We start from the raw sequence: 56690 nt of genomic DNA, 5'->3' as shown, positions 1-56690 counted from the left end.
TGGCGGCGGGCGATCTCCCGGCGCAGCGCGGCCCTGGTGTCGTCCCTGAGGAACGCGCGGCCCTCGTCGGAGCCGATGTAGCCGACCAGCTCCGACAGCGCCTGCTCGTACTTGATCGTGGCGCCGATGCCGGCCCGTTCGAAGCTCAGCGCGGTCATCGCGACGTACCAGCCGCGGTTCTCCTCGCCGACCCGGTTGGCCGCCGGCACCCGGACGTCCTCGAAGAAGATCTCGCAGAACGGCGTCGCCCCGCGGATGTCGGTGATCGGGCGGATGGTCACCCCGGGAGCGGTCGCGTCGACGAGCAGGAACGTGATGCCGCGGTGCGGCCGCGCCGCCTCCGGATCGGTGCGTACGAGCACGAACAGCCAGTCCGCGTACTGCCCGAGCGAGGTCCACACCTTCTGTCCGTTGACCGTGTACGTGCCGGTGGCCTCGTCGCCTTCGCGGACCGCGCGGGTGCGCAGCGAGGCGAGGTCGGAGCCGGAGCCCGGCTCCGAGAAGCCCTGCGCCCAGGTGACCTCGCCGCGGGCGATCGGCGGCAGGTGCGCGGCGCGCTGCCCGTCGGTGCCGTGCTCCAGGAGCGTCGGGCCGAGCAGGAAGGCGCCGATCCCGTTCACGGTGGGGACGCGGGCGCGCATCATCTCCTCCTGGAGGACGAACTCCTCCAGCGCCGACAGCCCCGCCCCGCCGTACTCGGCCGGCCAGTGCGGCGCGATCCAGCCGCGCTCGGCGAGGACCGCCGCCCAGGCGCGGGCCCCTTCGCGGCGCGCCGGGTCGTCGGAGAGCCGGTCGACCGGCCAGTTGTAGCCCCAGACGTCCTCGGGTTCGAGGCTCTGCTCGGCCTCGGGTTCCGGCACGTAGGCCGGCGGGAAGCGGTCGCGTACGAAGGCGCGCACCTCTTCCCTGAAGGCCGCCTGCTCCGGGGTGTCCGCCCAGTTCACGGCGTCTCCTCCCGGTCCCAGGTGCCGGGGGTGAGGCCGTGGTCGCCCTCGGCCCGCAGCCGGTACTTGGCGACCTTGTCGGTGGGCGTACGCGGCAGGGCGTCGATGAACTCGATGTAGCGCGGGACCATCGAGCGGGGCAGCCGCTCCGCGCAGAACGCCACCAGTTCGGCGGGCTCCAGCGCCGCTCCCGGCTGCAGCACGACCGCCAGCTTGACGTCCTCGTCGCCCAGGTCGGAGGGCACGCCGATGGCGGCCGACTCCAGGATCGACGGGTGCAGGTTGACCTCGCACTCCAGGTCGAAGGCCGAGATGTTCTCGCCGCGGCGCCGGATGGCGTCCTTCATCCGGTCGAGGAAGTAGAAGTAGCCGTCGGCGTCGCGCCACACGCGGTCCCCGGTGTGGAACCACATGTTGCGGAAGCAGTCGGCGGTGGCCTCGGGGGCGCCGTAGTACCCGGTGGTGATCACGAACGGCTGCCTGGGCCGTACGACCAGCTCGCCGGGCTCGTCCGCCCCGACCTCGCGGTCCCACTCGTCGACCACCGCCACCTCGAACCGCTCCTCGTGGGCCTGCCCGCACGACCCGAGCCGCCACTCGCCGTACGGGCTGGCGGTGGCGATCCCGACCTCCGTGCTGGTGTACGTCTCCACCGAGCGGACGCCGAAACGTTCCCACAGCGGCTCGTCGAGGCTCGACTTGCCCATGTAGAAGGTCTCCAGCGGGTGTTCCTTGTCGCGCTCGGTGCGCGGCTGGTTGAGCAGGATCGGGATCATCGAGAAGACGCTCATGGCGACCTGCGCGTCGAACATGCGCACGTCGTCCCAGAACCGCGAGGCGCTGAAGCGCTCGACGATGGCGATGGCCCCGCCGGCGAGCAGCGCCGACATCACGCCGTCCCAGAGCCCGGCGGCGTGGAAGAGTGGCAGCGGGCAGTACGTCGTCTTGCCCCACCGGTCGAGGAAGTCGAGCGAGTCCAGCGCGCAGGTCAGCGCCAGGGCGTGCGGGACCATCGCGCCCTTGGAGGGGCCCGTGGTGCCCGAGGTGTACATGATCGCCTGGAGGTCGCCGAAGCCGACGTCGACGCGGGGCGCCTCCACGCCGTTGGACAGCAGGCTGGACAGCGTCGCGGCGGGCTTGCCGAGCGCGCCGAGCCGGACGTCGGACGCGCCTTCCGTCCGTACGATGAGGCGGCCCAGATCGGGCAGGTGCCGGGCCACCTCCGGGAGTCTGTCGGCGTACGGCGCGTCGATGATCAGCGCCGAGGCGTCGGAGGAGTGCAGGACGTGCCGGAGCAGTTCGCCGCGGTAGCCGACGTTGATCGGCACGGCGACGGCCCCCAGCCGGGCCAGCGCGAAGATCACGTGGATGAAGTCGGCGCAGTTGGGGAGCATCACGCCGACGTGGTCGCCCCGGTCGATGCCCGCGGTGGCCAGCCCCTGGGCCACGCGGTCGGCCATCGAGTCGACCTCGCCGTAGGTGACCTCGCCCTCGCGGAATTTGAGGAAGGTCTCTGTCCGATGGGTTTCGGCCCGCTCTCGGAGTACGTCACCGAGGACGAGGCTCGCCAGCGCTTCGTTCCGCATTCGAACCTCTTGCTTCGCTTTTGGGCGGCACTGATTCGCTTGCGACGGTCGAACTGATATTGACTATCAAGGTCGTTGATATCGGACCACGAAAGAATGCGCCTCGCAAGAGTGCTTGGCGCCGCCCCGCCGGCGCCCGGACCGGCCCGGCAGCCAACTCGGCTCGTAGCGCGGTGTGTTGGGGCCGTACACCGGCGCGTCGGCTCCTTGCGGCGGACAGCGGCGCCCGGCGCGAGGTACGCGCCGGGCGCCGGGGGAAGCGGACTGCGTGCTAGTCGTCCGCCTTGGGCTCCTCCGCGTTGCGCCAGATCGTGAGGTCGAAGGTGACGTACGACGCGTCACCCGACTCCCGCTTGCCGCGATACGTCGCCACCGCGATATGGCCGGCGTCGCTGAGCACGCAGAACTGCGAGCCGTCGCCGACCTGGTCGAGGGTGATCCTCTCGGTGTAGCGGGTCTCCGTACGGCAGGTCTCCAGGGAGCCCTTCTCCGAGTTGTTCAGCAGGATGAACTTCCCGTTGTCTGTGCCGATCCAGGAGTCCGTGAAGAGGGTGTCGACGTAGTAGTACAAGTCCTGGCCGCTGTAGACCACGTCCCCTTCCGCCGGCCGCGGGGGGTTGTCGGCGAGGTTGAGGGAGTAGTTCTGGGTCACGTCGACGCCGGTGTACGTGGCCGGCTTCGGATCCGTCCGCTCCTTCTCCTTCTCCCCACCCGAGGCCGCGCCCTCACCCGAACTGTGCGAGCCGCCGCCGGTGCTGTTGCTAGCGGGCGCCTTGCTCTCGTTGTCCTTGTCGGAGCCGTCGGGCAGCAGCGAGCCGATGATTCCGAGGACCACGAGCGCCCCCACCACCGAGGCGGCGACGATCAGCCCGGTCCGCTTCTTCTTGGGCGGCTGCGGGGCCGCGTAGGGCATACGGGCACCCGGCGGCGGGGGGCGGTAGCCGGGCGGGGGCGTGCGGTAGCCGGGCGGGGGCGCGGGCTGCATCGGGTGCCCGGGCGGTGGCGGCGCTCCGGGAACCCCCGGCGCGCTCTGCGTCGGCGCGGCGGCGGTCGGGGAGAACGCGGCCTGCGGGTGCATCTGGCCCGGCGCCGGTGCCGGATGCTGCGGTGCGAACTGGGTCGGCGGGTGCTGCGGCGCGGCCTGCGTCGGGGTCGGCGCGGCGGTCGGCTGGGGCGGCGGGGTCTTCGCCGGTTCCGGCAACTGCAGCCGCTCGGTGATCGAGCCGACGACCGACTGGGGCAGCCAGTCTTCGCCCTGGCGCAGCGGTTCCGGCGAGATCTCGTGGCACTGCTCGATGATCTCCGTCAGGCTCGGCCGGTCGTCCGGGTCGCGCGTCAGACAGCGCGTCACCAGGGGCAGCAGCTCTGCGGGCACCCGGCTGAGATCGGGGTCCTCGTGCACGATCCGGTAGAGCACCGCGTGCGAGGGCCCTTCGCCGTAGGCGGGTGAGCCGATCGCCGCGTACGCCGCGATCTGGCCGAGGGCGAAGATGTCCGTCGCCTTGCTGATCGTCCCCGCCGCCGCCTGCTCCGGCGCCATGAACGACGGAGTGCCCACGCTGACCCCGGTGCCGGTCAGCGCGGTGGTCTCCGCGGCGCGCGCGATGCCGAAGTCGATCACGCGCGGGCCGTCGGAGGCGAGCAGCACGTTGGCGGGCTTGAGGTCGCGGTGGACGATGCCCGCGCCGTGGATGACGTGCAGCGCCTCGGCGACGCCGACGGACAGCAGCAGCACACTGCGCAGCGGCAGCGCGCCGTGCTGCGCCACGGCGTGCGCGAGCGAGGGACCCGGCACGTACGCCGTGGCCAGCCAGGGCTGCGGCCCCTCGGTGTCGGAGTCGATGACCGGCGCGGTGTACAGGCCCTGCACCCGCTGCGCGGCCTGGACCTCCCGCTGGAAGCGCCGCCGGAACTCGGGGTCCTCGCTGAACTCGGGCCGGATCACCTTGATCGCGATGGGCCGGCCGCCGGGTGTGTAGGAGAGGTACACCTTGCCCATCCCGCCCGTGCCGAGCACGGCGGCGAGCCGGTAACCGCCGACGACGGCCGGGTCGCTCTGCTCAAGCGGCCGGAAAAGGTTCGCCGAAGGTCCACTGGTCATGGTGATCATCCTCTGTTCACGGCAGTCGAATTCCTGCCGACACCCCGAAGTCAACGGGAGCGTACCGACTTTCCTTCAATGTCCTCACCGCGTAGGGCAACAACCCTGCAACAACAGGTTCCTTCCCGACCCGCGGAGGCCCTCAAGGAGGGAATCGCGGCCCTCCCTCGTCCGGGCCCGGCCCTCGCCGGAGGGGCCGGGGCGGGGCTCGTCAGCGGCCGGCCGTCGGCTCCGGTTCACGAGCCGGCGTGGCCTGCGTCTCCGCGTCCCTGCCTGCCGGCCCGCCGGGATGGGTACGCATACTCATGCCCGTATCCCGCGCGCGGCGCACCATGGCTTCATGAGGCAGCTCTCTGCCATCGCGGCCGCGGGTCTCGTACTGGCCTGCCCGGTCTGGGTGTGGTGGGTCGTCGGTCAGTTGGACGCGGACTTCGACGACCTGGACTACTACATCCGGCCGCCGGAGCTGCCCCCGGGACTGGAGCCGGCGCTCGGGATCAGCGGGATGGCCGTCGCCGTCCTCTGCGCGCTGGTGCTGCTGGTCGCCACCTCTCTGGAGTGGCTCGACCGGCGGTGGCGGCAGGTGATCGGGCCGCTGGTCCTCGCCGGGATCGGCACCGGGTACGGCTGGCGGATCCTCACCGCCGGTGGCATCGGCGCCAACCTCGGCGCCGGGCTCGTGACGCTCTTCGGGGTGCCGACGCTGGTCGCGACGCTCGTGTCGGCGCTGGTGCGGAGCATTCTGCTCGTACGGCAGGCGCGCAGGCGCCGGAGCTGACCCCGCGGCCCCGGGAGGGCTCGGGGACTCACGGGCGGGTTCGGCTGCCGCCGGTCCGGAGGCCCGCGCATGCGCAACCGCCGCGTCCTCGACGAGAACTTCGCCGCGGAAGGTGCCACCGCCTCCCCCGCCGTCGAGTCCGACACCGTCGCCGGCCTGTACGCGCACCTCGCCGCCGGCCCGTGGTCCCGGCGCCCACTCGTACGCGGTCAACGAGACCACCGCCTGAGCCTCCTGCCTCCCCGGCCGCCGCCCCGCGCGGGCCGGCCCGGACCACGCGGTCCCGGCCGGCCCGCTGAACGTTCCCCTTCCCCCTTGCGCGCCGCAGTCCCGTTCAGTGCCCCGCAGCCGTCCCCGGCCCGGCGGCGGGGAGCCGGCCGACGGCGTGTGCGCCCCGCGGCGCGTCGGTGAAGTGCAGGGTGCCGCCGTGGTGGTCAGCGATCTCCCGGGCGATGGCCAGCCCGAGGCCGGCTCCGCCGGACCTGCGGGCACGCGCGTCCTCCAGCCGGCTGAACCGCTCGAAGACCCGCTCCCGGTCGGCCGCCGGTATCCCGGGGCCGTCGTCGCGTACGTCGACCCGGACCGTCGCGACGCCCTCGCGCCGCTCGGTGCCGACGGCCACCTCGATCTCCTTGTCGGCGTAGCGGCAGGCGTTGCTCAGCACGTTCCGCAGCATGCGCTCCAGTTGGCTGCCGATACCCGTCACCCACACCGGCGGTCCCGACGCGCCGAGGCGGATCTCCAGCGGGCGCGAACGGCGCAGATGGCGGTGCTCCTCGACCAGGTCGTGGGCGAGGTCGGTGAGGTTGACGGGCTCGCGGGGGACGGCCGCGGTGCCGTCCAGCCGGGCCAGCAGCAGCAGGTCCTCGCTGAGGCCCTGCAGCCGCTCCAACTCGTGCAGGGCGCTGCGTACGGCGGTCGGCCAGTCGACCTGCTCCGGGTGCGCGAGCAGCGATTCGAGCGACGCCCGCACCGCCGCCACCGGGCTGCGCAGCTCGTGCGACGCGTCGCCGATGAACTGCTGCTGGAGTTCGGTCGAGCGCTCCAGGCGTACCAGGATCGCGTTCGTGGTCAGCGCCAGCCGGGTCAGCTCGTCACCGCTCCTCGGTACGGGCACGCGCCGGTCCAGCGAGCGGAGGGTGATGTCCTCCAGCTCCCGGCGGATGGCGTCCACGGGACGCAGCGCCTGTCCGGCCGTCACCCAGGCGACGGTGCCGATCACGACGGCGGTGGCCTGCGCCAGGTAGAGCAGCTCCCCTTGGAACTCGGCCGGGCCCCAGCCGAGGGTCCCGCCGTTGACCTCCGCCATCTTGGACGTGATCACGAGCACGGCGCAGAAGCCGATCAGCGTCCCGAGGTACGCGACGAGGGCGAACCGGGCCCGCAGGGGCACTCCCCGGCCGTGGGGCATCGCGAACAACCAGGCCGCGACGCCGGCGGTGACGCCGAGGAGAGGTGCGGCGAAGACGGGGGTCTCGACGACCGACAGGACGGATCTGTTCGTGCCGAAGGCGAAGTAGCCGTCGAGCGGACTGCCGAGGCTGCCGCGCACGGCGAACTCGACGGCTATGATCCCGCCCGCCGCGACGGCGCCCCGCAGCCGCGGCCACGGGGAGCTGCCCCCTCCCGCCGCCCAGGCGGCGAACGCCACGAGGACCACCCCCGGCAGCCCGCCGTTGCGCAGCAGCGGGGGGACGAAGAGCACCGCGGCCGCCGCGAGTCCGGCGGCGACGGCCGCTGGGACGCGGTCTGGTACCGGCGCATCGCGGAGAACGGCTACGGCTACGAGGCCCGGCTGCCGGACGGGAGCGTGCACCCCGACCTCGCCTTCTTCCCGCTCCTGCCCGGTCTTGAGCGGCTGCTCGCGGCGGGCTCGCCGCTCGGGGCCGCGGACGCCGGGCTGCTGGTGGCGGGGGTCTCGTCGTTCGTCGCCGCGTGGGGCATCTACGCGGTGGGCGCCCACCTCGCCGGGCACCGCGCCGGGGTCCTCCTGGCCGCCCTGTGGGGCGCGCTGCCGACGGGGTTCGTGCAGTGGATGGCGTACACCGAGTCCCTGTTCACGGCGCTCACAGCGTGGTCCCTCCACGCCGCCCTGACCGGCCGCTGGCGGACGGCGGGCCTGCTGGCCGCGGTGGCGGGGCTGTGCCGCCCGACGGCCGCCGCGCTGCTCGCCGCGCTCGCGGCCGCCGGGGCGGCACACCTGGTGGCGCAGGCCCGCGGCGGCACGCCGGCCGGCACGCTGCTGCGCCGGAACGGGCGGCTGCTGACCGGGATGCTCCTCGCCCCGCTGGGCTGGGTCGCGTACATGGCCTACGTCGGGGTGCGTGCGGGAAGTCCCTTGGGTTACTTCCACGTTCAGGCGGCCTGGGGCAACCGCATCGACGGCGGCGCGGCGCTCGCGGGCTTCACCTGGGACCTGCTCACCGGCCCCTGGCCGTCCCCGCTCGGCGGCGCCGGGGTGTGCGCCGCGCTGGGCCTGGTCGGCGCGCTCCTGGTCGCCGCCGCCCGGCAACGCCAGCCGCTCGCCCTGTTCACGTACGCCTGCGCCGTCGTCGCCCTCTCCCTCATCAGCGCCGCCTACTTCGGCTCCCGCCCCCGCCTGATGACCCCGGCCTTCCCCCTCCTGCTCCCCCTGGCGGCGCCCATGGCGCGCTGGCCCGCGGGAAGAAGCACGGCGGTGGCAGGGGCGGTGGCCGTGGCCTCGGGCACGTACGGGGCAGTGGTCCTGCTGGGCAACGGACCGCCGTGAGCGGGTGCCGCGGCCCGCCCGGGGCCGGAAAGGAACCCGACGGGCTGCAGATCATTTCGTGATTGCGTTGCCGGAGAGCCTCGCACACCGGCGCCGGCACGGACATGCACTTGCGGCACAGCTCAAAAGCCAGGTCGGAGGTGCCCCACGGGGGCACGGCAAGTGACCGGGCCAGCATGGTCGTCTTGACATGTCCTCGAAAAGAGGCCGTAGTTGATGAAGACACCAGAGGTGAGGGGAGTGCCATGCGTTACGCACGACAAGGAGTTCACCGCGCGTTGTTGGCGGTGGCGGCGATCGGGCTCGTCGCGACATCGGCCGTACCTGCCGAGGCCAAGTCCGAGCCGAAAGTCCTGATCTACACCGGGACGACCGGGTACCGCCACGCCGGATCGATCGACGGGGGCATCGGCCCGATCCAGAACGCGCTGGACAAGGCCGGGATCTCATGGGTACGGGAGGACTGCGACGGTCTCGGCGGGGCTGTCGGCAACTGCGACCACCCGGACGCGAACCCCCGCGTCTTCACCCCGGAGAACCTGGCCCAGTACGACGCGATCTTCCTCTTCAACTCCTCGTCACAGTGGCTCGGCGGCGGCCGTCCGGGCCCGCTGTGGGACGAGGAGCAGCGCGCCGCGATCCGGGGGTTCGTCAACGCCGGCGGCGGGATCGCCGCGAACCACAACGCGGTCGACATGGGCGCCGGCGTCACCACCTGGGACTGGTGGGACGGCGCGGCCGACAGCGCGGTCGGCACGCTGATGACCGGCCACGCCGCCAGCGACCTGAACAACGTCGCCACGGTGCGGGTCGCCGACCGCCACCACCCGTCGACGCGCAACCTCCCCAAGGAGTTCGCCTTCGGGGACGAGCACTACAACTTCGCCCGCAGCGTGCGCGGCGACGCGCGGGTGCTGGCAACGCTCGACGAGGAGTCGTACGACCCCGGCCCCAACGCGATGGGCGAGGACCACCCGATCTCCTGGTGCAAGCGGTACGACGGCGGCCGCATCTGGGTCACCGGGATGGGCCACTTCGCCGAGTCCTACACGGAGAACGGCGGGAACAACAACCTCGTCAAGCACCTTGCCGGAGGCATCGGCTGGGCGGCCGGCCAGGGCGGCGCAGACAAGTGCACGCCGTGACCGTTTGATCGGAACCAGCCGCACCCAGCAGCGGATCCGCTCCACGCGGGTCTCCCCCACCGACCAGGCCGGTCGTCACGGTTCTTCGACGACCGGCCCGCGGTCGGCGTCCCAACGCTCGGCCCGCAGGCGGCAAACGTGACCTGACACCGCCCCTGATACCGATCCGTACTCCGGCAAGGGACCGGTTGTGCTCGCGGTACCGGACCCGTTCGGTCACGGCGCGGTGGCGACCTCCAGGACGCAGTGGCGGAGTTCGTAGCTGCTGATGCCCTCGATGAAACCGACCGTGGGCGGTGTCGCCATCCGTAGTCCCGGAATCGCGAACAGCCGGCTGAGGAAGATGTCCGTCTCCTGAAGTGCGACGTGGATTCCGGGGCATTTGTGTGGGCCGTCACCGAAGGAGAGACCGGGGGACCCGACACCGTCTTTCATGGCGCGCCCGGGACGGATACGGGGTGGCACCGGACCCACGGAGCGTTCGTCGAGGTTCGTGCGGTCGATGAGAATGTCGATGCGGTCCCCTGTCTGCACCGTCAGCGTCTCGTCGCCCTGGCCGGACAGGTCGAGCGGCTCGGTGGCCCGGCGACTGAGCCGGCCGATGACCGGTTCGACACGAAGAATCTCGTTGAGCACCGCGAGCCGCCCGTCCTCGTCCCCCGCCCGATAGTGCGTCAGCAATGCCTTGTCTGCGAACGGATGCCAGGCGGCGGCGCTGATGAACTCACGGGTGGTGACCATGCCCGCCGCCGCGAAGGTGAGGCATTCCCCCAGGACCTCCTGGTCCGAGCAGCCCTCGTCGACCAGATGGGAGATGAGATCGTCGCGGCGCTCACGGCGCCGGGCCCGCACGGCGGGCCGTACTAGCGGCGCCTCCCCTTCCCGGAAGTCGATGCCGATTGGTCTTTTCCCCCGGGAACCCCGCCGTATCCTCGCGGCGGACGGGATGACCGGGACTGCGGCCACGGCCGAGCCCGGCATCGAGCACCGTGTGAGCGAGGGCTCCCGGCGGGCTCTCGCTCACGGCGGACGGCGCCCTGCCCGCTCACGTGGCCTTGGCGAACGGCTACGCCCCCCGGGCGCCAGCGGGGCGACCTGCTCGGCGATGAGCGCGCCGATTTCCCGGGGCCATGGCGGGCACGTCATGGTGGCTGTTGCGTAACTGTGAGGGCTGGTACAGGTGCTGACGTCTGAACGGCGTGACCAACACACCGGCCCTCACAGTTACGAGAAAACCTTCAGCGAAGGCCACCAAGACGGATCGTCGGGGCACCGGGGTCTGCCACTCGCAGCCGAACTCGGACTGACGCTGTCGGGTACACGCCGGCAATCCCGCCGATCAAGGCGCCGCCGATTCCGCTGATGAGGCTGTAGAGCGTCGTCGCATCCGCCATGGCAATACTCTGCAGCCTACGACCTGTCACCTGAAGTGCTCTGGCGCCGCGACGGCACGCGTCCGTCTCGGAGCCGGCGGGGAACCCGAGGGTTACGCGGGACGCGGCGGGCGCAGCGCATCGGCGTTGTCGCGGCAGGTGCCGACCGCGGCGCCGACGAGCACAGACACGGTGTGCCGCGGGACGCCGCGCCAGTCGGCTCACCCCGTCCAGTAGCGGTCGTCGGGACGAGTTCCATGCGGCCGGAGCACACCCGGAGTGCGGGCGCGCGCCCCAGGTCGCGAGCGCGCCGACGGCGGTGGGGGCGTCGCCGGTTACCCGCCGGCATCACCGATCACCACGCCGCGCTCCGTTGGCGCCGGTCCCCCTCTGACGTGGACGTCGTCGCTGTCGTGGTCGACGTGGACGGCATGGCCGGCTCGGGTGAGGGTCGCCAGCAGTGCGTAACGCAGGGCCGCCCGGATGCCGTCGTGCTCGTTGTCGCCACGTCCGGCGGGATCGAGCGCGGCGCCGGGCTCCCACCGCACCACCACGGCATCGACGTTGCGCCGCACGTGCAGGCCCGCCGCCCCTTCTCCGCCACCGGCGGTGACGTCGAAGCCGGCGGCGGTCAGGAGTTGGCAGACCTCGTCAAGAAGCAGATGCGGTGCGTCTGCTGCCTTCACCATCTCGCTGCCTCCACACCCGTTCGATCGCCTTGCGCATCGGAACCCGAAGGTCTTCGCAGATCGGTGTGCCGCCGGTGGAGGAAACCACCCATGAGGCCACGTCGCGCAGCGGGACGTTGGCGTGCTGGGAGGTCTGCCGAAGCACCTGCCAGGCGTCGTCGGCATCGCCGTCGAGGACGGCCATCAGGACCCCGCGGGCCTGATCGACCACCGGCCTGGTCCGGATGGCCTGTTTGAGTTGGGCGTTCTCCTCGCTCAACTCGGCCAGCCGGTGCCGGACCCACGGCGGCAGCCCGCCGAGGGCCGCCCCGGACTCTCCCTCCGGCTGCTGAGATGGCTGAGCGGTGGTGTCGTTGTCGGCCACAGGCGGTATGTGGGGCATCCCGGGGTCCATATGCGGAGAGGGCATGACGGTCTCCTGCTCGCCTCACTCGATGATGCACGACGATTCACGACATGGATTTCGCGTATTACGGTACGCGAACGTGGCATCGTACGATACCGGTGATGGCTACCGCACCCGAATCACACACCGGCTGGACCTTCCTCACCAACCACGCCCGCGTCCTGGCCACGATCGCCGACAACCCCTCCGTGCGGATCCGCGACATAGCAGCACATTGCCGACTCACCGAGCGCGCCTGCCAGCGGATCATCGCCGACCTGGAGCAGGCCGGCTATCTCTCCCGCACCCGGCACGGCCGCTCCAACACCTACCGCATCCAAGAAGACGTCCCTCTGCGCCACCCAGCCGAGTCCGGCCTGACCGTGGCCACCCTCCTGACCCTCCTGGCGCGGCACGAAGAGCCCGGAAACCAGTCGAACCTCGCGCCCCCGGCCCTCCCGCACCCGCCACCGGACGGGGACACCGACCGGCAGCGATAGCAACGGCCGCCAAGCCTGGGGCATCGACGGTCCTGGGCAGGGGGCCGCATCACCCACATGCCGGTCCGTGCGTCGACGCGCTCGTTCCGCACCCGGTCGGAGGAGTAACACGCCGCACAACCCGGCCCGGCGGATGATGATGATCCGGAGCGCATGTGCCGCGAAGGCACGGCGGGAGCACCCGGCCGAGGCGGACGAGCGAGGCGGACGAGCGAGGCGGACGAGCGAGGCGGACGAGCGAGGCGGACGAGCGAGGCGACGCAAGGGGCTGTCTTGGGCAAGAAGGACGAGCTGCGGGCCTACCGCGAGAAGCGGCATTTCGACAGGACGAGCGAGCCGGGCGGCGAGCGCGCCGCGCGCGACGAAGCGGCGCCGGGCGACGAGGACGAGCCGGCGTTCGTGGTGCAGATCCACGACGCGAGCACGCTGCACTTCGACTTCCGCCTGGAGGTCGACGGCGTCCTGAAGTCCTGGGCGGTCCCCAAGGGGCCCTCCACCGATCCCCACGACAAGAGGCTCGCCATCCCCACCGAGGACCACCCCCTGGACTACCTGGGGTTCGAGGGCGTGATCCCCGAGGGGGAGTACGGCGGCGGCACCGTCATCGTCTGGGACACCGGCACCTATCGCCCGGTCAGCCACGACAGGCGCGGGCGGCCGGTGCCGTTCGGGCAGGCCGTCGACGACGGCCACGCCGTCTTCGAGCTGCACGGCCGGAAGCTGCACGGCCGGTACGCGCTCACCCGCTTCCGCGGCGGTGCCCAAGGCGGCGCCCAGGGTGACGGCTCCGGTGAGAAGCCGATGTGGCTGCTCGTACGGACCGGATCCGGGCGCGGCACCGGCGGCACGCCAGACCCTCAGCGGGCCCGCTCCGCGCGCAGCGGCCGTACGCTGCGCCAGGTCGCCGAGTCGCCGGACGCCCGCCGGTGGCACCCGGACGGCGGCGGGCGCGGGTGAGGGTCGTCGTGGCCGGGGCACCCGCGAGGGCGGGCAGGGGCGCGGGCACTGGGTGCGGCGCCGTACCCGGGAAGGACCGTTCAGGTCCCGGTCGTACGGCGTGTGGCGTGGCCGTAAGCCGGGCGATTCGCGTTTGCGGCGTCCGACTGCGGGCAGGTGGACTGACGTGCTTCGGACCAGAGGCACGCCGCGGGAGTGGATGGCTTGTCAGCCGTCGCTCCGGCTGCGTACGGTCCGGAGCGTCGTCTGCGGCCCGCTCACCGGTGCGCCGGTATCACGCCGCAGCCTCCCTCCCGTAAGAACCGAACGTTCGCAACTCGCCCGAGGGAGGCCCCCGTGGCGTATGTCCGGGCAGGGAACGGGAAACACCCCCACGATGACGCACCCGACACCTCCGCGCAGTTCCGCCGGCTCGCCGGCATGCCGGAAGGTGCCGGCAAGACGGCGCTGCAACAGGAGGTCGTACGCGCCTGGATGCCGATGGCGGCGCGGCTCGCCCGCCGCTTCAAGAACCGTGGCGAAGCGCTGGAGGACCTGGAACAGGTCGCGCACCTCGGCCTGGTCAAGGCCGTCGGGCGCTACGACCCCGAGCGCGGCCACGCCTTCGAGAGCTTCGCCGTGCCCACGATCGTCGGCGAGCTGAAGCGCCACTTCCGCGACCACATGTGGGGCGTCCACGTGCCCCGCCGGGTCCAGGACCTGCGCAACCGCGTCCGCAGCGCGAGCATGGCGCTGGTCACCAGCGCCGACGACCGCTTCCCCCCGACCGCGGACATCGCCGAGGCGGCCGGCCTGACCGAGGACGAGGTACGCACGGGACTGGGGGCCCTGGAGAGCTACGCCACCCTCTCCCTCGACGCCAACCTGACCGACACCGAGGACGGCTACTCGCTCGCCGACACCGTCGGCAGCGCCGAACCCGGGTTCGACCAGGCCGTGGACCGCGAGGCCGTGCGACCGCACCTGAGCCGGCTGCCGGAACGCGAACGCGAGATCCTCTACCTGCGCTTCTTCCGCGACATGACCCAAAGGAGAATCGCCGACCACCTGGGCATCTCGCAGATGCACGTCTCCCGCCTGATCAGCCGTACCTGCGAGCGCGTGTACGAGGGCGTGGAGGTGGACCGGACCGCCGCGTAGAACGTGCTCCTCCGGGGAGGCCCCGGCGGGAAGCTGCGTCACCCTCCGGTCCACCTCGTCGCCCGCGAGGGGGCGGGCGGCTCACCGGAGGCCCGGGGAATCAACAGGCTCGGCCTCGGCCCGGGGGCCGGCCTTCTCGACCCGGACTGCGGCGGTCTTGAACAAGGGCTGCTTGGAGACCGGGTCCCAGGCGGTGCGGGTGAGTTCGTTGGCGGCGCGGGTGCGGCGGCGGGGGTGCGGCGGCGGGGGTCGGGCTGGTCGAAGTAGCCGTAGTGGAACGGGACGAAGACGGTGCCGGCACGGCTGCCGGTGAGCAGGGCCGGGGCCACGACCTCGCCGCGGCGGGACGTGACGCGTACGAGGTCACCGTCGCGGATGCCGCGGGCCCTGGCGTCGTCGGGGCACAGCTCGACCCACACGTGCGGTGCCGCCGCGTCGAGTTCGGGGACGCGGGCGGTCTTGGTGCGGGTGTGCCAGTGATACACCCGGCGACCGGTGGTCATATGCAGCGGGTAGTCGTCGTCGACCGGCTCCTCCGGCGGCTCGTACGCCGCGGCCCTGCGGAACGCCCGGCCGCCCGGGTCGTGGGCGGCGTACTCGCCGGGCCCGTGCGGCGCGCCGGTCGGCGGTCGCGGTGCACAGCCGGGTGTTGCCGTCCAGGTGCGGGGTGCCGATGCCGCCGCGGGCGATGACGGCCTGCGTGTAGTACTCCTCGGCGAAGAGCTGGCCGGAGGTGTGGAAGGCGAGCCCCCGCGGGCCGTGCTCGACGAGCACCCGGGCGGAGCGCGCGGTCATGGCGTCCATGGCGGTGTCCCAGTCGGCGGGCCGCAGTTCGCCGTCGCTGCCGCGGACGAGGGGGTCGGTCAGCCGGTCACGGGCGTGGTTCGCCTGCCAGCCGTACAGGCCCTTGGGGCCGAGCCGGCCGTGGTTGATCCGTTCCCCGGCCCGGCCGCGTACGCCCACGATCCGGCCGTCCGTGACCGCCACGTCCATGGCGCACCCGTTGGAGCACAGCACGCAGGCCGAGGGCACCCAGCGCTCCACCCCGGTCCTCGGCGACCGTCAGGAACCGGTCCACCCGCCCCGGCCACTGGCCGCCCGCGGGATACGGCGTACGCGCGCCCCACACGTCGTCGATCCTGCTGCCCGTCATGACGCCTCCTGCCCTGCCCGGCCCACCGGTCCATGCGAACCCGGCCGGCGCTCGTCGGCACCACGGGTACCTCGGCCCCCGCGCCGCACACCGCCGATCGGCCGCGTCCGCGGCGGCGCTCTCCGTAGATGCCGCGCCGAACCCCTGCATATCAGGGAAAACACCCCGATCTTGACCTTCCCGGGCGCCACGCGGAGCGCTCCGCCTGCGCGGGCCGCCGGCCGGCCGCATCGGCTCCGGGAATCGGGGTACTCGCCGCGTCCCGTACCCGCGAACGTCCCCGCGGGAGTTCGCGGATCACAGTGGAAGGAGATCATGATGGGACACGGCGGAGACGTCATCGACGAACTGACCACCGACCATCGCGAGGTGGCGGATTTCTTCGGGCAGTTCCACCAGACCCCGCCCGGCAGTCATGACCGTAAGCGGCTGCTGGACCAGTTGACCGTCGAGCTGGTGCGGCACTCGGTCGCGGAGGAACAGCACCTCTACCCCGCGGTGCGCGAGCATCTGCCGAATGGCGGGAAGATCGCCGACAAGGAACTCGCCGATCACGCCCAGGTCGAGCAGATGCTCAAGGAACTGGAGGGCATGGAGCCCCGCGATCCCGCCTTCGACCCGGCGGTCCGCGCGCTTCAGCGCGAGGTGATCGCCCACATCCACGACGAGGAGAGCACGCTCTTCGTGCGGATGCGCCGGGACTGCGGCGAGGACGTGCTGTGGGACCTGGGCGAGAGGGTCCGTACGGCGAAGAAGACCTCCCCCACCCGCCCGCACCCCCGGATGCCGTCGACCCCGCCTGCCAACAGGCTCGTCGACCCCGGCATGGGGATGGTCGACCGGGCCCGCGACCTCCTCACGGGCCGGGGCCGGTAGCCGGCCCGGGGAAGTCCGCCGTGGCCCGCCGGGCGGGGGGCGCGGGAGCCGCCTCGCGGTCCGGGTCGTAGCTGACGGGCAACTGCCCGACGCGCGGCTTGCCCGCACCGCCGTGCCGGTCGAAGGACTCCAGCAGCCCGGCTTGGGGCTCCGTGGCGATGACCAGGTCGGCGAGCCGGCCGGCCAGCGCGCAGGACTGCTCGCCCGAGACCGCGATGCCGATCGGCGGGGGCCGGTCCGGCAGGTCCCACAGCCGCGCCGAGTCGACGGAGAAGTGTGTGCCGTGCCGGGTGACGTGACCGCCGCCGAAGAGGTCCCGGATGATGCCGACGGCCTCCTCCAGCATCTCGTGCCGGACGTCGACACCGGGCCAGCCGCGGCCGACAGGCGTACGGGCTGTGCCCCTGGGAGCGCAGCCACGGGGAGTAGTGGTCAGAGGTGACCGAGAAGTCGAAACCCGCTTCCTCGGCCGCGACGACGTGTTCGACCAGTTCCCTCGGTCCCGCCTGCTCGGTCATCATCGTGTATCCGATTTGCAGCATAAGAGCACGTTTCCCCGGTCGTCGCGAGCAGGGCACCTCTCACGCCGCCGACAGACGAGTTCTGCCCAGATCCCGGGATGCACCAAGCCGCCCGGCGGCCCGGTGGACAGCACCCGCGCGGACGCGGGCGGCGGCCCCTTCCGCCCTTGATGCCCCGAAGGCACCTCTTGCCCGTTTGATGTCGTCTCGGGGGTGGCACACGATGGTGTGGTCCGACCGTACGAAGCCGACAGGAGGCACCATGCCGAGCGGATCCAGCCAGAAACGGGAACGTCAGTACGAGCACATCAAGGAGGGCGCGCAGAGGCGCGGCACCGGTCCCCGGCGGGCGAAGGAGATCGCCGCCCGCACGGTGAACAAGGAACGGGCCCGCACCGGCGAGGCGCGCACCGCGAGCCGTACCTCCACCAGGGACATCTCCTCCGGCCGCAGGGGCGGTCTCCGCTCCCACTCGGGCCCCGGAGGGCCGACGTACGACCAGCTCTACGCGGAGGCCCGGCGCCGCAACATCCATGGTCGCTCGTCCATGAACAAGGCCCAGCTCAAGCGCAAGCTCGGGCGCTGAGAGCCGCGGCCGGGGCCCGGTCGCCACCCGCACGGCCGAGTGCGGGCGTCCGGGTCCCCCACCCGCACCCGCGTCATCGAAAGGCCACAGCATGCCGACCAAAGTCTCGGACTACGTCCTCGAACGGCTGCGCGCGTGGAAGGTCGAGCATGTCTTCGCCTATCCCGGCGACGGCATCAACGAACTCCTCGCCGCCTGGGGCCGGGCCGACAACAACCCACGGTTCGTCCAGGCCAGGCACGAGGAGATGTCCGCCTTCCAGGCCGTCGGCTACGCCAAGTTCTCCGGCCGGGTCGGCGTGTGCGCCGCCACGTCCGGGCCCGGCGCCATCCACCTCCTCAACGGCCTGTACGACGCCAAGCTCGACCACGTCCCCGTGGTCGCGATCGTCGGACAGACCAACCGCAGCGCCATGGGCGGCTCCTACCAGCAGGAGGTCGACCTACTCAGCCTCTACAAGGACGTCGCCTCCGACTTCTGCGAGATGGTCACCGTCCCGGAGCAGTTGCCCAACGTCCTCGACCGCGCCATGCGCACCGCCATCGCCCGCCGCACGGTGACCGCCCTCATCATCCCTGCCGACGTGCAGGACCTCGACTACTCCGCGCCCGAGCACGCGTTCAAGATGGTGCCCTCCAGCCTCGACATGTCGAACTACGCCCCCGTCCCGGCCGAGCCCGACATCGAACGGGCCGCGGAGTTGCTGAACGCGGGTGAGAGGGTCGCCGTCCTCGTCGGCCAGGGTGCGCGCGGCGCCCGGCGGGAGGTCATGGAGGTCGCCGACCGGCTGGGCGCCGGCGTGGCCAAGGCGCTCCTCGGCAAGGACGTGCTCGACGACGAACTCCCCTGCGTCACCGGGGCGATCGGCCTGCTGGGCACCCGGCCCTCGTACGACCTGATGCAGGACTGCGACACGCTGCTGGTCATCGGCTCCAGCTTCCCCTACACCCAGTTCCTCCCCGAGTACGGCCAGGCGCGTGCCGTGCAGATCGACGTCGACGCGCACATGATCGGTCTGCGCTACCCGTTCGAGGTCAACCTCGTCGGCGACGCCCGCGCGACGCTCCAGCGGCTCCTGCCGCAACTGCGGCAGGCCGGGAACGGCGGCTGGCGCAAGAAGATCGAGCAGAAGAACGCGCGCTGGTGGCAGGTCATGGAGCGGCGCGCCGCGGTCGACGCCGACCCGGTCAACCCCGAGTACGTGGTGCACAGCCTCAACGGCCTGCTGCCCAGGAACGTCATCCTCACCGCCGACTCCGGCTCCGCCGCCAACTGGTACGCCCGCCACCTGCGGCTGCGCGACGGCATGCGCGGATCGCTCTCCGGCACCCTGGCCACCATGGGCCCCGGCGTCCCGTACGCGATCGGGGCGAAGTTCGCCCATGGCGAGCGGCCCGCGATCGCCCTGGTCGGCGACGGCGCGATGCAGATGAACGGCCTCGCGGAGCTGATCACGATCCAGAAGTACTGGCAGGACTGGGAAGACCCCCGACTGATCGTGGCGGTCTTCAACAACCACGACCTCAACCAGGTCACCTGGGAGATGCGCGCCATGAACGGCGCACCCCAGTTCCTGCCCTCGCAGTCCCTGCCCGACGTCGCCTACGCCGACTTCGCACGCTCCCTCGGCCTGGGCGGCATCCGGGTGGACAAGCCGGACCAGGTGCAGCACGCCTGGGAGACGGCCCTGGCCGCAGAACAGCCCTACGTCCTCGACTTCCACACCGACCCGGCCGTACCCCCCATCCCACCGCACGCGACCCTCGACCAGATCGAAGCCGCCGCGGCCTCCGTGCTCAAGGGCGACAGCGACCGCGCCGCCATGGTCCGCCAGGGCGTCAAGGCCAAAGCCCAGGAGATGCTGCCGGGCAGCGACCGCCGTGAAGACCGGCCGGACTCCCGCGAGGAACAGTGACGTCCACCCGGACCGTGGGGAAGCCGGCGACAGCCGTCGGCACCGTGCCGGCCGAAGCGCCGGGGCAGACGGCAGTCGGAGACGGCCACCGCCGTACGACCGGATAGGGCGGAGGCATGGATCACTCGCGCGCGCCGGTGCTTGAGGCACTCGGCCACTACCGCCGGGACGGCCTGCTCCCCTTCACCCCGCCCGGGCACAAGCAGGCCCGGGGCGCGGATCCCGAGGTGCGCGAGGTGCTGGGGGACGCGGTGTTCGCCTCCGACGTGCTGGCGATCAGCGGCCTGGACGACCGGCGGGCCTCGGGCGGCGTGCTGCGCGACGCCGAGGTGCTGATGGCGGACGCCGTACGGGCGGAGCACACCTTCTTCTCCACCTGCGGCAGCTCGCTGTCGGTCAAGGCGGCGATGCTGGCGGTGGCAGGGCCGTACGAGAAGCTGATGATGGGCCGGGACGCGCACAAGTCCGTGGTCTCCGGGCTCATCCTGTCCGGGCTGCGCCCGGTGTGGGTCGAGCCGTGCTTCGACGACGAGCGGCACCTGGCGCATCCGCCGTCCCCGGCGGCGTACGAGCGGGCCTTCGCCGAGCACCCCGACGCCCGCGGTGCGCTGGTGACCAGCCCGACGCCGTACGGCTCGTGCGCGGACCTGGCGGCGCTGGCCGACATCTGCCACCGGCGCGGACGTCCGCTGCTGGTGGACGAGGCGTGGGGCGCCCACCTCCCGTTCTCCGACCGGGTGCCGACCTGGGCGATGGACGCCGGCGCGGACGTGTGCGTGACGAGCATCCACAAGATGGGCAGCGGCCTGGAGCAGGGTTCCGTGTTCCACCTGCAGGGCGACCGCATCGATCCCGCGGTGCTCCGTTCCCGCGCCGACCTGCTGGGCACCACCAGCCCGTCGGTCCTCATCTACGCCGGCCTGGACGGCTGGCGCCGGCAGATGGCCCTGCACGGCCCCCGGCTGCTCGACCGCGCGCTGGACCTGGCCGCACGCGTACGCGCGCGGATCGAGGACATCCCCGGACTCCACGTGGACGGCCGCGCCGAGTACACCGGCACCGGGCGCGCCGCCGGCCTCGACCCGCTGCCCGTCGTCATCGACCTGGCCGGGCTGGGCCTCGCCGGCTACGCCGCGGCCGACTGGCTGCGCCGGCACCACCGGCTCACCACCCACCTGGCCGACCATCGCCGCATCAGCACCCAACTCACCCACGCCGACGACGAGTCGACCGCCGGCGCGCTGCTGGAGGCGCTACGGGACCTCGCCGCGCACGCCGCGGAACTCCCCCGGCCGGCCCCCGTTGCCGTGCCGTCCGCGGCCGAACTGCGGCTGGAGCAGACCTGCCTGCCGCGCGATGCGTATTTCGGCGCCGTGGCGGACGTGCCGCTCGGCGAGGCCGCGGGGCGGGTGGCGGCCGAGATGCTCACGCCCTATCCGCCGGGGATCCCCGTCGCCCTGCCCGGGGAGCGGCTGAACGGCCCGGTGCTGAAGTACCTGGCCACCGGGATCCGCGCGGGCATGTACGTCCCGGACGCCGCGGACCCCCGGCTGCGCACGGTCCGGGTGCTCGCCGGCGAGGGGCCCGCACCGGTCGCCTGACACAGGGGCGGAAACAGGTGTCTGAACGTCGGGCTGACGGGTACCGGGGAAGTCCCGCTCGACGGCACCGGGCCGTCGTATCCCCAGGCGAAGGAGACAGCCATGGCCGATCAGCAGGTCCACGAGATCATGACCGCGGCCCCGGTGGCGGTGGGTACGCTGACCGCGGTGCCGGAAGTCGCCCGCAGGATGCGCGACGACGACATCGGCGCCGTCCTGGTCACCGACGACAACGAGCTGCGCGGGCTGGTCACCGACCGCGACCTCGTCGTGCGCGTCCTGGCCGCCGGCCGCTACGCCGGCGACACCACCGTCGCCGACGCCTGCAGCCAGGAGCTGGTCAGCGTCGGGCCGGGTGAACGGGTGGACCACGCCGTGGAGTTGATGCGCAAGCACGCGCTGCGCCGGCTGCCCGTCGTCGACGAGGGCGGCGGCGTCCTCGGGGTCGTCTCCCTGGGCGACGTGGCGGTGGAACGGGACCCGACGTCCGCCCTGAGCGACATCAGCATGGCGATGCCCAACAACTGACCCGCCCCCGCGGCGGGGCGCCGCCGCCTCCGCGCTGCCGGGACCGGATCCGTCACCGCCGGGTCCGGTCCCGTTCCAGGGCTTCGTCCGGGACGCCGAATTCTTCTTCGAGTTCCCGGATACGCTCGGGTACGTGCCGGGCGTCCAGGCGGCGCTCGTACCGGCTGCGCCTGGGACGCGCGGTGACGACGGTGACCACGATCCGCCCGGCGGCGTACACCGGGACGGTCAGGGGCCAGAGCAGCCCGGCGGCCACCGCGGCGGCGGCCACCTCGGGACGGTCGTGGGTATCGAAGTACCCGACCGGGCCCTTCGCTCGCGGCCGTCGAGAGAGATGATCTGCCGCCGGAGGAGCGCGTAGAACAACCGGGCGGCGAGCGGTATGCCGGCCACGTAGCCGACCGTCCCCAACAGGGGGAACCACGACATCACGACGGAACGCTCCAGAACTCGACCGGCCGCGCGAACCCGCGGCCGTCCGATCCGGGTACCGCGAAACCACCGCATGCATGCGTAACAGCCAAGGCACCCCGGCCCTGCGTGTCCGGGGCGGACCTGCTCAGCGTGCGAGCAGGGTGCCGAGCGGCCCGAGGTCCAGGTTCAGCTCGTCGCGGGTCAGCCCGTGCTCCGCGCAGAGTTCATCCATGCGCTGGTCGAGCAGCATCAGCGTCGTGCCGATCCGCTCCACCTGTTCGTCGGTGAGGTCGTCGTGGTCGCAGCGGCGCAGCGCCTGCCGCTCCATGAGCTGGCGGAGCAGCTCGACGACGGTCAGAACGAGGGAGACCAGGTCGCGGCCGACCCGGTCGGGGTCGAGGTCCAGCCGGCCGGTCGCCGGACCGCGGGCCGTCCCGTGCGAGGTCAGTGTCACAGCGGACCACCGTCTCCCCACGGGGCGGCCACGCGCTCGTTGATGGACGACAGCAGCGCGTGCAGGGAAACGCGCACGAGCGGCACCTCCGCGATCGCCAGCACGAGGTCGCCGCTGACCACGACACCCGTGTTGAGCACGCGGTCGAGCAGGTCCACCAGCGGCACCCCGATGGGTGCGCCGCGGTCCGGTTCCTCCCAGGCGACGACCTCGCCCACGTGCTCACCCACCGGCACCGGTCACACCTGCTTCCGCGAACGAGTACGGCACCCACGGGCCGGTCAGTTCGATCTCGACGTCCCGGCACTCCGGGCTCTGCCGCAGGCGGTGTACCGCGTCGACGACCTCGCCGGCGCGCGCCTCGTCGACGAGGTAGGCGCCGTTCAGGAGATGCGCGCCGCGCCCCGGGGTGACGTTGGTGTCGTGCGGACGCAGCCGCCGTCCGGCGACGGCGAGATTCGCGAAGACCCGGTCCACCTCCTCGACGACCTGGAGACCGGCCTCCTGCCGGCGTTCGCGCTCGTGCCGCACGCCGCGCAGCCGGTCCAGATACGCGTGACCCGGACGGGCTGGCGCGCGCTCGTCCTCGCGGCGTTCCGGCGTGTGCGCGGCAGGCACGGAGCGGCGCTCGGCCGGCCGCGCGTAGACCTTCACGCCCCACTCCGCCCGGCCCGCGATCCGCCGCAGAGCCGCGGTGAAGCGGTCACGGCCGGCGCCGAGCGCGGCCAGGGCCCGCGCGTCGCCGCGATAGATCGTCGCCAGCGGGAGGGGCAGGACCGGTGCCGCGGTGGCCGCGGCGGCGACGACGGCGTGGTGGGCGCGGGCGCAGCGTTCCAGCTCCGTACGGTCCGTCAGCCGCTCGCGCAGGGCGTCCTCGCCGAACTCCGCGGCCGGTACGTCCTGCACCACGGCGGCGAGATCGCCGAACCGGAGCAGCCGCACGGGGGCGCCGGGTGCCTGCCCCGGCAGCCCGGCCAGGGCGGACTCGTCACCGCCGCGGCAGACCGCGTAGACGTACGTGGCCGTGGTTGCGGGCGCGTCCGGCGGCGCCGCCCCGCGTACCGTCCCGGTCATCGGTGGCGCCCCTTCCGTACGGACTCCCAGCCGCCCGCCCCGGCACGCTCGGGCCGGTCGCCCTCCACGCTCGCCTCAAGCTCCGCGACCCGCTCGCGCAGCCGCGCGTTCTCCTCGTCGACGGCGTCGCGGTGCGCACGGGTGGAGAGCGCGGGGTCGGTCTCCCACCAGTCGATGCCCGCTTTCTTGGCCGTCTCGACGGACGCGACGAACAGGCGGAGGCGGATGGTCAGCAGCTCGATGTCGAGCAGGTCGATCTTGATGTCTCCGGCGATGACGATGCCCTTGTCGAGGACGCGTTCGAGGATGTCGGCGAGGTTGGCCGGTCCCGAGGGGGTGGAGGGCAGGTGGGTGATGGGCCGGTCAAGGACGTGATCCGTCACGTTCTCCGGCCCCCTCGCCGCCGCCCGTCGTCTTCCTCTTCCTCTTCCTCGTCCTCCTCGTCCTCCTCTTCCTCGCCGCCTTCGTCTTCGTGGTCCTCGTCCTCGTCCTGCTCGTCCTCCTCGCGTTCCTCTTCCTCCATGGCCTCGTCGTGGCTGCGCACGACCTCGCCGTCGCGGATCTCACCGCGCCAGCCCTCCGCGTCCTCCGACTGGAGCGTGACGTAGCGCTGGAAGTGCTTGAGGTCGAGCCGGAGCCGACGACCCTGGGCGCGCCAGATGTTGCCGGTCTTCTCGACGAACCCGGACGGGTAGTACTCGACGACCACCGTCACGCGCGTCAGCTCGTCGTCGAGGACGTGGAAGCTCACGGCGCCGCTCGTCGTTCCCTTCGACCCTTCGGACGACCACACGATCCGCTGGTCCGGGACCTGCTCCGAGACGGTTGCCTCGTAGCTGCGGGAGGAGGGCCAGACGCGCACTTTCCAGGTGGTCTTGGTCTCGTCCTCGGGGTCCCGGGTGACGTTGCTGACGCCGTTCATGAAGCCGCCGAACTCCTCGAACTGCGTGAAGTGGTCGTAGACCACACGCAGGGGGCGGCCGATGTCGACGTGCTCGATGATGTTGATCGCTTTGAGGTCGCCCGGCTTGCTCCCGCCGCCGTCCGCGCCGACGGCCTCCTTCGCCTTGCCCACGACCTTGTCCTTGGCGTCCTTCGCCTTCTCGGCCGCCATCACCTTCACGGGGTTCTCACCCTTGACGGCGCGGGCGGCGGTCTCGGCGAGGGCGCCGCCGCCGTCGTGCGCGAGCTTGCCCGGGTCGGCGATGTCGGTGAGCTTGTCGGTGGCCTTGCCGACCGCGTGCTTGCCGACCGCGCCCAGGTACTCCAGCAGTTCGTCGCGCAAGCGCGCCAGCGGCGCAACGTCGGCGGTCTCGTCGGTGTCCGTACTTCCGCGCTGCTGTGTCATGACCGCTGCCTCCCGGAGGGCCGGTCGGCCGTCTTCGTGCGCGTGCTCTTCGCGGTGCCGCGGCTGCCGCGCTCGGCGCCGGCGGCCGCCTTCTGCCGCGGCCCGGAGGCGGTGGGCCGGGCGTTGCCCGCCGTCTTCCTACGGGCCGGGGGCCTCCGCTTCGACGCGGCCGTGTGCCGGCTGCGGCCCTCCTCGTCCTCATCCCGTCCCGCACGGGCGTCACGGGCCTCGCGCTCCTCCCCCAGTGCGCCGAGGCGGTCCGTACGCTCGCGCAGCGAGTCGCTGAGGGACGCGACCCGGCGGTCGACGAGCGAGCCGATCGCCGCCCGCGCGGCCGTCATCATCTGGTCCGTGGCCTGGCCGGACGCCGCTGCGACCTGCGGCGTGTCCGCGATCCTCCGGGCGCCCATGCCCAACAGGTCCTGCGGGGCGAGCCGCCTGCCCGCGACGAGGGCGGCGAGGGTGAGGGCGAGCTTGGCCTTCCTCGTCCTGCCGAGGAGATAGCCCCCGGCGACTCCGGCAAGCACGGTCGTCTTATAGCTGTCCGTCATGACCCACTTCCTGAGTTGAGAGGGTGGTCGGGGTGGTGGGGGTGGTGGGGGCCACCGGCGTGGCCGGGGCCACCGGGATCGGCCGGCGCCGCCGCGAGGATGGTGCCGGGCTGCTCCAGCAGGTCGAGGATGCGCTCCTCCTCGCGCTCGAACTCCTCCTCACCGAGTTCCCCCGCCTCGTACGCGCGGTTCAGTTCGCCGAGCTGAACCCGCAGCGTGGCCGGGTCGTAGAGCTCCTGCTCCGCGGCGTCGAGCAGCCGGCCCGCCACCCACTCCACGCCCCGCACGGGCACCAGCGGCAGCAGCATCAGCCCGCTGAGCAGACCCATGTCAGCTCCTCACCGCTACGGGCCGCGGGGCGGTACCGGCGGCGGCACGGCTGCCCTCCCGGGGAACGAAGCTGTAGCAGGGCAGCGGGCCTGTCAGCCGCAGCTCCACCAGGTCCCGCAGCTCGGCCGACCTGCGGCCGACCAGCTCTCTGCAGCGCTCCGCGTGCGCGTGCGGCATGAGATAGGAGGTGTTGAGCACGCAGCCGGGCACCTCGGCGCCCTGAACGCACTCGTCGGCGAGCACCGCCAGCTTTTGCGCGACGCCGTCGGCGGCTTGGGCGGCCCGCCGGGCGAGGCCCTCGGCGATCGCCGAGCCGAGCCTGACGTTGCCCTCGTAGGACGGCCGCCGGCGGACGTCCGCCGCCAGCCGCCGTACGGCCGGGTCGTCCCGTACGAGGGCCTCCACGCCGCTCTGCGCGGGCATGGCCTTGAGGTTCATCTCGGTGCGGCGATCGAGCCGTCGCAGGGTGGCGAGGTGCGTCGCGGCCGCGGCGTCGAGGGCGCGTCGCACCGTCTCCTCGCCGTCGGCGACCATCCCGAACCGCATCGGCAGGACGGGGGCCCCCGCGCAGAGGGCCAGCAGCAGGTCCTGGTGGCCGGTCAGATCGCGCCTGCGTGCGCGCAGATCGGGCGGCACGTCGCTGACGACCGCCGCCAGCTCGCCCGCGGACAGCAGCCGGACCGGGGCCGGCGGCCTGCCCACGCCCCGGAGGCCGAGCGGCAGCGCCAGGTCGGCGTGGACGACCGCGTACACGTAGAGCGGAGAGGGGGCCACCGCTCACGCCGCCCTGGAGTGCCGGCTCGAACGGCCGGAGGTTTTCGAGGCGGTCTTCTTCTTGGCCGGCCTGGAGCGGGTGCCCGAAGCGCGTTTGCGGGGCGGTGCCTTCTCCCTCTCCTCCTCGTCCCGCTCGTCGTACTCGTCCTCCCGGTCGTCGTCCTCGTCGATCCCGACCGCCTCCTTCACGCGACCGCCGAGGGACTTGGCGGTCCTCCTGGCCCCCGTGGTGACGACGCTGCGGGACATGCCGGCGAAGAGGTCGGGGACCGTCCTGCTGGAGGCGTCCTCGTTGAGGTCGAGACGGTTGCAGACTTCGGCGAAGCGGAGGTAGGTGTCGACGCTGGCGACCACGATGCGGGCGTCGATCTTCAGAATCTCGATGCCGACGAGCGACACCCGGACGAAGATGTCGATGACCATGCCGCGGTCGAGGATCAGTTCAAGGACGTCGTAGAGGGTTCCGGCACGCGGGACACAGACTGCGGCCTCGTTGTACGTGGTGGTGCTCGTCGACATAGGGGCTCTTCCTCTTCCAGGGGACGGCTTTGTCGCCGTCAGTCGTCCCGCGCGCCGCGCCGGTAGCGCCTGATCCGCTCGTACTCGACGAGGCGTCCCCCGTTGTCGAGTTCCACCGCGTAGGTCGCCAGCAGGCTGGTCGTGTCCGGGATCCGCGGCACCTCGAGCACGTCCACGTTCACCCGCCAGCCGTCCTCGGCCCGGCGCACGGCCGACACGCCTTCGGTCTCGTGGGTGATGAGGCGGGCCAGGCTGCGGCACGCACGGCGAGCGGCCTCCTCGGGCCCGTCGACCGCGTGGTCGGCCTTGCTCCCGGAGGCGCGCTTCGAGGTGGACTTCGTGGCAGGTCGGGCCCGCCGTTCGCGTTGCTCGGACACAGGCCCAGTCTGTGGCGGCTCCGATATCCGCGCACGTGGCGGTGGTCCATATGAGGAGCGGGGGCGGCAACCGGCATCGCGTAGCCGGAGTTGTCGCCACCGTCATGCTGCGCGAGCCGGCTCCAGGCCCGGGCGCTGCCCTGCGGCGGGTGTCCGCTTGCCCGGCGCGTACTGCGCTGCTTCCCCAGGGTGCGGCGTCAGGTGCGGCAGAGGCAGAAGGGGTGTCCCGCCGGGTCCGCGTACACGCGGAAGTTCCGCTCGCCACCGTCGTCGTCAAGGTCCAGCGGCCTCGCCCCGAGCGCGAGGGCGCGCTCCTGGGCGGCTTCCATGTCCGAGACGGTGAGATCCAGGTGGAGCTGCTGTGCGTTGTCGTCCGCGCGAGGCCAGGACGGCGGCCTCAGCCCGGGCGCACGCTGGAAGCCGATCCGGATGCCGTCGGGCGTGCGGAGGTCGCACCAGATGTCGTTGTACTTCTGCACCTCGCCCCCGAGCAGGCCCGCGTAGAAACCGGCCAGTGCTTCCGGGTCGGGGCAGTCCAGAGCGACCAGGCTGAAGGTGGCGACCGGCATGACGACCTCCGCGACAGGGATCTCTGCGGGCGGCTGCCCGCTCGGGCGCATGCCAACCCTGGCCCCCGGGCCGCCTGCCTCAGAACGCTGCGCGCCGTCGAAGGCCACAGCCGGTAGCACTTCACCCGCAGACGCCCGTGACCACCGGCGGCCCAGCAGGCAACGCAGCTCGGAGCGATACGGCTCCGGCATCGCGATGCCGCCGGGCCCGCCGTCCGGGTCAGTCGGTCGCGACCGCCTTGCCCGCGCGCGGCTTCTTGGCGCTCTGGCGCGGCACGTCCGCGTCGCCCCGGACGTCCGCGGCGAAGGCTTCGGCGCTCGCCTCGGCGGCGATGTCGCTGATGTCCTCGTTGATCTCGTGCGCCGCCCGTTTCACATCGACCGCGAGTTTCACGGACGTCTTGATCGTGCCGCGGACGACCGGCCTGATCACTTTCTTGATAAGAGGCGCGGAAACCGCCCCGACCAAAAACACTGGAAGCACTGGGAGCATCGTCGGCACCCGCCCCTTCACATCTATTTCACGTTCCCGGACTACCAATTCAGAGACTAGCGGACGAAGCGGACTTCTCACCACCCTGACCTGCGAATCTTCACTCTTTCGAGTGCCACGGGATTGAGTCGATCTTCCGTATCCCGATGTGACCTATCGTTTCCCGTGTGAATGAACGAGAAAACCGGGACGACGACCTTCTCTATTCTGCGGAACTGCGGCATGCGGACGGCGAATACCTACTCACCATCAACGACCACAGGTGCGGCGAAATCGAGGTCGTCCCGGTGTCACGCAAGGCCGTGAAGAGAATCCCCTTCTATCTCTCCGCACTGCGCGGCAAGCTCCCCTGACCTCCGCTCAGACCTGCCGCTGCCGCACCACCCGCGCACCCGCCCTGGCGCCTTCGAGCAGCGAGTGCGCCAGCACGCTGTAGAGGACGTCGTTCGGACCGTCGGCGATACGGAGCCCGCGGATGTCGCGGAGACGCTTCTCCATCGGGGTGTGGCACGTGTACCCGTCGCTGCCGTGGAGCTGGAGCCCGAGGTCGACCGCGCGGTACGAGGCGTCCGTGGCCAGGGCCTTCGCCGCGGAGCAGGCCGCCACGTCGGCCCCGTCCGCGTCCCGGTCGAGGCCCTCCAGCAGCGAGAAGCACCAGGCGGTGGCCGCCTGCACCTCCGCCGCCGCGGTACCGAGCCGGGACGCCACGGACGGGATGCTCGCCAGCGACGTCCTGCCGACGCTGTGCCGGCGGGTGCGCGCCATCGCCTCGTCGATCGCGGCGCCCGCCGTGCCCAGGCAGACCAGCGCCATCATCAGCCGCCAGCCGGCGAAGTGCGCGTCGAAGATCCGGCGGCCGTCGCCCGGGGCGCCGAGCAGCAGGTCGCGCCCGACCCGTACGCCGTCGAAGTGCAGGTGGCCCAGGCTCCAGCCGCGCAGGCCCAGCGGGGTGGCGGTCTGGGTGCGCACGCCGGGGGCGTCCATCGGCAGCCAGAGCGCCGACAGCGGCACCTCCCGCAGGGCCGTGCGGGCACCGGTGTCGGCGCCCTCCGCGGTCAGGGCGGCGGCCTGCTCGGGCGCGACCACCTTGCAGAAGACCACGAAGCCGACGGCCTCCTCCACCCGGCTCACCAGCCCCTTGGTACCCGACACCACCAGGTGGTCACCGTGGTCCACCGCCACGGTGCGCAGGCCGCGCAGATCCGAGCCGGAGTGCGGCTCGCTGGAGGCGACGCCCGCCAACTCGCCGCGCTCGACCACCCGGTCGCGTACCGCCAGGGCGACGGCGGGCGGGCCGTAGCGCAGGGCCATCGCGCCGTGGCCCGAGCTGAAGACCTCGCGCGCGTCGCAGTCGCGCCGTCCGGCCAGGTACATCGCGAGCCCCTGCGCCACCCGTTCGAGACCCGCGGGCACGGCCGCGCCCCGGCCCCCGCCGGGCGCCTGGCCGGCGCCGTCGCCCGCGTCCCCGCCGCCGCCCCGCGCGGGCACGTCGAAGCCCGTCAGCCCGGCCCGGGCCGCGTGCCCGCGCAGTTCGAGCCAGGGCGGCCGGGGCACCTCCTCCGTGACGGGCTCGGGCAGATGCCGGTCGAGGAAGTCCGTGACGCGGGCGGTGAAGTCCGCGAGCGCGGGATGGCGGGCGAGGACGGCGCGGAGTTCCGGTGAGGGCACGTACGGACCGCCGGCGGGCGGAAGTTCGCGGGCGGTGCGGGGCCCCGGTGCGGAGCCGGGCGGTGCCGAGCCGGTCGGCGCGGATGCGGCCCGTGGCAGTGTCATCGGCCACCGTCCCCGGCCTCGGCGAGGCTGCGCGGCCGCATGTCGGTCCACGTCCTCTCGACGTACTCCAGGCACGCCTGCCGGGTGTCCTCGGAGAGGGCGACGCGCCAGCCCCGCGGTGCGTCGGCGAAGGCCGGCCAGAGCGAATGCTCGCCCTCGTCGTTGACGAGCACCAGGAAACGGGCTTCGTCGTCCTCGAACGGATTGGTCGCGTGCGTCATTCCACGCTCCTGGTTCTCAACGGACGTTCATTGTCTCGGTTCAGCGGCATTTCTTGAGGCTCCGCGTGTCGTTACCACTCGAACGAATGACCACCTGCTATGTCAGCGCCGGCCCGCCTGACTGGAGCTTCCACAGCGAGCTGTAGACACCGCCGAGCGCGACCAGTTCGTCGTGCGTCCCGCGCTCCGCGACCGCTCCCCCGGAGCCCATGACGTAGATGCGGTCCGCGCACTGGACGGTGGAGAGCCGGTGCGCGATGACGAGCATCGTGCGGTCGGTGCCGAAGACCTGCAGGGCCCGCTGGATGGTGGCCTCGGTCTCGTTGTCCACGGCGGACGTGGCCTCGTCGAGGATGACGACCGGCGGGTCGCGCAGGACGGTACGGGCCAGCGCGATCCGCTGGCGCTGCCCGCCGGAGAGCGCCGCGCCCCGCTCGCCGACCCGGGTGTCGTAGCCGTCGGGGAGGCCGTCGATGAACGCGTGCGCTCCCGCCGTGCGGGCGGCGGCGACGAGTTGGGCCTCGGTGGCGTGGAAGGTGCCGTAGCGGATGTTCTCCGCGATGGTCGCGTCGAAGAGGAACGGCTCCTGCGTGACGTACCCGATCGCCCGGCGCAGGTCCGGCAGGCCCAGGGTGCGCACGTCGGTGCCGTCGAGCAGGACCTGCCCCCGCTCGGGATGGCGGAAGCGCATGAGGAGCTTGGCGATGGTGGTCTTGCCCGCGCCGGTGGTGCCGACGAGGGCGGTGGTCCGGCCCGGCGGGATGATCAGCGAGGTGTCGCGCAGCACGGGTGCGCGGCCGGGGTAGGCGAAGGTCACCTTCCGCAGCTCGATCCGCCCCCGCAGACTGCGCAGGGGCAGTTCCCTGCCCGCGGCGGCCGGGCCGTCGGTCCCGGCGGGGCCCTGCGGCTCCACGGGCAGCTCGTGCAGCCGCTCGATCCGCTCCAGCGCGGCGAGGGTGCGCTGGTAGTGGTCGGAGGCGCTGCCGACGCGGGACAGCTTCAGCATGGCGATGCCCGGGAGTTCGATCAGCGGGCCGAACGCCGCCGTCGCCAGCTCGCCCCGCAGTACGGCCCGTCCGCCGAGCAGCACCGTGCCCACCAACGCGGAGCCGCCGGCCAGCCGCAGGATCTGCGGCGGCAGCGCGGCGCTGCGCCCGGCGGACCTGTTGGCCTCGCTGCACCGGCCGTTCAGCTCGCCGATACGGGTGATCTCGTGCGCCTCCGTCGTGGCGGACTTGATGGTGGTGTGGGCGTGCAGGTTCTCCGTCACCCGGCTGTTGAGCTGCGCCCGGCGTTCGCCGCAGGCGGCGGTGTCGGCCACCGCGCGCTCGTGGAAGCGGAACGAGAGCCAGGCCACGAGCGGGATCGGCGCGAACGCGATCCAGGCGAGCTGCGGCGCGAGCAGCAGGAACATCGGGACGAGGAGCGCCAGTCCGGCGCCCATCTGCACCACGTCGTGCATGTTCGTGCCGACGAACGTGCCGAGCTGGCCGATGTCCTCGGACAGCACGGCGTTCACGCGGCTGACGCGCTCGTTCTCCAGGTCGGCCGGCGCCACGCTCTGGACGTGGGCGTAGGTGCGGGTGCGCCAGTCGTCCTCGACGTCCTGGGCCACGCCGCGCCAGGCGACGCCGGCGGCGTACCCGGTGCCCGCCATGACGGCGCAGGCGAGCGCGCCGGCGGCGGCGAGGGTGCCCAGCTGGGCGGAGATGCCGGCGATGCCGTACCGGGTGAGGGTGGCGCTGCCGCCGCGCGCGACGAGCAGCACGATCGAGGGGGTGAGCGCGAAGAGCGCCATCTCCGCCAGCGTGGAGAGCGCGGAAAGCAGCGCCGCCACGCCGAACTTACGCCGGTGCCGACCGACGATGCGCCGCACCGCGTGCCGCCGCGGCCCTGGCCCGTCCGGCCCCTCCCGGGCCCGGTCGGTTCTGCGCCAGGCGCGCCGGACGACGACGGCCGTCGCCACGGCGGCCGCGCCGAGGGTGAGCAGGGGGCGTCTGAGGAACCGCAGCAGCAGCGGCCCGCCGGCGACCGCCGCCGCTGCCGCGCAGCCGAGGCCCAGGATCCGGGGCAGCCGGCGGGCGGTGCCTTCCGCGCCGCGCGGGGGGCGGGCCTCGGGCAGGTACGCGGGCGGGGCGGCGGGGCCAGCGCCCAGCGCGTTCGCCTCGGGCGTGTGCAGGGCGGTGAGCACGCGGTCGACCGCGACGTGCAGCAGCCGGGCGGCGTCGCGCGCGGCGAGGGTGTGGTCGTGCCGCAGCAGCACCCGGCCGGTGACCGGGTTGACGCGTACGTCCTCGATGCCCGGGGCCTGGCGCAGCGACGCCTCCGCGACCCGGGCAAGCCCCGGTCTGCCGCGGAAGAGGTCGATTTCCCAGCGCTGCCGACCGGGCAGGATCGAGCGCGGCCGGGGCACGGCGCGGCTCCCGGTCCTGCTGCGGGCGCGCGGTGCCGCCACGGCCACGCCGTTGGCGTGGGGGCCTGCGGCCAGGGTCGAGGTCATCGGAAGCAACCACCGGTTCTCTCATACGGTGCGCCGCGGCGGCGGCGCGGACGGTCGGTCTCGTACGGCAGGCGTGCGCTAGCGCTTCATGAAGGTCCAGTACGCGTCGACGGCGGCCTCGTCGACGTCCGGGATCCCGACCCCGTACCGCCGCAGCAGCCCGACCGTCCGGCCGTTGTCGAACACCGGTTGGGCTCTCGTGCCGGCAGTCCCGGCCAGGTCCTCCAGGTATTCGCGGTACGGCGCGATCGGCAGCTCCCGGCCGCGTGCGCCCGCGGCACGCAGCCGCCCCAGCCAGGAGGCGAGCGGGACCGCCGCGGAGCGCGTCCCGTGCAGCCGGCCGTGCCCCGCCATGAAGGCGCCGGGCCCGATGCGGCGCGGGTGGTGCAGGTGGTGGACGGATCCCGGGCCGCCGTCGTCCCGCAGCACCAGCGCGACGACGGCGCGGGCGAGGGCGTCGACGGGGAGCAGCGCCTCGTCGAGCGCGGGATCCACCGGGTGGCAGCCGAGTTCCGCGCAGCTCACCAGGAGCCGGGAGAACATGTCGTCACGGTTGACGGCGCCGATCGCGGAGTGCGCCCAGATGCGGCCCAGCCGGTGGATGCCGCCGCTCGCACCGCGCGCGAACGCCCGCTCCACCAGCCGGTCGGCGACCCACTTGCTCGCGGAGTAGCCCTTGCCGTACGGGTGTTGCTCGCCGCCGGTCGGCGACTCCTCGGTGACGGGCAGGGCGCCGGCGCCGTACGCCCGGAACACGCCGAGGGTCGACAGGTGGTGGAACGCCTTCGGCCGCCCCTCCGCCGCAAGGCCCAGCAGGGTGCGGGTGCCCTCGACGTTGGCCGGCTTCAGCAGGGCGTAGGGCGAGACGTGGTGGACGCGCGCGCCCGCGTGCACGATCGTGTCGACGCCGTCCCGCAGCCGGGCCCAGCCCTCCGGCCCTGCGCCGAGGTCGACGGCGCCGAGGTCGCCGGGGACGGCGACGGTCCGCGGGTCGCCCACCGCGGCGTCGAGGCCGTACGCGCGCAGCGCCGCGGCCAGCCGCTCACGCGCCCCGGCGGCGGTGCCCGCCCGTACGAGGCAGTGCACCCGGGCCGTCGTGGCCCGCAGCAACTCCGCGAGCAGAAAGGCCCCGACGAAGCCCGTGGCGCCGGTCAGCAGCACCTCGCGAGGGCCGCCGACCGGGGGCACGGCGGCGGTGAACCGGAGCGCGGGGCTGAGCTTCGCCTCGGAGTCCGGCACCCAGGAGGGCGCGGCCCGGAGTCCTTCCGCGCCGAGTTGCCGGGCGAGTCCTGCCGGGGTGGGGGCCTCCAGGAGCGCGGAGAGGCCGAAGGGGACGGCGAGGCGTTCGCCGATGCGGCCGGCGAGCCGGGTGGCGAGCAGCGAGTGGCCGCCGAGCGCGAAGAAGTCGTCGTCGACGCCGACGGCGGGCAGCTCCAGCACTTCGGCGAACAGCTCGCAGAGGGCCTTCTCGTACGGGGTGCGCGGCGCGCGGCCGGCTCCGGGGGACGCGGGAGTGCCCGGGGCCGGCAGGGCGCGACGGTCGAGTTTGCCGTTGGGCGTCAGCGGCAGCGCGGGCAGCGCCACGATCGCGGCCGGTACGGCGTGGGCGGGCAGCCGCGCGCGGAGGAAGGCGCGCAGTGCCGCCGTTTCCGGCTCACCGGCGGCGGGCACCGCGTAGCCGACGAGCCGGCTGTCGCCGCGGTGGTCGGCGCGCGCGACCACCGCGGCGCGGGCGACCGCGGGATGGGCGGCGAGGGCGGCTTCGACCTCGCCGGGTTCGACGCGGTGGCCGCGGATCTTGACCTGGTCGTCGGCGCGTCCGGCGAAGTCGAGCCGGCCGTCGCGGCGGGGGCGGGCGAGGTCCCCGGTGCGGTACATCCGCGCGCCCGGCGGGCCGTACGGGTCGGCCACGAACCGCAGGGCGGTCTCGCCGGGGCGGCGCAGGTAGCCGCGCGCCAGGCCGGCCCCGGCGACGTACAGCTCGCCGGTCACGCCTGGCGGCACCGGCCGCAGCGCCGCGTCCAGGACGTACGCGCGGGCGCCGGGGACGGGCCGGCCGAGCACGGGCGTGCCGGTGTCGTCGAGCCGCGCCTGCACGCAGTCGACGGTGCACTCGGTGGGCCCGTACATGTTGTGGGCGGTCAGCCCGGGGACCGCGCGCAGCTCCCGCCACAGCTCCGCCGGCAGCGCCTCGCCGCCGAGGACCGCGAGGGCGGGCCGCGGGCGCCCGTCCGCGAACAGGCCGCGGTCGCAGAGGACCTGCATGTACGAGGGCGTGACGTCGACGCTGTCGATGCGCCGTTCGGCGAGCCACGCCACGAACCGGTCCGCGTCCGTCCACGTACCGTCGTCCGGCACGTGCAGCTCGTGGCCCGCGGTGAGGGCCGCGAGCTGCCCCCAGGAGGCGTCGAAGGACACCGAGGCGGTCAGCGCGACCCGCAGCGGCCGGCCGCCGGCGCGCCGGGCCACCGGGCCGAACACCTGCTCCCCGTACCGCTCCGCGACGGCGGCGACGCTCGCGTGCCGCGCGACGACGCCCTTGGGCGCGCCGGTCGAGCCTGAGGTGTAGATGACGTACGCCGGGTGATCGGGCCGCGGTCCCGGCGCGGGTTCCGTACCGGGCAGGGCCGCCGATCCGGCGGCCAGCGCCGGGTCGTCGAGCAGCAGCCGCGGGCCGCCGGCGCCGAGGGTGCCGGCGGAAGCGGTGGCGGTGTCCGTGAGCAGCAGCACGGGGCGGGCGTCGGCGACCATGGCGGCGAGGCGCGGGGCCGGGTAGCCGGGGTCGAGGGGCAGGTAGGCGGCGCCGGCCTTGAGGACCGCGAGCAGGGCCACGACGAGGTCGGCGGAGCGGGGCAGGGCGACGGCCACGACGTCCTCGGGGCCGGGGCCGCGGGCGGTGAGGGCGTGCGCGAGCCGGCTGGCGCGGGCGTCAAGTCCTGCGTACGTCAGCTCCGTACCGGCCGCCGCGACGGCGACCGCGCCGGGGGTGGCGCGTACCCGCGCGGCGAACAGCTCGGTCAGCGTGCGGGCGGGCACCGGCTCGCCGTCGCCCTCCGCGTCCGTGTCCGTGTCTGCGTCTGCTTCCGTCTCTGCGTCTGCGCTGCCCACGAGGAGCCGGCGCTCGGCGCCGGACAGCACGTCGATCCGGCTGATCGGCATCCCGGGTTCGGCCACGGCCGCCCGCAGCAGGCGCACCCAGCGGTCGGCGAACTCCTCCACCGTGGCGTGGTCGAAGAGGTCGGTGGCGTAGTCGAGGGTGCCGGTCAGGCCGAGGCGTTCGCCCGCCGCGGTGCGCTGTTCGCCGATGCCGATGTCCAGGTCGAACTTGGCGGTCCGCGTGGGCACCCGGATCCGGGAGGTGCGCAGCCCGGGGAGCGTGAACTCCGCGGTCTCGTCGGCGTCGACGGACAGCGCGACCTGGAACAGCGGGTGGCGGCCCGGCGAGCGGGGCGGGTTGAGCGCTTCGACGAGCCGCTCGAAGGGCACGTCCTGGTGGGCGTACGCCGCCAGTGCGGTGTCCCGTACCCGCTCCACCAGCTCCGTGAAGGCGGGGTCGCCCGAGGTGTCGGTGCGCAGCACCAGCGTGTTGACGAAGAAGCCCACCAGGTCGTCGAGCGCCTCGTCGGTGCGGCCGGCGATGACGCTGCCGACGGGCAGGTCGGTGCCCGCGCCGAGCCTCGTGAGCAGCGCCGCGAGGCTTGCGTGCAGCACCATGAACAGACTGGCGCCCGAGCGGCCGCCCACCTCCGCGAGCGCCGCGTGCAGTTCGGCGTCGATGTGCAGCAGGACCCGGCCGCCCGCGTACGAGGCGACGGCGGGCCGGGGCCGGTCGCGGGGCAGCGCGATCTCGTCGGGCAGGCCGGCGAGCGCCGCCGTCCAGTGGGCGAGCTGGCGGTGCAGCAGGCCGTCGGGGTCTTCTGGGGCGCCGAGGAGGCGGCGCTGCCAGAGGGTGTAGTCGGTGTAACGGACCGGCAGCGGCGCCCAGTCGGGCTTCTCTCCGCGCAGGCGGGCGGCGTACGCGGTCGCCAGGTCGCGGGTGAGCGGGGCCATGGACCAGCCGTCGGCGGCGATGTGGTGGATGACCAGGCACAGGACGGCGTCGGCGGGGCCGAGCACGAACAGCTCGGCGCGCAGCGGCGGTTCGACGGCCAGGTCGAAGCCGTAGCGTACGGCCTCCGCCAGCTTCCGCCGCAGCTCCGCCGCGCCGGCCACCTCGGTGACGGGCAGCGCGGGCCGGGCCGCGGCGGAGCCGAGGATCCGCTGCCGCGGCCCGGCGCCGTCGTCGCGGGTGTCGGGGAAGACGGTGCGCAGGCTCTCGTGCCGGGCCACGACGTCGCCCAGGGCCCGCTCCAGCGCGTCCCGGTCGAGCTCGCCCGTGAACCGCTGCGCGAGGGGGATGTTGTACGTGGCGGCCGGGCCCTCGGCGCGGTGCAGAAACCACAGCCGCTGCTGCGCGTACGACAGTGGCGCCGCCTCGGCCGCCGGCAGCGGCGCCGCGGTGAGCGCCGGCCGTGCCGGGCCCGCGCCGTCGAGCCGGGCCGCGAGCCGGGCGGGGGTCGGCGCCTCGAAGAGCGCGCTGAGCGCGAGGTCGGCGCCGAGGGCGGTGCGGATCCTGGCGACCAGGCGGATGGCCTGGAGCGAGTGGCCGCTGGCGGCGAAGAAGTCGGTGTCCGCGCCGATCTGCGGCACGCCGAGCACGTCGGCGAACAGCTCGCAGAGCACGTGTTCGCGGGGGGTGCGCGGGACTCGTCCGAGGGACGCGGCGGGCTGCTCGTCAGGCTCCGGCAGCACGTCGCGGTCGAGCTTGCCGTTCGGAGTCAGAGGGAGTTCGCCGAGCATCACGAACGCGGACGGCACCAGGTGGCCGGGCAGCCGCTCCCGCAGGTGCTCCCGCAGCCGGTGGGGATCCGTCCCGCCGTCGCCGGCCACGACGTACGCGACGAGCCGGAGGTCGCCGTGCGGGTCCGGGCGGGCGACGACCGCGGCCTGCGTGACGCCGGGGATCGCGGTGAGCCCGGCCTCGACCTCCCCCGGTTCGATACGGAAACCGCGGACTTTGACCTGGCGGTCGGCGCGGCCGACGTACTCCAGCTGGCCGTCCGCCCGCCAGCGCACCACGTCGCCGGTCCGGTACATCCGCGTCCCCGCCGGGCCGTACGGGTCGGCCACGAACCGCTCGGCCGTCAGCGCCGGCCGGTGCAGATAGCCGCGGGCAAGCGAGGGCCCGGCGACGTACAACTCCCCGGCGGTCCCCGGGGGCACCGGCCGCAGCAGGCCGTTCAGCACGTAGACGCGGGTGCCCGGGATGACCCGGCCGATCGGCGGGCTGGTGTCCGAGGGCGCCAGCGGCGCGCTGATCGTCGTGCACACCGTAGTCTCCGTGGGTCCGTACGCGTTCAGCATGCGCCGCCGCGGCGCCCACCGTGCCACGAGCCCCGGCGGACACGGTTCGCCCGCCACCACCAGCGTCGCGACACGTGCGCCCGGGTCGGCCGCCGCGGCCAGCGCGGACGGCGGCACGGTGGCGTGCGTGACGTCGTCCAGGGCCGCACGGAGCCCGTCCGGAGGGGCGAACACCAGCGCCGCCCCGGACAGCAGCGCGGCGCACACCTCCCAGGTGAAGGCGTCGAAGCCGGGCGAGGCGAACTGCAGCACCCTGCTGTTGGGGTCGACGCCGAGATGCTCGGCGTGGGTCCTGCCCAGGGAGGCGATGCCCGTGTGGGTCACCGCCACCCCCTTGGGCCGCCCGGTCGAACCCGAGGTGTAGATGACGTACGCCGGGTGCCGCGGGTCGGCGGCGAGGTCCGGTGCGGTGTCCGGCCAGCCGTGGGACAACTCGGCCACCATCCGCGGATCGTCGATCACCAGCGCGGGGCGGGCGTCGCCGAGCATGTACGCCTTCCGCGCCTCCGGATACGCCGGGTCCACCGGCAGATAGGCGGCGCCTGCTTTGAGCACCCCGAGGACGGCGACGACGAGCTCCGGCGTGCGCGGCAGGACGAGGGCCACGACCTCCTCCGGCCCGACTCCGCGGGCCGCCAGCGCGTGCGCGAGCCTGTTCGCGCGGGCGTTCAGTTCCCTGTACGTCACGGTGGTGCCGTCGGCGACGACCGCAGTGGCGTCGGGCGTGCGGCGCACCTGCCGCACGAAGAGCTGCGGCAGCGGGGCGGCGGGGGCGCCGGCTGCGGCCGCGTCTCCCATGGCGAGCAGGCGCCGTTGCTCGCCTTCCGGCGTCGCGCTGAGCCGGCCAACCGGAGTGCCGGGATCGGTGTCCGCCAGGTCGGCGAGGAAGTTCATCAGACGCCGCTGGGTGTCCACGAGGTCCGTGCGGTCGCCCTGCCCCGGCGGCGCGTGCAGCCTCATGTGCGGGCCGGTGCCGTCCCGCCGGTCCCACACCATGATCACCAGATCGGCGCCAGACGGGAAGGAGAGGTTGTGCGCGGTGCAGCGGTGGCCGGCGAAGGAGATGTCGTAGTCGAATCCGATGAGGTTGACCATGGTCGGGAACGTCGCGCCCGCGGGCACCCCGAGGTCACGGTGCAGGTCCTCGGCGCGGTAGCGCTGGTGCTCGAGGGCCTCGCGCATCCGCTCGTCGACCTGTGTCAGCAGGTCCCGCAGCGGCATGTCGGGGCGTACGGCCAGGCGTACGGGAACGCCGTTGGCCAGCATCCCCGGGGTGGAGCTGGAGGCCGGATCAACCCGGCCGGCTACGGTCAGCCCGAGTACGACATCCTGGGCGCCGGTCAGTTGGTGCTCGTACAGGGCGACGGCGGCGAACACCAGGCGGAAGCGGGAGATCCCGGCACGCCGGGCCGCGGCGCGCAGCGCCGCGGGGCGCAGCAGCGGCAGCAGCGGGGTGCGCGGCACGGTCGGCTGCGCGGGATCCGCGGCGACGGGCCCCTCCCCCGCGGGTCCCCCGGGCGCCGGGCGCTGCTGCGGCAGCCGCGCTGCCGCGTCGTCCACGGCGCCCGGGTCGGCGGTGGCGGCGCGGGTCCAGCCGGCCAACTGCCGCTTCCAGTACGCCCGGTCCGCGGCCCGGTCCGCCGAGTCCTGGTACTCCCGATCGGCTTGGACCAGGGCCGCCAGCGGGCCGAAGGGCGAAGGGCCCGCATCCCGGCCCTGTACGAGAGCCGTGTAGACCTCGGCGACCCGGCGGGCCACCAGCGCGTAGCCGAACGCGTCGACCGCCGCGTGGTGGTAGGTGTGATACCACCAGAACCGGTCGGGACCGAGCTTGAGCAGCGCGAAGCTGAACAGCGGCCCCGCGGCCAGGTCCATGGGCCTGGCGACGTCGGCGTCGGCCCACGCCCGCCCGGCCGCCTCGGGGTCGGGGGCACCGCTCAGGTCGACGAAGGCGAGCTTCCACGGCGGTTCGCACTCCAGCACCTGCACGGGCCCTTCCGCGCCCGGCACCAGCCGTACGCGCAACGCGTCGGCCTCGCCGACGACTTGGCGCAGCGCCGCCTCGAACAGGTCAGGATCCACGGGCCCGTCGATCGCCAGGTACTCGCCGAGGCGCAGGGCGGACCTGTGGTGCGGGGAGTGCTGCTCGGCGAGCCACACCTCCCGCTGCCCCGCGGTGACCGGCAGGGTGTCCGGCGCATCGGCGGACCGGTCGCGGGGCGGCGCGCCGGCGCCGCCGTGCGCTGCGGAGACCTGGCTACGGGACAACGGCGTACCTCCTGCTGGTGCCGGCAATCTCTGCTGGAGAACGGTGGCTTGGGGCACTTCGGCCCTCGTGGGGAGATGTGGATCATCGTGCCAGCGCGTACTGGATATTCCGGCACTCGGCCCCACATAGCACTCGAAGGAATGATCTGCGGTCCGATAGACCGATATCTGTTCACCGTAGGGCGGTGGGCGCGCGTCGCCCCGGGCGGCGGCCGGAGGCCGTCGAGCGGGAGAACGAGGCGCTGGTGGCGGAGCACCGGGAGAGCTGGGACGCGTAGCTGCCGGAGGGGGCTCGGCGCCCGTTCACCCCCGCACCCGCGGCGGGTGTCGATCCGCACCGGCCGTGCCCTCCGCACCCGGCACGGTACTCCCGGCCCCCGGAGGCACCCCCGCCGTCTCCGCAACCCGCGTATCGACGGGGCTTTGCAAGGACCTCCGCACGAGTTCGACGCTCTGGAACCCGGACAGATTCGAACGTACAAGTCGAGGGTGACGGCCACTCGTTCGGCCGTGAAGGGCCCGTTCGCGCTGTCAGACTCCCAGGAGAGAACGCACCGGTGGGGCGTGGGCGAGGCGGGAGCGGCACAGGGTGGGCGTGACCGAGCGCGGTGCGGGCGGCCCCGTTCCGGACGGGGCGGGTCCTGGCGTGACGGACTACGGCGTCCCGCCTGCACGCGCGGTGACGGAGGACCGGCCGGGCCGGCGACAGCGCGTTGGCGGACCCGGCGATCAGCGGCGGGAGAAGGGGACGCCACGTGCTGGGCCGCGGCACGTGGCCTGCGTGATGGACGGCAACGGCCGTTGGGCGCAGCGGCGTTCGCTTCCCCGTACGGCGGGCCACCGGGCCGCGGTGACCGCCGTCATCGACGTCATCGAGGCGGCCCGGACCGCCGGCGTGGAGTGGCTCAGCCTGTACGCCTTCTCCACCGAGAACTGGAACCGCCCCGGCACCGAGGTCGAGTTCCTGATGCGTCTGGTGCGCAGGGTCGTGCGCAAGCACGCGCCGCTGCTGCTCGCGCGCGGCATCCGCTGCCGTTTCCTCGGGGTCGCCGACCCGCGCATCCCCCGTGGACTGGCCCAGGACTTCTACGACTTGGCGGCACTCACCGCCGGCAACCGGGGGATGACGCTGACCGTCGCCTTCGACCACGGCGGGCGCCGGGACATCGTCGAGGCTGCGAGGTCGCTGATCCGCAGCGGGACGCCCGCCGACGAGGTGACCGAGCGGCTCTTCGCGGACCACCTGCCTTTCCCCGACACCCCCGATGTGGATCTGGTCATCCGCACCTCCGGTGAGCAGCGCATCTCCAACTTCATGCTCTGGCAGGTCGCCTACGCCGAGTGGGTCTTCCCCGAGGTGCTCTGGCCGGACTTCCGTGCTCCCGACTTCCTCGCCTCCCTGCACGCCTACCGGCGCCGCGACCGCCGCTTCGGCGACGTGCCCGCCCGGACGAACGGAGACCCCTCATGACCACCGAAACCACGGGAACGGCCGACGGGGCATTCCTGTTCGGCCCGGAATCGAAGTTCAGCGGCTTCTTCGACGACCCGCGCTGGGCCCTGGCCATCATCCGCGCCACCGTGCTGGAGGCCGCTCACCCGCAGGTCGGCGCCGCCCTCGTCGACAACTCCGTTTTCGTCGCCCACCCCTGGCGCCGCCTGCGCAACACCTTCCTCAGCATGCGGCGCATGTTCGGCGCCGACCCGGCGGTACGCGAACGGGAGGCCGCCCGGCTCAACCGGCTGCACGCCCGTATGAGCGGCTCCGACTCCCGCGGCCGCGCCTACGACGCGATGGACCGCGCGACCCGCGCCTGGGTGGTCGCCACCCTCTTCGAGAGCGCCGTCACCATGTGCCGGCTGAGCGGCCAGCCGCTCGACCAGGACGCGATGGAGCGGATGTACGCCGAGTACCGCGGGTTCCTCGCCGCGCTCGACGGCGACGCCGCGGAACTCCCCGAGGACCTGAACGACTTCTGGCGATACTTCGACCGGGTCGTCGAAAACGAGCTGGAGAACACCGAGGCGGCCCGCGTCATCCTCTACCGGCTCTTCGACCACCTGCCCGCCCCCGCGCTGCTCGACGGCGCGCCGACACTGTGGGCGGCCGGCCGCGCCGTCGCCGGTCCGCTCATCGGCGCGATCACCGTCGCGTCGCTCCCCGAGCCCTACCGGCGCCGGGCCGGCCTGCCCGAGATGCCCGGCGCCCCGACCCTCATGCAGGGCGCCTACCTCGCCGCCGGGCTCACCCGATTCCTGCCCGAGGGCTGGATCAACGCCGAGAGCATCATCGAAGCCGTCTCACTCCCGCCCGGCAGCGACGACCCCCGCGCCCGTACCGTAACCGCCCTGCGCGCCCGTATGAAGCGGGCATCGGCCCTGCTCCGCCTCCTCACACCACTGAGCGGCGACACCGACCCCGGCCCGGCACCTTCGGCGGCCACGGGAGAGAACCGACGCTCGGCGGAGGAGTTCTTCCGCCGGGTGCTGGACCAGACCGGCGACGGCCACCTCGACTGGCCCGACCTCGCCGCCATGGCACGCGAACTCTCCACCCGCCTCGACCTGGACGAACCCGAGGAGGCCCGGCTCTACGACGCCTTCGCCGCCTGGTGGCGGGAGCTCCAGGCCGCCCTCGACACGGACGGCGACGGCCGCGTCAGCGCCGAGGAGTACGCCACCGCCGTCCCCTCCCTCGCCGGACCCGCGCTCATCCGCGTAGCCGAGGTCCTCTTCGACGCCACCGACAAGGACGGCAACGGGAGCATCGACGCGGACGAGTACCGAACCCTCTTCCGCACCGCCTTTCACCGCGACCTCACCGCCACCGACGGCACCTACGGCCGGAGCGCCTTCGTGGGCGACTTCCTCTCCTTCATGGCCGGCCGCCGCACGAGCACCCCGTACGACCCCCTCCTCGCCGGCGCCTGACGAACTCGGCCGGGTCAGGTGCCTCCCTGGACCAGCAGGAAGATGCGCTCGGGATCGAAGGGTGTCCAGAAGGGGCTCTGTTCACGAGAACCGGGTCTGGCACAAGTTCCGTGGGGTGATCACTGTCCGTGGTGCCAACGCCCTGCGGCGAGTCGGCGGGGCTCAACTCGGCCTCGTACACGTCCGGGCCGGGCGCCCTTCCCCTACCTCTGATCCTCACGGGGATCGGGTAGGGAGGGGCGCTTGCGCGGGACACACGTCCGATACCGGGTCGGGAGGTGCCTGACTGCTGTCGCGCCGGCCCGTGCGCTTGGACTGGCCCAGGACGACTCCGGCCAGGACCAGGACCAATCCGCACAGTTGCTGGAGGGTCAGCACCTCTCCGGCGACGGCTGTGCCGAGCAGGACGCCCGTAACGGGGTTGAGCAACCCGATCAGTCCGACTGTCCCCGCGGGCAGGTGCCGCAGCCCGGTGAACCAGGCGGCGAAGGCCAGCGCGGTGGCTACCACGGCGACGTAGCCGAACGCGAGGAGCGTCGGTGTGGAGAGCTCGGGCGGTGGGCCCTCCACGGCTGCGGCGACCGGGAGCAGGAACAGACCTCCGGCGGTGAGTTGCCAGGCGGTCGAGGCGAGCACATCGGTGTCGGCGCTCCACCGTTTGGTCAGGATGTGACCGAAGGACGACACCAGCATGGCGGCGGCCGAGGCGAGGACTCCCGGTACGCTCGCCCCTTTCACCCCGGTGAGCAGCATGAGACAGACCCCGCCGAGTCCGATCGCGGCAGCGGCCAAGCCGGCGGTCCGGGGCCGCTCGGACACCAGGGGCCAGGCGATGAGCATCATCGTCAGCGGGGACGCCGCCATGACGGTCGAGGCGATGCTCGTCGGAAGCAGTTGGGAGGCGACGTAGACGAGGACGAAGAACACGCTCATGTTGAGCAGTCCGAGCACCGCGGAGCGCCACCACCAGGCGCCGCGTGGCCGCTGCCTGCGCAGGGCGAGCAGGACGAGGCCGGCGGGCAGTGCCCGCAGGGCGGCCCCGTAGAGCGGGCGGTCGGCCGGCAGGTACTCGTGGGTGACGAAGTAGTTGGTCCCCCAGGCCGCCGGCGCGACCGCGGTCAGTGCCACCCAGCGCATATTGGCTTCCATGGAAGCTAATGTAACTTCCCGGGAAGCTACTATGGAGTCCATGGAGCACGATGAACCGCTGGACAGGGTGGCCCGCATCCAGGCCGACTGGCGCCGCGAGCGCCCCGACATCGACGTCGCCCCGCAGGGCGTGATCGGCCGACTGCACCGCCTGGCCGACCGGCTTACCGGGGAACTCTGCCTCGTCTACGGCCGCTACGGTCTCAGCGAGGGCGAGTTCGATGTCCTGTGTGCCCTGCGCCGCGCCGGGGCCCCCTACGAGCGGGCACCCGGCGAACTCGCCGCGCACACGATGGTCACCACCGGCGCGATGACGAAGAGAATCGACCGCCTGGAGCGAGCCGGGCTCGTCACCCGCCGCCGCTCCGACTACGACCAGCGCGGCCGGATCGTTGCCCTCACCGGACCCGGACGCGAACTGATCGACCGAGCATTCACGGACCACATGCGCAACGAACGCCGCCTGGTGGATCTGCTGACGCCCGCCGAGGCCGAGTCACTCGAAACGCTGCTCACGACCTGGCTCTCCGGCATGGAGCATCCGCGTACTCCCGACCGCGGGTGACCCGCAGGCGACCCGTGGGTGTGCCACAGCCCGCCGGTGCAGGCAAACGCCGGCCCCTCCTCATCGGCCGGGACCATCATCACGCTCCAGCCTTGGGCGTGACCCGACACCACAGGATCAAACGCCAATTCCAGGTTGAATCACCGGGACAAAACGACCTCGAGTAGACGACGACCCGCCGCCCGGCCTCGGTCAGTCGGCGCAGGTCGTTGATGGCCGGAGTCGGCCCGCCCAGGTGCATCTAACTCCGCCGGCCACTACCCCGACCGACCTACGGCCGGGATGGACAAGCAGGGGCTGCCGTGGCTGGTAGCGCTGATTCCGATGCTGCGCGAGCAGATCACGGCCCCGCACACCGTCGCCGCCTTCTCCGCACTCGACTGCCCGCCGGACCGAGCCGCCGTCGTGACCATCACCACCGAACGCGAAAGCACCGCTCGCGCCGGACACCGCGACAACACGGGATATCAGGTCTACGCGCGGCCACCTGCGGGCACGCACTTGAAGCCAACTGCGCGTGCTGTCACGCTCGTTGGAGGTCCGGCACCCGGCCGGCCCACGTGCCACCCCCCACACCCGGCACCGGCAGGTGCCGACTCCCGGAGAGAGGTCCTTCCGTGGACACGTCCCGAATATCGCGCGCCGCGCTGATCTCCGCCGTGGCTCTGGCCGCGGCGGCCACCGGTACGCTGCCCTCCGTCGCGGCAACGCCCGCCGAACCCGCAACGTCCTCCGTCGTCGTGTACGACGACACGTACTACAAGGACGCGCTCGGCAAGGAGGGCGACGAGCTCAAGAGCGCCCTGCACACGATCATCAGCGACCAGACCAAGATCTCATACAGCCAGGTCTGGGACGCACTCATGGAGACTGACGAGGACCCGGCGAACCCGGACAACGTCATCCTCCTCTACAGCGGCGACTCGCGGAGCAAGGACTCCAACGGCGGCAACGCCGACGACTGGAACCGCGAGCACGTCTGGGCCAAGAGCCACGGCGACTTCGGTACCTCGACCGGCCCGGGCACCGATGTGCACCACCTGCGCCCCACAGACGTGACGGTCAACAGCACCCGCGGGAACAAGGACTTCGACTACGGCGGCAGCCCGGTCGACCAGGCCCCGGGGAGCTTCAGCGACGACGACTCCTTCGAGCCCCGCGACGAGGTCAAGGGCGACGTCGCCCGCATGATCCTCTACATGGCCGTCCGCTACGACGGCGACGACGGTTTCGCCGACCTGGAGCCCAACGACCAGGTCAACAACGGCTCGTCGCCTGCCATCGGCAAGCTCTCAGTCCTCAAGGAGTGGAACGACCAGGACCCGCCCAGCGATTTCGAAAAGAACCGCAACCAGGTGATCTTCGACCAGATCCAGCACAACCGGAACCCCTTCATCGACCACCCGGAGTGGGTCGACTCGATCTGGCCGTAACGATTCCCCAAGCCGTGACCGTGCGGTAGCGGGCCCCGGCGGCAGGTCCACCGGCATCGTCTCGATGATCCGGCCCGGGCGGGCGCTCATCGCCCTCGACCCGGGTGCCGAGGCAGACGGCCTCCGCGATGGAGTGGGTGACCAGCACGATGGTCGTGCCCGTCTCCCGCCAGATGCGGTTCAGCCCGACGTTCAGGTGCTCCGCCGTCGGCGCGTCCAGCGCGCCGAACGGCTCGTCGAGCAGCAGCACCGGCGGCTCGTGCAGCAGCGCGCGACACAGGGCGACGCGCTGCTGCATGCCGCCGGACAACTCGTACGGCAGGGCGTCCTCGAAGCCCTTCAGGCCCGTCAGCTCGATCAGCTCGTCGGCCCGGCGCGCCGCCGTCTGCTTGTCCATGCCGCGCATCTCGGCCTGGAGCCCGCAGACGTGCCGGCACTTCTGTTCCGCTGCGTCGAGGCTGACGGTGTGGAACAGGGTGTGGGCGAGCGCGTTGGCTTGGAGGGGGGACTGGAGATCTGGCTGGCAGATCTTGGGGCCGTAGTCCGTCCGGCATCGCGGATCTCGCACAGACCCCGGGTTCCGTGCAGGGTGGCAGCAAGCAGCACGGATGCTTCGGATGCGTGCCAGCGCAGCACGTGAGCGATGCCGGCGACATGGCTGGGAGACAGGGCGGCTACCAGCGTGCCGAGGCGATCGTGAAGTGTCTCAGCGGGGAGCTCGCCGGCCAGCCCGGGACCGGCGACCAGCAGGCGCACGTCCGGCTGGGCCTGGGAGCTGGCGGCAGTGCTCCCCGCGCCCGCGGGTGTCGGCGTACACCTGGACGTTCACGCGAACGCCGACAACAGCGCGAAGAAGCTCCCCATCGCGGCGTTGTCGCCGGCCGCACCGACCGGCCCATCGAGCCGACCAGGCCGTGCCGGACCAGCACGGCGGCCACCTTCCGTGACCGGAACCGCGATCCGCGATCTGCGATCTGCGATCCGAATGCACCACACGTCCGGCCACCTGGCCGCGGCGGGCGACCGCGGATTGAAGCGCGGCCACCGCAAGGCGGGACTTCATCCGGGCGTCGATGGAATAGCCCACGATGCGACCGGAGTACACGTCCTTGACGGCGCACAGATACAGCTTGCCCTCGCCGGTCGGGTGCTCGGTGATGTCCGTGAGCCACAGCCGGTTGGGAGCGGCGGCGGTGAAGTCGCGCCGCACCCGGTCATCGTGCACCGGTGGCCCGGCCGTGGCGTTCTTGCCGCGACCTGTGCGCTTCCCGAAGGCGCTCCAGCAGCGGTTGTCCCGGCAGATCCGCCAGGCGGTCCGCTCGGCCATCACCTGACCCGCGGCCCGCGCTTCGTCGAGGAGGAAGCGGTGCCCGAACTCGGGGTCGTCGCGGTGCGCGTCAAACAGGGCGTCGGCCCGGTACCCCTCGGTCAGTTCCGCCTCGGTGACCCGCCGGGCCAGCCACCGGTAGGAGGGCTGGCGGGCGAGCTTCAGCACCCGGCACATCCGCCGCCACCGGCACCCGCATCCGGGCATCAGCGGCGGCCAGCTCGCGGACGAGCGGGTACATCATTCTGCCGGCAGACCCGCCTGCGACAAATACGCCGCGGCCCTCCGCAGCACCTCGTTCTCCTGCTCCAGCAGCCGGATCCGCTCGCGGGCCTCGCGCAGCTCCGCCGACTCACCCGACGTCGCCGCGGGCCTGGTGCCCTGGTCGATGTCGGCGCGGCGCAGCCACTTCGACAGCGTGATCGGGTGGCCCCCGAAGTCGGCGGCGATCTGTTCCAGCGTGACGCCGGGCTCGCGGTTGCGCGCGACCCGCACGACGTCCTCGCGGAACTCCTTCGGATACGGCTTGGGCACTGCAACATCCTTCCAGGCCGCCTCTCAGCAAGCCAGGTCAGGTGTCACCCGATCATGCAGCAGTCCCCATCGACGGGAAACGCGTTCACTAACAGCTTCTCCACCAAGTACCGGCTGCTGGACGCGGACGCGTACTGGATGGACTTCCCCTATTTCCGCCACTGCAACACCAGCACAGCCAGAGTGCTGTGCACCGTCCCCCAGCCCTGACAGGCTGACGCACCCGATCAACACCTGCGGGGGCGGAGGCATCTCCGGCCCCCGCAGGCCAGCAACGAGACGGAATCCGGAGGCTTCGGCCATGACCGCAGCAGCATGGTTCGCCGATGCGTGGGAGCGCGGCAGCATCAACTACTACCTCACCCTGGCCCGTGGAAATCATCCCGCTACAACTCGCCGAACGCGTGGCCGGCGGCCCGGTGGAACAACTGCCCGACATGACACCGCGTGAAGGAGACGCACGCATCGACGTGAAGACCATCTACACCATCGGCCGCCTGGCCGTGCTCGGCGACTGGTCGCTGCTGTGGGAGATCGGCGCAAGCCACGGCATGCTCACCCCGCCCGAGGTCTCACGGGACGGGGTCGAGGTATTGAGCCTTTTCCAACCTGCTGATGTAGTCCGGCGGTTGGCGTGACAGACGAGTGAAGCCCCTGGTAGACGGGTTCACGACCAAGATCACCCGTTCCGCCAGAGGCTTCACGTGCGGTCTGTGCCCTCGTCGTAGGCATCAGGCTCAACCGCTTCCTGCGTGGCCGCCTCATGGATGACGACGGGGCGACGGTCAGCGTGAAGGACCTGTTCGGCCCGCTGCAGACGCTGACGGTGCTCGTGCTCGCGTTCTCCCTCGTCACCGCCGCGAACTCGCAGAACAAGGCCGACGAGGCGGCCAGCTCCGAAGCAGATGCGATCGACTGTCTATTCGAGTCGGCGGACTATACGTCCAAGGCACTGGGAGCGCCTTCAGGGCAGCGCCATGTGCTGGGCCCGTGCCGTACGGCACCGGGACTGGCCCGCGATGGCGCGCCAGGAGGTGCCGGATACGCCGGCGGTATGGTCGACGTCGTTCCGTGAGGAGCTGCGTGAGATCGGCCCCGACGATGCGCTCTTCGCCACGCTGCTGTCGGCGGACGACGACCGGTCCGCGTCGGCCGGGTCGGCGGGCGACCGTGCCGGTGGGGTGAACTCCATTACCGAGCGGGCCATACGTACATCAGTTCTGACGACAACTCACATGATAGGCGATAAGCAGCCGTTGGCAGCAATACCCGCGTGGGTGACTGCGTTACGGGACACGTCAGAACAAGATGGTCGGCATGAGAGCTCCCCTGATGCGCCGGGCATGCGGCACGGCTCTGTTCCTGACGACGACGCTGGCTTCCGTGGTGGCCGCGGCCGCCCCTCCACCGGGCCATACCGCCCGGCCGTCGCAGCCCGCGGCACAAGCCCGCCTCCTGGGCGAGGAGATCGTTCCGTTCAAGCTGGACTTCCGGGGTACCACGGTCGGTGGCCTGTCTGGCGTCGACCGCGACCGGTGCACCGGCGAGTACGTGTTCATCAGCGACGACCGCTCGTTCCTGCAGCCTGCCCGCTTCTACACCGCCGAGGTGGACGTGGACGCCGACGGCGTGCACTCCGTCCGCTTCACCGGCACCCGTCCATTCCGCCAGCCCGACGGCGCGCTCTATCCATCACCCTCCGCCGATGCTGCGAAGGCTGTCGATCCCGAGGAGGTCCGGGTCGACCCCCGGACCTGTCGCTACTGGTGGGCGCAGGAGGGCGACCGGCCTGCGGCGGCCGGCGCGCCGCTGGTGCAGCCGTCGATCCAGGTCGCCTCCCGCACGGGCGCCTACCGTGGGCAGTTGCGGCTTCCGGACAACTACGCGATCACCAGGGACGAGCGCGGCCCGCGCCGCAACCAGTCGCTCGAGGCGTTTACCTTCGGCTTCCGGAGCGGGGTGGTGACCAGCGCGGTCGAGGGGCCGCTGATCCAGGACGGCCCGGTGCCCGACACCCACCACGGCGCTCTCGTGCGGGTCACGCAGCAGACCCGCGGCGGCAGAGTGCTCGGCCAGTACGCGTACCCGATCGAGAAGATCTTCGCCGAGTCCGACCCGGACAGCCCGTGGGGCCCGGACACCGGGGTCCCGTCGATCCTCGCCTTCCCCGACGACCCGCACCGCTTCCTCGTTCTGGAACGCACCTGGGTCGCCGGTTCGGGATACAAGATCCGCCTGTACGACGCCACAACCCGGGGCGCAAGTGACGTACGGGCCGTGGACTCCCTCGCCGAGCGGCACGTCGTGCCGATGCGCAAGAAGCTCGTCGCGGACTTCGACACCCTCGGCCTATCCACCGTCGACAATACCGAGGGAATGACCTGGGGGCCTGAACTTCCCTCCGGTGAGCGGTCATTGATCCTGGTCAGCGACGACAACTTCGACAAGGACGCGGTCACCCAGGTCGTCGCCCTCGCCGTGCGCTGAGCCGAGCCGAGCCGGCAGGACGGTCAGCCCGTCCTGCCGGCAGATCCGCAAGCGACGGCGACTGGCAGGCTACGGCCGCTCGCCTCGGCCCGCCAGCGCTGCCCTGACGGTGTACTGGAGTTGTTCAAGAGATATCTCGATGCGCACTTCGCCGAGGCTCATGGGCAGGTCAGCGGCTTCAGCCTGTTCCCGGAGACCCACGAACGCGGCTGCTACCGCGGCAACCGCCAGGTCGTCCGCAAACGCCTCGCCGCCCCACAGGCTGGCACCGCCCAACCAACCCGGGCCGGCATCGCCCCTGCCGACGGCCCGGAATCGGTGCCGTGACCGTGCGCCTTGGCTGGAGCAGCGGTTCGCCTCGGATGGTCAAGGTGCGACAGCGCTTCGTCATGTGCCCGCGGCTCTGTAGCTGTCGGTGGCCGATGCGTTGGTACATCCCTGGGTCCCCGGGACGCTAGAGCGGGACGGCTGCGGCAGGTCTGTACGGCGCTCGACGCATATTCCGAGTTGTCGCTGAGTGCGTGGTCGGTAGGGTCGGGTCGTCGAAGCGTGCGGCTCGGCGGGGGTGGAAAGTGCGTGCGCGTAGTCCCGTGATGGTGGTGCTGGCCGGTGTCGCGGTGCTGGTCGGTGTCTTGGGGTCGTTGGCGGCGAATGCCGCTACGGGTGCGGAGCGGTGGCCGGGGGCGCTGGATCTGCTGCGCCGGTATCCGTGGTGGTCGGTGGCGGGTCTGACGGCACTTGCTGTCGTGGCGACGGCGGTGGTCGCCTATCTGCAGGAGCGGCCTTCTGCTGCGGCTGGGGATCCGCCGCCGCCGGCTGCGCCGGTGGTGCCGCCGTGGGTGGTGGACCGGTCGCAGGCGCGCGAGGCGGTGGCCGCGGTGTGCGGCGATCGTCGTGCGGTGGGGGCCACCACGTCCTTATGGGGTGCCGGCGGTTTCGGGAAGACGAGGCTGGCGATGCTGGTACGCGCGCATCCTCGGGTGCGGCGGCGGTTTCGCGGCCGGGTGTATGTGGTGACCATCGGCCGGGATGTGCGGGGGCGGGCGGCGATCGCGGCGAAAGTCGCGCAGGCCACCCGGTTCATCACCGGCGACACCCAGGAGTTCGACGACCTGACCATGCCGGCGCCCACCTGGGCCGGCTGCTGGATCAGCGGCCCCGCACGCTGCTCGTGCTCGACGACGTGTGGGAGAGCGAGCAACTCGCGCCGTTCCTGCACGGTGGCCACTCCTGCGTACGGCTGATCACCACCCGCGGCCCCGGCCTGCTGCCCGCCGGCGCGCAGGCGATCCAGGTCGACGAGATGTCCCACGTCCAGGCGATGAAGGTGCTGACCTGGGAGCTGCCGTCGCCCCTGCCGCGGGACCTCGCTGAGGATCTGCTGCAGGTGACGGGCCGGTGGGCTCTGTTGCTGCGGCTGGCCAACCGGGTGATCGCCGATCAGGCAGCCACCGGCGCCGACACCACCCACGCCGCGACCACACTGCTGCAGCAACTGCGGGCCCACGGGCCGGCCGGGGTGGACTCCCCGACCGGGGTGCTTGATCTGGACGACCCCGCCCGCCGCAGCCAGGCAGTGCGCGCCACCGTGGAAGCTGCCACCACCCGCCTAACTGCCGACGGCGCCCGCCGCTACGCGGAGCCGGCCGTCTTCGCCGCGGACGAGGCCGTACCGCTGAAACTGGTGGCCTGCGCTCCTTCCGTGCCCCGGACGCCGCCGGTGACGATGAGGACGAGTACTGATCGGCGGGCCCTGAGTGAAGGGCCCGTCAGGCTGGTTCGGCGTTGAGGACGCGCCCGGCGGGGCTGCGGGTATGGAGCCATGCGGGCAGGGCGGTCAGCGCCGCTACGGCAAGGAGTACAGCCGGGACCGCGGTCGCGAGCCAGCTGCCCGGGGGTGTCACCACGGCCGCGCTGAACACTGCGAACAGGCCGATCCCGATCGGTATGCCCATCGCGATCGCGCCCACGGCGGGCAGCAGTTGCGCGATGCACAGCGCCGCGATGACCTGGCCGGGGGTGGCACCGAGGGTGCGGGTGACGGCCAGGGCGCGCCGGGCCTGCACTGCGGTGCTCCAGCTGACGAAGACGGTGTTGAGCACGGACAACGCCACGAGGGCGACCGTGACACCGAGCATGACCTGGCTGGTCACGGCGTTGCGGATCTCCTCGACGGCGGACGCTCCCTGAGCGGTGTCCGCTTCGAGCGACACCTGGAAGGTGAGGACCGCGGTCACCATGACGGTGGTGGCGGCCGTGCCGACGGCGCTCAGGACCGCGCGGCCGGGACGGCGTGCGATCAGGCGTACGCCGATCAGGAGCGGCGTGGGCAGATAGGCGGTCATGGCCGCGAGGCGAGGACGGTACGCGGTCAGGTGCGCAGGGTCGGCGATGGTGTCGACGGTGCTGGAGCGCACGGTGCGCAGGACCGGGCCGAGTGTGCCGATCAGGGTCACCAGGAGGGCGAGCACGGTCGCGGCCGCGACGATGCCCGTTGTCGGCGGGCCGGCGGTGTTGAGCAGCCCGGCGCTGGGGTCGGCCAGTGCGGGCGCGGTCAGACATCCCGCGGTGACCCCGACCGCGGCGGCCACCAGCGTCAGGAGCAGGTACTGCGCGAGCAGCATCGCGGCCACGGTACGGGGGGTGGCGCCGACCGCCTTGAACAGGCCCGCGCGCCGGTGGTCCCGCGGTGCGCGCACGGCGGCGAGTGAGGCGAGGGTGACCAGCGAGGCCGCGGCGAGCAGACCCCCGCCGACGACCAGGGCGGGTTGGACGAAACGCAGCAGCCGGGTGTCTCCGTCGACGAAGGTCTGCCAGGGATGGGTGTTGACCCAGTCCCGGCCCCGGAGGTCGCCGGTGAGGATGGTGTCCGCCCAACTGCGCGCGGTGTCGGGGTCGGACAGCTTGATGTTCAGCAGGTACAGGAGCGACTCGTCGCCGGCTGCCGCGCGGGCGTCGTCGGTGGTGAGCCAGATCCGGCCGCCCCCTTCGGACGGCCCGGGGCCCTCGGCCCAATTGCCCCACGGATAGACGGCGGTGGCCGCGCTGACGGCCGTACCGACCACCGGGTATGCGCGCCCGCCGATGGTGACGCGGTCGCCGACGTGCACGCCGAGTGCCTGGGCGAAGCCGCGTTCGACGACCGCGCCGCCGCTGCGTACCCACGTGCCGGAGGTCACCAGCGGCCGGTCCACGGCGGACGCGGTGTGCTCGCGCCCCTCGACCGCGGTGTTCTCCGTCTGCCCGTTGGCGCGGACCGTGGTGGAGAACCCGGGGACCGGGGCGGCCAGCGTGTCCACGCCGGGGGCGTCGGCGATGCGCCCGGCCAGGGCGGAGGGGTTCCTGGCGGTGGTGACGGCCGTGACGTCCGGCCCTGAGGTGGCCTCGCGGGTCTTCATGTACCCGCCGGCCACGGCGTTGTCGGTGGCCATGCCCAGGGTCAGCGACGCGGTGGCGGCGGTGACGGCGAGCAGGAACATGACGGCTTCGCCCGGACGGCGCCGCATGTCCCGTGCGACGAGCCGCCAGATCAGCAGCAGACGGCCCGTCATCACCCCTCCCATCCGAGGAACGCGCCGAGCTGCGAGCCACCCGCAGCCACGGCTGTGTCCTCGGACAGCGCCCCGTCGCGGAGGGAGACGACCCGGCCCGCGGTGGCGGCGACGCGTTCGTCATGGGTGACGAGTACGAGGGTCTGTCCGGCGTCCCGCAGGTCGGCGAAGAGGCGCAGTACGTCGTGGGTCGCGGCGGTGTCGAGGTTCCCGGTGGGTTCGTCGGCGAGGACCACGAGCGGCTCGTTGACCAGGGCGCGGGCGATGGCGACCCGCTGGCGCTGCCCGCCGGACAGCCCGGACGGCAGGTGCCGGTCCCGGTCCGCAAGCCCGACGCGGTCGAGAAGGGCGGCGGCGCGACGGCGGGCGGTGCGCGGTGAGTCGCCCGCGAGCAGCGCGGGCAACTCGACGTTCTCGGCCGCGGTCAACTCGCCCATCAGGTGGAAGTCCTGGTGCACGAAGCCGACGGCGCGGCGCCGCAGCCGGGCGAGCGCGCGCTGGCCGAGCCGGTCGATGCGCCGCCCGCCGAGCCACACCTCACCCCCGTCGGGCCGGTCGAGGCCGGCAAGGAGATGCAGCAGTGTCGACTTGCCGCAGCCACTGGGGCCGGTCACGGCCAGCGTCTGCCCGGCCGGTATGTCGAGATCGACCCCGTCGACGGCCACCACCGTGCTCTCGCCCTGCCCGTAGACCCGCGACAGGCCGACGGCCCGCAGTACCGGACCTGCCGTCACGTCCCCACGGTCGCCGCGCCGGGATGGCCCTCTGCCCCGCCGGCCGCCTCGTGTCGTCATCCGTTCCCTCCGCCTTTCCCGTACGGCGTGCGGGCGGACCAGGTCCGCTCACACGCCCCCAACCAGCGCAGATCGGCCTGCAATCGGAGCGCCACGCCCTCCAACAGCAGCCCGGCCTCCGAGTCCGTGCCGTGAGCAAGGACGGCGTGCTGGGCCTGGGCGAGGCTGCGCCTCAGCTCGCGGCGCCGGGCCTCGACGAGCGCGAGCGGCTCTGCCATGCCCGACTCGGCGGCGGCCACCAGCTTCAGATGGAACTCCGCCACGTCCGCCCGGGGCCCGGCGGGCTCGGCCAGCCACCCGGCCACCCGCTCCCGTCCGGCTCCGGTCAGCGCATACACCTTGCGCCGCGGACCGCGCGCGGATGCGTCCTCGCGTTCCCGTACGACCAGACCTGCCTTCTCAAGCCGGGTGAGTGTGACGTACACCTGCCCGGCGTTGAGCGTCTCGCCCAGTGGCCCGAGCGCGGCCAGCAGTCGCCCGCGCAGGTCGTACCCGTGCGACGGTCCCTTGACCAGAAGCGCCAGCACCACGTCCTGCACGGACTGCCCTCCCATTCTTCTACGACAGCCCAATAGATAGCGGTTATCTAAAAGCGGCGTCAAACTGCCACTGGCCGCACACCCTCCTTCAAGAAACCTTCGCTTCTGAAGATCCCTCCCGACGGGTCGCCCGGACCGCTCCGAAGCTTCAAGGAGGACCACTCGGGAGCCGGCAGACGACGCGGACGTGCTCGTCGCGGAGCCGCTCGTACGCGCCGGGATCAAAATCGGGTACGCCCGGGTGTCGACCGGCGGGCAGAAGCTGGAGCGGCAGCTAGACGCGCTCAACGCCGCCGGGTGCCGCTATCTGGCTGAACCGGAGCCGCCGGTACCGCAGGGACCACCCCGCGGGCGCGGGGAGCACACCTCTGGGCGTGTTTCGAAGTAGCTGGGGCCATTCGTTGATGGCGGTGATGTGGAGGGTGGCCAGGTAGCGGACGGCGACTTTGTCGAATCGAGTGGCTACCGCGCGGTGGCGTATGAGGCGTTTGATGCCGCACTCCACGGCGTGCCGGCCGCGCAGCGGGTAACGCCTGCTGCAGGATCGCACACTGAGCGTCGGTCAGGTCGAACCGCCGCGTCACCGCTAGTGGTCTGAGTCGTTAGTTCACGGGCGGTTGTTACCGTAACCACCCAGCACTACCTGCATCCCGGTCTCCAGGCCCTGACGCGGGCGGGGCAGTCGCTCAATGCCCATCTGCCGGGTGCGGCGCCACCCTCGAAGGTGCTCGCGGTCGCACTCCGGGCCTTGCAGGAATCGCACAATCCGCCACGATAAGGGACGT

The 56690-nt window shown here is 72.6% G+C and carries 53 protein-coding genes and 5 pseudogenes (1 of these 58 cut by a window edge); 24 read left to right on the top strand and 34 right to left on the bottom strand.

Annotated features, from left to right (window positions below):
* The 3 genes from OG946_RS34885 to OG946_RS34875 form a co-directional block, all read right to left on the bottom strand.
* On the bottom strand, positions 1 to 944 hold the 5' portion of the coding sequence (locus OG946_RS34885; protein WP_326799928.1) for an acyl-CoA dehydrogenase family protein. Its footprint begins 310 nt before the window's first position; 944 of the gene's 1254 nt are visible here — the first part of the coding sequence; it begins with the start codon at positions 942 to 944; the stop codon falls past the left edge of the window.
* Positions 941 to 2530 (bottom strand): AMP-binding protein, encoded by a 1590-nt coding sequence (locus OG946_RS34880; RefSeq protein WP_326799927.1) that lies wholly within the window; start codon positions 2528 to 2530, stop codon positions 941 to 943. The genes OG946_RS34885 and OG946_RS34880 overlap by 4 nt, the downstream gene beginning before the upstream one ends.
* Positions 2531 to 2801: 271 nt before the next feature.
* Positions 2802 to 4640 (bottom strand): serine/threonine-protein kinase, encoded by a 1839-nt coding sequence (locus OG946_RS34875; protein ID WP_326799926.1) that lies wholly within the window; start codon positions 4638 to 4640, stop codon positions 2802 to 2804.
* A 331-nt stretch (positions 4641 to 4971) separates the two neighbouring features.
* On the opposite strand from OG946_RS34875, the gene OG946_RS34870 reads away from it, so the two are divergent.
* Positions 4972 to 5409 (top strand): hypothetical protein, encoded by a 438-nt coding sequence (locus tag OG946_RS34870; protein WP_326799925.1) that lies wholly within the window; start codon positions 4972 to 4974, stop codon positions 5407 to 5409.
* 334 nt (positions 5410 to 5743) lie between these two features.
* On the opposite strand, the gene OG946_RS34865 is transcribed toward OG946_RS34870, so the two are convergent.
* Positions 5744 to 7114, bottom strand: a complete 1371-nt coding sequence (locus OG946_RS34865) for a sensor histidine kinase (protein WP_326799924.1) — start codon at positions 7112 to 7114, stop codon at positions 5744 to 5746.
* A 24-nt stretch (positions 7115 to 7138) separates the two neighbouring features.
* Between OG946_RS34865 and OG946_RS34860 the strand changes: the two are divergent.
* Together OG946_RS34860 and OG946_RS34855 are read left to right on the top strand one after the other, a co-directional pair.
* Positions 7139 to 8158, top strand: a pseudogene (locus OG946_RS34860) (hypothetical protein); the annotation flags it as partial.
* A 245-nt stretch (positions 8159 to 8403) separates the two neighbouring features.
* Entirely contained in the window at positions 8404 to 9303 is a 900-nt protein-coding gene (locus OG946_RS34855) for a ThuA domain-containing protein (RefSeq protein ID WP_326799923.1), read from the top strand.
* Between the two features lie 216 nt (positions 9304 to 9519).
* On the opposite strand, the gene OG946_RS34850 is transcribed toward OG946_RS34855, so the two are convergent.
* The 3 genes from OG946_RS34850 to OG946_RS34840 all read right to left on the bottom strand — a co-directional run bounded on the left by OG946_RS34850 (position 9520) and on the right by OG946_RS34840 (position 11729).
* A complete protein-coding gene (locus OG946_RS34850) occupies positions 9520 to 10155 on the bottom strand; it encodes a cytochrome P450 (protein ID WP_326799922.1) in 636 nt (211 codons plus the stop codon).
* 856 nt (positions 10156 to 11011) lie between these two features.
* On the bottom strand, positions 11012 to 11365 hold the full coding sequence (locus OG946_RS34845; protein WP_326799921.1) for a hypothetical protein: 354 nt from the start codon (positions 11363 to 11365) through the stop codon (positions 11012 to 11014).
* On the bottom strand, positions 11328 to 11729 hold the full coding sequence (locus tag OG946_RS34840; protein ID WP_326799920.1) for an ANTAR domain-containing protein: 402 nt from the start codon (positions 11727 to 11729) through the stop codon (positions 11328 to 11330). The genes OG946_RS34845 and OG946_RS34840 overlap by 38 nt, the downstream gene beginning before the upstream one ends.
* 143 nt (positions 11730 to 11872) lie before the next feature.
* Between OG946_RS34840 and OG946_RS34835 the strand changes: the two genes are divergently transcribed.
* From OG946_RS34835 to OG946_RS34825, 3 genes are all read left to right on the top strand, one after another.
* Positions 11873 to 12250, top strand: coding sequence for a helix-turn-helix transcriptional regulator (locus tag OG946_RS34835; RefSeq protein WP_326799919.1), 378 nt, complete (start codon positions 11873 to 11875; stop codon positions 12248 to 12250).
* Positions 12251 to 12523: 273 nt separating this feature from the next.
* Entirely contained in the window at positions 12524 to 13207 is a 684-nt protein-coding gene (locus OG946_RS34830) for a DNA polymerase ligase N-terminal domain-containing protein (RefSeq protein ID WP_326799918.1), read from the top strand.
* 336 nt (positions 13208 to 13543) lie between these two features.
* Positions 13544 to 14347: a SigB/SigF/SigG family RNA polymerase sigma factor gene (locus tag OG946_RS34825; protein WP_326799917.1), complete on the top strand. Its 804-nt coding sequence runs from the start codon at positions 13544 to 13546 to the stop codon at positions 14345 to 14347.
* A gap of 38 nt (positions 14348 to 14385) precedes the next feature.
* Here the strand turns inward: OG946_RS34825 and OG946_RS34820 are convergent, their stop codons facing one another.
* Positions 14386 to 14850, bottom strand: coding sequence for a molybdopterin dinucleotide binding domain-containing protein (locus tag OG946_RS34820; protein ID WP_326799916.1), 465 nt, complete (start codon positions 14848 to 14850; stop codon positions 14386 to 14388).
* Positions 14851 to 14914: 64 nt separating this feature from the next.
* Positions 14915 to 15500 (bottom strand): annotated as a pseudogene (locus OG946_RS36285) (molybdopterin-dependent oxidoreductase); the annotation flags it as partial.
* Positions 15501 to 15818: 318 nt separating this feature from the next.
* Between OG946_RS36285 and OG946_RS34810 the strand changes: the two are divergent.
* A complete protein-coding gene (locus tag OG946_RS34810; RefSeq protein ID WP_326799915.1) occupies positions 15819 to 16376 on the top strand; it encodes a hemerythrin domain-containing protein in 558 nt (185 codons plus the stop codon).
* Between the two features lie 46 nt (positions 16377 to 16422).
* Here the strand turns inward: OG946_RS34810 and OG946_RS34805 are convergent.
* Positions 16423 to 16918 (bottom strand): annotated as a pseudogene (locus tag OG946_RS34805) (LLM class flavin-dependent oxidoreductase); the annotation flags it as partial.
* Between the two features lie 241 nt (positions 16919 to 17159).
* On the opposite strand from OG946_RS34805, the gene OG946_RS34800 reads away from it, so the two are divergent.
* The 4 genes from OG946_RS34800 to OG946_RS34785 all read left to right on the top strand — a co-directional run bounded on the left by OG946_RS34800 (position 17160) and on the right by OG946_RS34785 (position 21527).
* Complete coding sequence (locus OG946_RS34800; RefSeq protein WP_326799914.1) at positions 17160 to 17483, top strand: plasmid stabilization protein; 324 nt, start codon at positions 17160 to 17162, stop codon at positions 17481 to 17483.
* Positions 17484 to 17574: 91 nt separating this feature from the next.
* A complete protein-coding gene (locus tag OG946_RS34795) occupies positions 17575 to 19398 on the top strand; it encodes a thiamine pyrophosphate-requiring protein (protein ID WP_326799913.1) in 1824 nt (607 codons plus the stop codon).
* A 116-nt stretch (positions 19399 to 19514) separates the two neighbouring features.
* Entirely contained in the window at positions 19515 to 20999 is a 1485-nt protein-coding gene (locus OG946_RS34790) for an aminotransferase class I/II-fold pyridoxal phosphate-dependent enzyme (RefSeq protein ID WP_326799912.1), read from the top strand.
* A 102-nt stretch (positions 21000 to 21101) separates the two neighbouring features.
* A complete protein-coding gene (locus tag OG946_RS34785) occupies positions 21102 to 21527 on the top strand; it encodes a CBS domain-containing protein (RefSeq protein ID WP_326799911.1) in 426 nt (141 codons plus the stop codon).
* A gap of 52 nt (positions 21528 to 21579) precedes the next feature.
* On the opposite strand, the gene OG946_RS34780 is transcribed toward OG946_RS34785, so the two are convergent.
* The 13 genes from OG946_RS34780 to OG946_RS34720 all read right to left on the bottom strand — a co-directional run bounded on the left by OG946_RS34780 (position 21580) and on the right by OG946_RS34720 (position 28370).
* Entirely contained in the window at positions 21580 to 21798 is a 219-nt protein-coding gene (locus tag OG946_RS34780) for a hypothetical protein (RefSeq protein WP_326799910.1), read from the bottom strand.
* 288 nt (positions 21799 to 22086) lie between these two features.
* Positions 22087 to 22395: a gas vesicle protein K gene (locus tag OG946_RS34775; RefSeq protein WP_326799909.1), complete on the bottom strand. Its 309-nt coding sequence runs from the start codon at positions 22393 to 22395 to the stop codon at positions 22087 to 22089.
* Positions 22392 to 22631, bottom strand: coding sequence for a gas vesicle protein (locus OG946_RS34770; protein ID WP_047019436.1), 240 nt, complete (start codon positions 22629 to 22631; stop codon positions 22392 to 22394). The genes OG946_RS34775 and OG946_RS34770 overlap by 4 nt, the downstream gene beginning before the upstream one ends.
* Positions 22618 to 23469, bottom strand: a complete 852-nt coding sequence (locus tag OG946_RS34765; RefSeq protein ID WP_326799908.1) for a GvpL/GvpF family gas vesicle protein — start codon at positions 23467 to 23469, stop codon at positions 22618 to 22620. Before OG946_RS34765 ends, OG946_RS34770 begins: the two co-directional genes overlap by 14 nt.
* Complete coding sequence (locus OG946_RS34760) at positions 23466 to 23852, bottom strand: gas vesicle protein (RefSeq protein ID WP_326799907.1); 387 nt, start codon at positions 23850 to 23852, stop codon at positions 23466 to 23468. The genes OG946_RS34765 and OG946_RS34760 overlap by 4 nt, the downstream gene beginning before the upstream one ends.
* Complete coding sequence (locus OG946_RS34755) at positions 23849 to 24817, bottom strand: SRPBCC family protein (protein ID WP_326799906.1); 969 nt, start codon at positions 24815 to 24817, stop codon at positions 23849 to 23851. Before OG946_RS34755 ends, OG946_RS34760 begins: the two co-directional genes overlap by 4 nt.
* Positions 24814 to 25368 carry a hypothetical protein gene (locus OG946_RS34750; RefSeq protein WP_326799905.1) on the bottom strand — a complete coding sequence of 185 codons (555 nt, stop codon included), beginning with the start codon at positions 25366 to 25368 and terminating at the stop codon, positions 24814 to 24816. Before OG946_RS34750 ends, OG946_RS34755 begins: the two co-directional genes overlap by 4 nt.
* Positions 25365 to 25697 carry a gas vesicle protein GvpG gene (locus tag OG946_RS34745; RefSeq protein WP_326799904.1) on the bottom strand — a complete coding sequence of 111 codons (333 nt, stop codon included), beginning with the start codon at positions 25695 to 25697 and terminating at the stop codon, positions 25365 to 25367. The genes OG946_RS34750 and OG946_RS34745 overlap by 4 nt, the downstream gene beginning before the upstream one ends.
* 1 nt (position 25698) lies before the next feature.
* Entirely contained in the window at positions 25699 to 26472 is a 774-nt protein-coding gene (locus tag OG946_RS34740; RefSeq protein WP_326799903.1) for a GvpL/GvpF family gas vesicle protein, read from the bottom strand.
* A 3-nt stretch (positions 26473 to 26475) separates the two neighbouring features.
* On the bottom strand, positions 26476 to 26991 hold the full coding sequence (gene gvpJ / locus OG946_RS34735) for a gas vesicle protein GvpJ (RefSeq protein WP_326799902.1): 516 nt from the start codon (positions 26989 to 26991) through the stop codon (positions 26476 to 26478).
* A 38-nt stretch (positions 26992 to 27029) separates the two neighbouring features.
* Positions 27030 to 27368 carry a gas vesicle protein GvpO gene (gene gvpO, locus OG946_RS34730; protein ID WP_326799901.1) on the bottom strand — a complete coding sequence of 113 codons (339 nt, stop codon included), beginning with the start codon at positions 27366 to 27368 and terminating at the stop codon, positions 27030 to 27032.
* Between the two features lie 197 nt (positions 27369 to 27565).
* Positions 27566 to 27937 (bottom strand): VOC family protein, encoded by a 372-nt coding sequence (locus OG946_RS34725; protein ID WP_326799900.1) that lies wholly within the window; start codon positions 27935 to 27937, stop codon positions 27566 to 27568.
* A gap of 220 nt (positions 27938 to 28157) precedes the next feature.
* On the bottom strand, positions 28158 to 28370 hold the full coding sequence (locus OG946_RS34720; RefSeq protein WP_326799899.1) for a DUF5132 domain-containing protein: 213 nt from the start codon (positions 28368 to 28370) through the stop codon (positions 28158 to 28160).
* Between the two features lie 227 nt (positions 28371 to 28597).
* Between OG946_RS34720 and OG946_RS34715 the strand changes: the two genes are divergently transcribed.
* Positions 28598 to 28783, top strand: a complete 186-nt coding sequence (locus tag OG946_RS34715) for a hypothetical protein (protein WP_326799898.1) — start codon at positions 28598 to 28600, stop codon at positions 28781 to 28783.
* Positions 28784 to 28790: 7 nt separating this feature from the next.
* Here the strand turns inward: OG946_RS34715 and OG946_RS34710 are convergent, their stop codons facing one another.
* The 4 genes from OG946_RS34710 to OG946_RS34695 all read right to left on the bottom strand — a co-directional run bounded on the left by OG946_RS34710 (position 28791) and on the right by OG946_RS34695 (position 40595).
* Positions 28791 to 30203 (bottom strand): acyl-CoA dehydrogenase family protein, encoded by a 1413-nt coding sequence (locus OG946_RS34710; protein WP_326799897.1) that lies wholly within the window; start codon positions 30201 to 30203, stop codon positions 28791 to 28793.
* The gene (locus OG946_RS34705; protein WP_326799896.1) at positions 30200 to 30424 is read right to left on the bottom strand and encodes an MbtH family protein; all 225 of its coding nucleotides are present in this window, start codon (positions 30422 to 30424) and stop codon (positions 30200 to 30202) included. Before OG946_RS34705 ends, OG946_RS34710 begins: the two co-directional genes overlap by 4 nt.
* Before the next feature lie 97 nt (positions 30425 to 30521).
* Positions 30522 to 32924 carry an ABC transporter ATP-binding protein/permease gene (locus tag OG946_RS34700; protein ID WP_326799895.1) on the bottom strand — a complete coding sequence of 801 codons (2403 nt, stop codon included), beginning with the start codon at positions 32922 to 32924 and terminating at the stop codon, positions 30522 to 30524.
* 78 nt (positions 32925 to 33002) lie between these two features.
* Complete coding sequence (locus tag OG946_RS34695; RefSeq protein ID WP_326799894.1) at positions 33003 to 40595, bottom strand: non-ribosomal peptide synthetase; 7593 nt, start codon at positions 40593 to 40595, stop codon at positions 33003 to 33005.
* Positions 40596 to 41379: 784 nt separating this feature from the next.
* On the opposite strand from OG946_RS34695, the gene uppS reads away from it, so the two are divergent.
* A complete protein-coding gene (uppS, locus tag OG946_RS34690; RefSeq protein ID WP_326800466.1) occupies positions 41380 to 42066 on the top strand; it encodes a polyprenyl diphosphate synthase in 687 nt (228 codons plus the stop codon).
* A complete protein-coding gene (locus OG946_RS34685; RefSeq protein WP_326799893.1) occupies positions 42063 to 43526 on the top strand; it encodes an oxygenase MpaB family protein in 1464 nt (487 codons plus the stop codon). Before uppS ends, OG946_RS34685 begins: the two co-directional genes overlap by 4 nt.
* Before the next feature lie 216 nt (positions 43527 to 43742).
* On the opposite strand, the gene OG946_RS34680 is transcribed toward OG946_RS34685, so the two are convergent.
* Entirely contained in the window at positions 43743 to 44663 is a 921-nt protein-coding gene (locus tag OG946_RS34680) for an EamA family transporter (protein WP_326800465.1), read from the bottom strand.
* Positions 44664 to 44715: 52 nt separating this feature from the next.
* Between OG946_RS34680 and OG946_RS34675 the strand changes: the two genes are divergently transcribed.
* On the top strand, positions 44716 to 45240 hold the full coding sequence (locus tag OG946_RS34675) for a MarR family winged helix-turn-helix transcriptional regulator (RefSeq protein WP_326799892.1): 525 nt from the start codon (positions 44716 to 44718) through the stop codon (positions 45238 to 45240).
* 617 nt (positions 45241 to 45857) lie between these two features.
* On the top strand, positions 45858 to 46673 hold the full coding sequence (locus tag OG946_RS34670) for an endonuclease I family protein (protein ID WP_326799891.1): 816 nt from the start codon (positions 45858 to 45860) through the stop codon (positions 46671 to 46673).
* Positions 46674 to 46712: 39 nt separating this feature from the next.
* Here OG946_RS34670 and OG946_RS34665 read toward each other — a convergent pair.
* From OG946_RS34665 to OG946_RS34655, 3 genes and pseudogenes are all read right to left on the bottom strand, one after another.
* Positions 46713 to 47091 (bottom strand): annotated as a pseudogene (locus OG946_RS34665) (ABC transporter ATP-binding protein); the annotation flags it as partial.
* Positions 47031 to 47429: a DUF1152 domain-containing protein gene (locus OG946_RS34660; RefSeq protein WP_326799890.1), complete on the bottom strand. Its 399-nt coding sequence runs from the start codon at positions 47427 to 47429 to the stop codon at positions 47031 to 47033. The gene OG946_RS34660 and the pseudogene OG946_RS34665, both read right to left, overlap by 61 nt.
* Positions 47430 to 47513: 84 nt before the next feature.
* Positions 47514 to 48534 (bottom strand): annotated as a pseudogene (locus OG946_RS34655) (IS3 family transposase); the annotation flags it as partial.
* 54 nt (positions 48535 to 48588) lie between these two features.
* Between OG946_RS34655 and OG946_RS34650 the strand changes: the two are divergent.
* From OG946_RS34650 to OG946_RS34620, 7 genes are all read left to right on the top strand, one after another.
* Positions 48589 to 48744 carry a hypothetical protein gene (locus OG946_RS34650; protein WP_326799889.1) on the top strand — a complete coding sequence of 52 codons (156 nt, stop codon included), beginning with the start codon at positions 48589 to 48591 and terminating at the stop codon, positions 48742 to 48744.
* Positions 48745 to 48905: 161 nt separating this feature from the next.
* Complete coding sequence (locus OG946_RS34645; protein WP_326799888.1) at positions 48906 to 49172, top strand: hypothetical protein; 267 nt, start codon at positions 48906 to 48908, stop codon at positions 49170 to 49172.
* Between the two features lie 125 nt (positions 49173 to 49297).
* Entirely contained in the window at positions 49298 to 49609 is a 312-nt protein-coding gene (locus OG946_RS34640; protein WP_326799887.1) for a hypothetical protein, read from the top strand.
* A 242-nt stretch (positions 49610 to 49851) separates the two neighbouring features.
* Positions 49852 to 51021, top strand: a complete 1170-nt coding sequence (locus OG946_RS34635) for an esterase-like activity of phytase family protein (protein ID WP_326799886.1) — start codon at positions 49852 to 49854, stop codon at positions 51019 to 51021.
* A 120-nt stretch (positions 51022 to 51141) separates the two neighbouring features.
* Positions 51142 to 51348, top strand: a complete 207-nt coding sequence (locus OG946_RS34630; protein ID WP_326799885.1) for a hypothetical protein — start codon at positions 51142 to 51144, stop codon at positions 51346 to 51348.
* Positions 51349 to 51614: 266 nt separating this feature from the next.
* The gene (locus tag OG946_RS34625; protein WP_326799884.1) at positions 51615 to 52265 is read left to right on the top strand and encodes a hypothetical protein; all 651 of its coding nucleotides are present in this window, start codon (positions 51615 to 51617) and stop codon (positions 52263 to 52265) included.
* Entirely contained in the window at positions 52193 to 52810 is a 618-nt protein-coding gene (locus tag OG946_RS34620; RefSeq protein ID WP_326799883.1) for a hypothetical protein, read from the top strand. The genes OG946_RS34625 and OG946_RS34620 overlap by 73 nt, the downstream gene beginning before the upstream one ends.
* On the opposite strand, the gene OG946_RS34615 is transcribed toward OG946_RS34620, so the two are convergent.
* The 3 genes from OG946_RS34615 to OG946_RS34605 are packed head-to-tail and all read right to left on the bottom strand — an operon-like array spanning position 52791 to position 55920.
* Positions 52791 to 54572: an ABC transporter permease gene (locus OG946_RS34615; protein ID WP_326799882.1), complete on the bottom strand. Its 1782-nt coding sequence runs from the start codon at positions 54570 to 54572 to the stop codon at positions 52791 to 52793. The genes OG946_RS34620 and OG946_RS34615 overlap by 20 nt on opposite strands.
* Positions 54572 to 55366, bottom strand: a complete 795-nt coding sequence (locus tag OG946_RS34610; protein ID WP_442814573.1) for an ABC transporter ATP-binding protein — start codon at positions 55364 to 55366, stop codon at positions 54572 to 54574. Before OG946_RS34610 ends, OG946_RS34615 begins: the two co-directional genes overlap by 1 nt.
* The gene (locus tag OG946_RS34605) at positions 55363 to 55920 is read right to left on the bottom strand and encodes a PadR family transcriptional regulator (protein WP_326799880.1); all 558 of its coding nucleotides are present in this window, start codon (positions 55918 to 55920) and stop codon (positions 55363 to 55365) included. The genes OG946_RS34610 and OG946_RS34605 overlap by 4 nt, the downstream gene beginning before the upstream one ends.
* A gap of 172 nt (positions 55921 to 56092) precedes the next feature.
* On the opposite strand from OG946_RS34605, the gene OG946_RS36280 reads away from it, so the two are divergent.
* Complete coding sequence (locus tag OG946_RS36280) at positions 56093 to 56293, top strand: recombinase family protein (RefSeq protein ID WP_442814572.1); 201 nt, start codon at positions 56093 to 56095, stop codon at positions 56291 to 56293.
* The last annotated feature ends 397 nt before the right edge of the window (positions 56294 to 56690 follow it).

It is taken from the genome of Streptomyces sp. NBC_01808 (assembly GCF_035917395.1).
Lineage (GTDB): Bacteria > Actinomycetota > Actinomycetes > Streptomycetales > Streptomycetaceae > Streptomyces.
This window is presented reverse-complemented; position numbering and strand designations above follow the sequence as displayed.

Coding starts and splice junctions, on each gene's coding strand:
- OG946_RS34640 (WP_326799887.1), top strand. CDS start 49,298: ATGGATGACGACGGGGCGACGGTCAGCGTGAAGGACCTGTTCGGCCCG.
- OG946_RS34650 (WP_326799889.1), top strand. CDS start 48,589: ATGCAGCAGTCCCCATCGACGGGAAACGCGTTCACTAACAGCTTCTCC.
- OG946_RS34685 (WP_326799893.1), top strand. CDS start 42,063: ATGACCACCGAAACCACGGGAACGGCCGACGGGGCATTCCTGTTCGGC.
- gvpJ (WP_326799902.1), bottom strand. CDS start 26,991: ATGTCGACGAGCACCACCACGTACAACGAGGCCGCAGTCTGTGTCCCG.
- OG946_RS34870 (WP_326799925.1), top strand. CDS start 4,972: ATGAGGCAGCTCTCTGCCATCGCGGCCGCGGGTCTCGTACTGGCCTGC.
- OG946_RS34795 (WP_326799913.1), top strand. CDS start 17,575: ATGCCGACCAAAGTCTCGGACTACGTCCTCGAACGGCTGCGCGCGTGG.
- OG946_RS34710 (WP_326799897.1), bottom strand. CDS start 30,203: ATGACACTGCCACGGGCCGCATCCGCGCCGACCGGCTCGGCACCGCCC.
- OG946_RS34755 (WP_326799906.1), bottom strand. CDS start 24,817: ATGACACAGCAGCGCGGAAGTACGGACACCGACGAGACCGCCGACGTT.
- OG946_RS34845 (WP_326799921.1), bottom strand. CDS start 11,365: ATGGTGAAGGCAGCAGACGCACCGCATCTGCTTCTTGACGAGGTCTGC.
- OG946_RS34635 (WP_326799886.1), top strand. CDS start 49,852: ATGAGAGCTCCCCTGATGCGCCGGGCATGCGGCACGGCTCTGTTCCTG.
- OG946_RS34835 (WP_326799919.1), top strand. CDS start 11,873: ATGGCTACCGCACCCGAATCACACACCGGCTGGACCTTCCTCACCAAC.
- OG946_RS34765 (WP_326799908.1), bottom strand. CDS start 23,469: ATGACCGGGACGGTACGCGGGGCGGCGCCGCCGGACGCGCCCGCAACC.
- OG946_RS34615 (WP_326799882.1), bottom strand. CDS start 54,572: ATGACGGGCCGTCTGCTGCTGATCTGGCGGCTCGTCGCACGGGACATG.
- OG946_RS34800 (WP_326799914.1), top strand. CDS start 17,160: ATGCCGAGCGGATCCAGCCAGAAACGGGAACGTCAGTACGAGCACATC.
- OG946_RS34605 (WP_326799880.1), bottom strand. CDS start 55,920: ATGGGAGGGCAGTCCGTGCAGGACGTGGTGCTGGCGCTTCTGGTCAAG.
- OG946_RS34705 (WP_326799896.1), bottom strand. CDS start 30,424: ATGACGCACGCGACCAATCCGTTCGAGGACGACGAAGCCCGTTTCCTG.
- OG946_RS34875 (WP_326799926.1), bottom strand. CDS start 4,640: ATGATCACCATGACCAGTGGACCTTCGGCGAACCTTTTCCGGCCGCTT.
- OG946_RS34820 (WP_326799916.1), bottom strand. CDS start 14,850: ATGACCACCGGTCGCCGGGTGTATCACTGGCACACCCGCACCAAGACC.
- OG946_RS34750 (WP_326799905.1), bottom strand. CDS start 25,368: ATGACGGACAGCTATAAGACGACCGTGCTTGCCGGAGTCGCCGGGGGC.
- uppS (WP_326800466.1), top strand. CDS start 41,380: ATGGACGGCAACGGCCGTTGGGCGCAGCGGCGTTCGCTTCCCCGTACG.
- OG946_RS34625 (WP_326799884.1), top strand. CDS start 51,615: ATGGTGGTGCTGGCCGGTGTCGCGGTGCTGGTCGGTGTCTTGGGGTCG.
- OG946_RS34700 (WP_326799895.1), bottom strand. CDS start 32,924: ATGACCTCGACCCTGGCCGCAGGCCCCCACGCCAACGGCGTGGCCGTG.
- OG946_RS34785 (WP_326799911.1), top strand. CDS start 21,102: ATGGCCGATCAGCAGGTCCACGAGATCATGACCGCGGCCCCGGTGGCG.
- OG946_RS34880 (WP_326799927.1), bottom strand. CDS start 2,530: ATGCGGAACGAAGCGCTGGCGAGCCTCGTCCTCGGTGACGTACTCCGA.
- OG946_RS34745 (WP_326799904.1), bottom strand. CDS start 25,697: ATGGGTCTGCTCAGCGGGCTGATGCTGCTGCCGCTGGTGCCCGTGCGG.
- OG946_RS34810 (WP_326799915.1), top strand. CDS start 15,819: ATGGGACACGGCGGAGACGTCATCGACGAACTGACCACCGACCATCGC.
- OG946_RS34855 (WP_326799923.1), top strand. CDS start 8,404: ATGCGTTACGCACGACAAGGAGTTCACCGCGCGTTGTTGGCGGTGGCG.
- OG946_RS34725 (WP_326799900.1), bottom strand. CDS start 27,937: ATGCCGGTCGCCACCTTCAGCCTGGTCGCTCTGGACTGCCCCGACCCG.
- OG946_RS34675 (WP_326799892.1), top strand. CDS start 44,716: ATGGAGCACGATGAACCGCTGGACAGGGTGGCCCGCATCCAGGCCGAC.
- OG946_RS34790 (WP_326799912.1), top strand. CDS start 19,515: ATGGATCACTCGCGCGCGCCGGTGCTTGAGGCACTCGGCCACTACCGC.
- OG946_RS34680 (WP_326800465.1), bottom strand. CDS start 44,663: ATGCGCTGGGTGGCACTGACCGCGGTCGCGCCGGCGGCCTGGGGGACC.
- OG946_RS34610 (WP_442814573.1), bottom strand. CDS start 55,366: ATGACGACACGAGGCGGCCGGCGGGGCAGAGGGCCATCCCGGCGCGGC.